This is a genomic window from Vibrio sp. Vb0667 (assembly GCF_033391095.1).
Window position 1 is genome coordinate 1 of record NZ_JAWPOL010000021.1, and the last position, 57,671, is coordinate 57,671.

General features: G+C 46.1%; 48 protein-coding genes and 5 tRNA genes (1 of these 53 running past the window's edge). 31 read left to right on the top strand and 22 right to left on the bottom strand.

Annotated features, from left to right (window positions below):
- Window positions 1–162: 162 nt before the first annotated feature.
- On the bottom strand, window positions 163–1,053 hold the full coding sequence (gene ilvY / locus R8269_RS16940; RefSeq protein WP_005379097.1) for an HTH-type transcriptional activator IlvY: 891 nt from the start codon (window positions 1,051–1,053) through the stop codon (window positions 163–165).
- 143 nt (window positions 1,054–1,196) lie between these two features.
- Here ilvY and ilvC point away from each other — a divergent pair, with 143 nt between their 5' ends.
- Window positions 1,197–2,681, top strand: a complete 1,485-nt coding sequence (gene ilvC, locus R8269_RS16945; RefSeq protein WP_005379098.1) for a ketol-acid reductoisomerase — start codon at window positions 1,197–1,199, stop codon at window positions 2,679–2,681.
- A 266-nt stretch (window positions 2,682–2,947) separates the two neighbouring features.
- Here the strand turns inward: ilvC and ubiK are convergent, their stop codons facing one another.
- From ubiK to R8269_RS16965, 4 genes are all read right to left on the bottom strand, one after another.
- A complete protein-coding gene (gene ubiK / locus R8269_RS16950) occupies window positions 2,948–3,199 on the bottom strand; it encodes a ubiquinone biosynthesis accessory factor UbiK (RefSeq protein ID WP_005379099.1) in 252 nt (83 codons plus the stop codon).
- 131 nt (window positions 3,200–3,330) lie between these two features.
- Window positions 3,331–6,453 carry a multidrug efflux RND transporter permease subunit VmeD gene (gene vmeD / locus R8269_RS16955; protein WP_005379100.1) on the bottom strand — a complete coding sequence of 1,041 codons (3,123 nt, stop codon included), beginning with the start codon at window positions 6,451–6,453 and terminating at the stop codon, window positions 3,331–3,333.
- A 12-nt stretch (window positions 6,454–6,465) separates the two neighbouring features.
- Window positions 6,466–7,572 (bottom strand): multidrug efflux RND transporter periplasmic adaptor subunit VmeC, encoded by a 1,107-nt coding sequence (gene vmeC, locus R8269_RS16960; protein WP_005379101.1) that lies wholly within the window; start codon window positions 7,570–7,572, stop codon window positions 6,466–6,468.
- A gap of 18 nt (window positions 7,573–7,590) precedes the next feature.
- Window positions 7,591–8,172: a TetR/AcrR family transcriptional regulator gene (locus R8269_RS16965; protein ID WP_005384254.1), complete on the bottom strand. Its 582-nt coding sequence runs from the start codon at window positions 8,170–8,172 to the stop codon at window positions 7,591–7,593.
- Between the two features lie 170 nt (window positions 8,173–8,342).
- On the opposite strand from R8269_RS16965, the gene rep reads away from it, so the two are divergent.
- Complete coding sequence (gene rep, locus R8269_RS16970) at window positions 8,343–10,358, top strand: DNA helicase Rep (RefSeq protein WP_005379104.1); 2,016 nt, start codon at window positions 8,343–8,345, stop codon at window positions 10,356–10,358.
- Between the two features lie 73 nt (window positions 10,359–10,431).
- Here rep and R8269_RS16975 read toward each other — a convergent pair whose 3' ends face one another.
- Entirely contained in the window at window positions 10,432–10,845 is a 414-nt protein-coding gene (locus tag R8269_RS16975; RefSeq protein ID WP_005384252.1) for a c-type cytochrome, read from the bottom strand.
- 335 nt (window positions 10,846–11,180) lie between these two features.
- On the opposite strand from R8269_RS16975, the gene R8269_RS16980 reads away from it, so the two are divergent.
- The 5 genes from R8269_RS16980 to R8269_RS17000 all read left to right on the top strand — a co-directional run bounded on the left by R8269_RS16980 (window position 11,181) and on the right by R8269_RS17000 (window position 11,777).
- Window positions 11,181–11,257 (top strand) — tRNA-Arg (locus R8269_RS16980).
- Between the two features lie 33 nt (window positions 11,258–11,290).
- Window positions 11,291–11,366: transfer RNA gene (locus R8269_RS16985), tRNA-His, on the top strand.
- A gap of 69 nt (window positions 11,367–11,435) precedes the next feature.
- Window positions 11,436–11,512: transfer RNA gene (locus R8269_RS16990), tRNA-Pro, on the top strand.
- A 48-nt stretch (window positions 11,513–11,560) separates the two neighbouring features.
- Window positions 11,561–11,636: transfer RNA gene (locus R8269_RS16995), tRNA-His, on the top strand.
- Window positions 11,637–11,700: 64 nt separating this feature from the next.
- A tRNA-Pro gene (locus R8269_RS17000) sits at window positions 11,701–11,777 on the top strand.
- 195 nt (window positions 11,778–11,972) lie between these two features.
- On the opposite strand, the gene R8269_RS17005 is transcribed toward R8269_RS17000, so the two are convergent.
- Window positions 11,973–12,698: an HAD family hydrolase gene (locus R8269_RS17005; RefSeq protein ID WP_005379107.1), complete on the bottom strand. Its 726-nt coding sequence runs from the start codon at window positions 12,696–12,698 to the stop codon at window positions 11,973–11,975.
- Window positions 12,699–13,359: 661 nt separating this feature from the next.
- On the opposite strand from R8269_RS17005, the gene R8269_RS17010 reads away from it, so the two are divergent.
- From R8269_RS17010 to R8269_RS17030, 5 genes are all read left to right on the top strand, one after another.
- A complete protein-coding gene (locus R8269_RS17010) occupies window positions 13,360–15,075 on the top strand; it encodes a dipeptide ABC transporter ATP-binding protein (RefSeq protein ID WP_005379108.1) in 1,716 nt (571 codons plus the stop codon).
- Window positions 15,076–15,167: 92 nt separating this feature from the next.
- Complete coding sequence (locus tag R8269_RS17015) at window positions 15,168–16,721, top strand: ABC transporter substrate-binding protein (protein WP_005379109.1); 1,554 nt, start codon at window positions 15,168–15,170, stop codon at window positions 16,719–16,721.
- Window positions 16,722–16,868: 147 nt separating this feature from the next.
- On the top strand, window positions 16,869–17,846 hold the full coding sequence (locus R8269_RS17020) for an ABC transporter permease (RefSeq protein WP_005379110.1): 978 nt from the start codon (window positions 16,869–16,871) through the stop codon (window positions 17,844–17,846).
- Between the two features lie 2 nt (window positions 17,847–17,848).
- Window positions 17,849–18,799: an ABC transporter permease gene (locus tag R8269_RS17025; protein ID WP_005384239.1), complete on the top strand. Its 951-nt coding sequence runs from the start codon at window positions 17,849–17,851 to the stop codon at window positions 18,797–18,799.
- Between the two features lie 157 nt (window positions 18,800–18,956).
- Window positions 18,957–19,976, top strand: coding sequence for an SPOR domain-containing protein (locus R8269_RS17030; RefSeq protein WP_005379113.1), 1,020 nt, complete (start codon window positions 18,957–18,959; stop codon window positions 19,974–19,976).
- 75 nt (window positions 19,977–20,051) lie between these two features.
- On the opposite strand, the gene R8269_RS17035 is transcribed toward R8269_RS17030, so the two are convergent.
- The 6 genes from R8269_RS17035 to R8269_RS17060 form a co-directional block, all read right to left on the bottom strand.
- Window positions 20,052–20,195 (bottom strand): hypothetical protein, encoded by a 144-nt coding sequence (locus R8269_RS17035; protein WP_012841245.1) that lies wholly within the window; start codon window positions 20,193–20,195, stop codon window positions 20,052–20,054.
- On the bottom strand, window positions 20,185–22,506 hold the full coding sequence (locus tag R8269_RS17040) for a hypothetical protein (protein WP_005379115.1): 2,322 nt from the start codon (window positions 22,504–22,506) through the stop codon (window positions 20,185–20,187). Before R8269_RS17040 ends, R8269_RS17035 begins: the two co-directional genes overlap by 11 nt.
- Window positions 22,507–22,768: 262 nt before the next feature.
- Entirely contained in the window at window positions 22,769–24,328 is a 1,560-nt protein-coding gene (locus R8269_RS17045) for a hypothetical protein (protein WP_258476753.1), read from the bottom strand.
- 2 nt (window positions 24,329–24,330) lie between these two features.
- Window positions 24,331–24,903 (bottom strand): sigma-70 family RNA polymerase sigma factor, encoded by a 573-nt coding sequence (locus tag R8269_RS17050; protein ID WP_005379118.1) that lies wholly within the window; start codon window positions 24,901–24,903, stop codon window positions 24,331–24,333.
- Window positions 24,904–24,905: 2 nt separating this feature from the next.
- Entirely contained in the window at window positions 24,906–26,378 is a 1,473-nt protein-coding gene (locus R8269_RS17055) for a chromosome partitioning protein ParA (RefSeq protein WP_258476752.1), read from the bottom strand.
- Between the two features lie 12 nt (window positions 26,379–26,390).
- The gene (locus R8269_RS17060) at window positions 26,391–27,743 is read right to left on the bottom strand and encodes a serine/threonine-protein kinase (protein WP_053349772.1); all 1,353 of its coding nucleotides are present in this window, start codon (window positions 27,741–27,743) and stop codon (window positions 26,391–26,393) included.
- A gap of 219 nt (window positions 27,744–27,962) precedes the next feature.
- On the opposite strand from R8269_RS17060, the gene R8269_RS17065 reads away from it, so the two are divergent.
- The 4 genes from R8269_RS17065 (at window position 27,963) to R8269_RS17080 (ending at window position 30,961) form a co-directional block, all read left to right on the top strand.
- Window positions 27,963–28,970, top strand: a complete 1,008-nt coding sequence (locus R8269_RS17065; protein WP_017636149.1) for a substrate-binding domain-containing protein — start codon at window positions 27,963–27,965, stop codon at window positions 28,968–28,970.
- Between the two features lie 55 nt (window positions 28,971–29,025).
- Window positions 29,026–29,961 carry a LysR family transcriptional regulator gene (locus tag R8269_RS17070; protein ID WP_213891688.1) on the top strand — a complete coding sequence of 312 codons (936 nt, stop codon included), beginning with the start codon at window positions 29,026–29,028 and terminating at the stop codon, window positions 29,959–29,961.
- Window positions 29,962–30,230: 269 nt separating this feature from the next.
- On the top strand, window positions 30,231–30,635 hold the full coding sequence (locus R8269_RS17075; RefSeq protein ID WP_005379135.1) for an SMR family transporter: 405 nt from the start codon (window positions 30,231–30,233) through the stop codon (window positions 30,633–30,635).
- Window positions 30,632–30,961 (top strand): SMR family transporter, encoded by a 330-nt coding sequence (locus R8269_RS17080; protein WP_005478614.1) that lies wholly within the window; start codon window positions 30,632–30,634, stop codon window positions 30,959–30,961. Before R8269_RS17075 ends, R8269_RS17080 begins: the two co-directional genes overlap by 4 nt.
- A 1,706-nt stretch (window positions 30,962–32,667) precedes the next feature.
- Here the strand turns inward: R8269_RS17080 and edd are convergent.
- Window positions 32,668–34,464: a phosphogluconate dehydratase gene (gene edd / locus R8269_RS17085; protein WP_213912312.1), complete on the bottom strand. Its 1,797-nt coding sequence runs from the start codon at window positions 34,462–34,464 to the stop codon at window positions 32,668–32,670.
- Window positions 34,464–34,988 (bottom strand): gluconokinase, encoded by a 525-nt coding sequence (locus tag R8269_RS17090; RefSeq protein ID WP_047103696.1) that lies wholly within the window; start codon window positions 34,986–34,988, stop codon window positions 34,464–34,466. The genes edd and R8269_RS17090 overlap by 1 nt, the downstream gene beginning before the upstream one ends.
- Window positions 34,989–35,141: 153 nt before the next feature.
- Between R8269_RS17090 and R8269_RS17095 the strand changes: the two genes are divergently transcribed.
- Both R8269_RS17095 and R8269_RS17100 read left to right on the top strand, forming a co-directional pair.
- Window positions 35,142–36,518, top strand: coding sequence for a GntP family permease (locus tag R8269_RS17095; protein ID WP_012841240.1), 1,377 nt, complete (start codon window positions 35,142–35,144; stop codon window positions 36,516–36,518).
- A gap of 9 nt (window positions 36,519–36,527) precedes the next feature.
- A complete protein-coding gene (locus R8269_RS17100) occupies window positions 36,528–37,139 on the top strand; it encodes a bifunctional 4-hydroxy-2-oxoglutarate aldolase/2-dehydro-3-deoxy-phosphogluconate aldolase (RefSeq protein WP_025624148.1) in 612 nt (203 codons plus the stop codon).
- Between the two features lie 105 nt (window positions 37,140–37,244).
- Here R8269_RS17100 and xapA read toward each other — a convergent pair whose 3' ends face one another.
- Window positions 37,245–38,069 (bottom strand): xanthosine phosphorylase, encoded by an 825-nt coding sequence (xapA, locus tag R8269_RS17105; RefSeq protein WP_017635036.1) that lies wholly within the window; start codon window positions 38,067–38,069, stop codon window positions 37,245–37,247.
- Between the two features lie 121 nt (window positions 38,070–38,190).
- Between xapA and R8269_RS17110 the strand changes: the two genes are divergently transcribed.
- Window positions 38,191–39,096: a LysR family transcriptional regulator gene (locus R8269_RS17110; RefSeq protein ID WP_017635035.1), complete on the top strand. Its 906-nt coding sequence runs from the start codon at window positions 38,191–38,193 to the stop codon at window positions 39,094–39,096.
- An 81-nt stretch (window positions 39,097–39,177) separates the two neighbouring features.
- On the opposite strand, the gene gorA is transcribed toward R8269_RS17110, so the two are convergent.
- Window positions 39,178–40,533 carry a glutathione-disulfide reductase gene (gene gorA, locus R8269_RS17115; RefSeq protein ID WP_005379157.1) on the bottom strand — a complete coding sequence of 452 codons (1,356 nt, stop codon included), beginning with the start codon at window positions 40,531–40,533 and terminating at the stop codon, window positions 39,178–39,180.
- Window positions 40,534–40,792: 259 nt separating this feature from the next.
- On the bottom strand, window positions 40,793–41,632 hold the full coding sequence (locus tag R8269_RS17120; RefSeq protein ID WP_005379158.1) for a 23S rRNA (adenine(2030)-N(6))-methyltransferase RlmJ: 840 nt from the start codon (window positions 41,630–41,632) through the stop codon (window positions 40,793–40,795).
- A 399-nt stretch (window positions 41,633–42,031) separates the two neighbouring features.
- On the opposite strand from R8269_RS17120, the gene prlC reads away from it, so the two are divergent.
- Complete coding sequence (gene prlC, locus R8269_RS17125; protein WP_017635033.1) at window positions 42,032–44,074, top strand: oligopeptidase A; 2,043 nt, start codon at window positions 42,032–42,034, stop codon at window positions 44,072–44,074.
- A 66-nt stretch (window positions 44,075–44,140) separates the two neighbouring features.
- Here prlC and asnC read toward each other — a convergent pair whose 3' ends face one another.
- The gene (gene asnC / locus R8269_RS17130; protein WP_005389595.1) at window positions 44,141–44,605 is read right to left on the bottom strand and encodes a transcriptional regulator AsnC; all 465 of its coding nucleotides are present in this window, start codon (window positions 44,603–44,605) and stop codon (window positions 44,141–44,143) included.
- A gap of 113 nt (window positions 44,606–44,718) precedes the next feature.
- On the opposite strand from asnC, the gene R8269_RS17135 reads away from it, so the two are divergent.
- The 3 genes from R8269_RS17135 to R8269_RS17145 all read left to right on the top strand — a co-directional run bounded on the left by R8269_RS17135 (window position 44,719) and on the right by R8269_RS17145 (window position 49,472).
- Complete coding sequence (locus tag R8269_RS17135) at window positions 44,719–47,844, top strand: EAL domain-containing protein (protein ID WP_005379161.1); 3,126 nt, start codon at window positions 44,719–44,721, stop codon at window positions 47,842–47,844.
- 89 nt (window positions 47,845–47,933) lie between these two features.
- Window positions 47,934–48,713, top strand: a complete 780-nt coding sequence (locus R8269_RS17140) for a class I SAM-dependent methyltransferase (RefSeq protein WP_005379162.1) — start codon at window positions 47,934–47,936, stop codon at window positions 48,711–48,713.
- Between the two features lie 186 nt (window positions 48,714–48,899).
- A complete protein-coding gene (locus R8269_RS17145) occupies window positions 48,900–49,472 on the top strand; it encodes a hypothetical protein (RefSeq protein ID WP_318222599.1) in 573 nt (190 codons plus the stop codon).
- 72 nt (window positions 49,473–49,544) lie between these two features.
- Here the strand turns inward: R8269_RS17145 and R8269_RS17150 are convergent, their stop codons facing one another.
- Together R8269_RS17150 and uspA are read right to left on the bottom strand one after the other, a co-directional pair.
- Window positions 49,545–50,423, bottom strand: a complete 879-nt coding sequence (locus R8269_RS17150) for a carboxylate/amino acid/amine transporter (protein WP_005379164.1) — start codon at window positions 50,421–50,423, stop codon at window positions 49,545–49,547.
- 64 nt (window positions 50,424–50,487) lie between these two features.
- A complete protein-coding gene (gene uspA / locus R8269_RS17155) occupies window positions 50,488–50,913 on the bottom strand; it encodes a universal stress protein UspA (RefSeq protein WP_005379165.1) in 426 nt (141 codons plus the stop codon).
- A gap of 282 nt (window positions 50,914–51,195) precedes the next feature.
- On the opposite strand from uspA, the gene ftnA reads away from it, so the two are divergent.
- The 3 genes from ftnA to R8269_RS17170 all read left to right on the top strand — a co-directional run bounded on the left by ftnA (window position 51,196) and on the right by R8269_RS17170 (window position 53,511).
- Complete coding sequence (gene ftnA, locus R8269_RS17160) at window positions 51,196–51,723, top strand: non-heme ferritin (protein ID WP_005379167.1); 528 nt, start codon at window positions 51,196–51,198, stop codon at window positions 51,721–51,723.
- Window positions 51,724–51,814: 91 nt separating this feature from the next.
- Entirely contained in the window at window positions 51,815–52,138 is a 324-nt protein-coding gene (uspB, locus tag R8269_RS17165; protein WP_005379169.1) for a universal stress protein UspB, read from the top strand.
- Between the two features lie 179 nt (window positions 52,139–52,317).
- Window positions 52,318–53,511 carry an NAD(P)/FAD-dependent oxidoreductase gene (locus tag R8269_RS17170; RefSeq protein WP_005382944.1) on the top strand — a complete coding sequence of 398 codons (1,194 nt, stop codon included), beginning with the start codon at window positions 52,318–52,320 and terminating at the stop codon, window positions 53,509–53,511.
- Between the two features lie 93 nt (window positions 53,512–53,604).
- Here the strand turns inward: R8269_RS17170 and R8269_RS17175 are convergent, their stop codons facing one another.
- Window positions 53,605–54,948, bottom strand: coding sequence for a sigma-54 interaction domain-containing protein (locus R8269_RS17175; protein WP_005382945.1), 1,344 nt, complete (start codon window positions 54,946–54,948; stop codon window positions 53,605–53,607).
- Window positions 54,949–55,384: 436 nt separating this feature from the next.
- Between R8269_RS17175 and R8269_RS17180 the strand changes: the two genes are divergently transcribed.
- The 5 genes from R8269_RS17180 to R8269_RS17200 all read left to right on the top strand — a co-directional run.
- The gene (locus tag R8269_RS17180) at window positions 55,385–55,936 is read left to right on the top strand and encodes a BON domain-containing protein (protein WP_170893620.1); all 552 of its coding nucleotides are present in this window, start codon (window positions 55,385–55,387) and stop codon (window positions 55,934–55,936) included.
- Window positions 55,937–55,981: 45 nt separating this feature from the next.
- Window positions 55,982–56,158 (top strand): DUF1328 family protein, encoded by a 177-nt coding sequence (locus R8269_RS17185; RefSeq protein WP_005379177.1) that lies wholly within the window; start codon window positions 55,982–55,984, stop codon window positions 56,156–56,158.
- 8 nt (window positions 56,159–56,166) lie between these two features.
- A complete protein-coding gene (locus R8269_RS17190) occupies window positions 56,167–56,364 on the top strand; it encodes a hypothetical protein (protein ID WP_005379178.1) in 198 nt (65 codons plus the stop codon).
- A 104-nt stretch (window positions 56,365–56,468) separates the two neighbouring features.
- A complete protein-coding gene (locus R8269_RS17195) occupies window positions 56,469–56,900 on the top strand; it encodes a hemerythrin domain-containing protein (protein WP_171345948.1) in 432 nt (143 codons plus the stop codon).
- A 144-nt stretch (window positions 56,901–57,044) separates the two neighbouring features.
- Window positions 57,045–57,671: the 5' end (the start) of a diacylglycerol kinase family protein gene (locus tag R8269_RS17200; RefSeq protein WP_171345949.1), read on the top strand. The gene runs 1,038 nt beyond the window's last position; 627 of the gene's 1,665 nt are visible here — the first part of the coding sequence; it begins with the start codon at window positions 57,045–57,047; its stop codon lies beyond the right edge, outside the window.

Below are 57,671 nucleotides of genomic sequence, written 5' to 3' on the forward strand. Positions count from 1 at the left end.
TCAGAAGTGAAACGAAATAGCGCCGATGGTAGTGTGGGGCTTCCCCATGTGAGAGTAGGACATCGCCAGGCTTTAAATTTAAGAAGCCCGCTCGAAAGAGCGGGCTTTTTTGCATCTATAGAGTTTTAAAATTAGCCCACTTTATACCTAAAAAGTGTTCATCTAAGGTGCGATATACTTGCTCTCTGCAACCTTCCAAAAGGCTTTAACAAGCGGATTCTCCAGCTGAGTTTTGTTGCAGCAAACACCAAGTTTAAAAGGTTTAATTGGTAAGACTTTTAAACGATTTATCTTTTCTCTTACCGGACTGTTGTTGATTACAACATCAGGTGCGATACCTACTCCACACCCCAATGCAACCATACTTACGATGGCTTCATGTCCGGAGGTTTGTGCGTAGATCTTTGGCTTTATTTTCATTTGTTTGAGCCAAGTATTGGCCCTGTCCCTTGCCGTTCCTGCTTCTGGGAGTATGAATGGAATGACCGACCAGTCTGGTTTTTCTTTTTGTAGCTCTTCAGCAAACGCACTAACCCCAACAGGTACGATGACAGAAAGTGGGATTTCACTGATCGTTTCAAATGCGATTTTATTTGGCATCTGTTCTGACTTGGCTGATATGGCAATATCGGCTTCATCTGCTAGTATTTTGTCGATCGCTTGAGCTGGATCGCCGGTTGATAGTTTGAACTCAATGAAAGGGTTCTGAATACGAAAGTCAGAGATTAGCTCCGGAAGATGGCTGTAGCTTGCAGTAACAGAACAAAAGAGACGGATTTCTCCTTTCAATTCATCCTCGGTTCCCTTCAGGTGACTCTGATACTGCTGCCATTCGCCAAGAATCTTTAAGGCAACTGGGACTAGCTTTTTACCTTGGATAGTTAAATCAACGCTACGGTTGTCGCGTAAAAACAATTGTTGGCTGGTTTCCTCCTCTAATTTTTGTATCTGTCGGCTTAAGGCTGAAGGGCTAATATGCATTGCCGCTGCGGTCTTGGCGAAACTTTTACTCTCACAGAGATGAATGAAAAGTTGCAGGCTTTTGATATTCATTAAATTTTCATTTCCATGTTGCATAAATTGCAATAACTAATTGTGAATATATCACTTTAAGCAATCTCATGTCTGTTTTAGTATGAAGTTATTCGGTAAGGCAATTACTGACCTCAATGGAAGAATCTCAAAGGAGCACCCAGATGGCTAATTATTTCAATACCCTAAACTTGCGCGAGCAGTTGGACCAATTAGGTCGTTGTCGTTTTATGGACCGCAGTGAGTTCGCTTCAGAAGCGGATTATCTGAAAGGTAAGAAAGTAGTCATTGTAGGTTGTGGTGCTCAAGGTCTTAACCAAGGTCTGAACATGCGCGACTCTGGTCTAGACGTTGCTTATGCGCTTCGCCAAGCCGCGATTGATGAGCAACGCCAGTCATTCAAAAACGCAAAAGACAACGGTTTTGAGGTAGGTAGCTACGAAACGCTAATTCCACAAGCTGATCTAGTAGTAAACCTTACTCCAGATAAGCAGCACACAAACGTTGTTGAGACGGTAATGCCGTTAATGAAAGAAGGCGCAGCACTAGGTTACTCTCACGGTTTCAACGTTGTTGAAGAAGGCATGCAAATCCGTAAAGACCTAACGGTAGTAATGGTTGCACCTAAATGTCCAGGTACGGAAGTTCGTGAAGAATACAAGCGCGGTTTCGGTGTACCGACTCTTATCGCTGTTCACCCAGAGAACGACCCAAAAGGTGAAGGTTGGGATATCGCGAAAGCTTGGGCTGCAGCAACAGGTGGTCACCGTGCAGGCTGTCTAGAGTCTTCTTTTGTTGCTGAGGTGAAATCTGACCTAATGGGTGAGCAAACTATCCTTTGTGGCATGCTACAGGCTGGCTCTATCGTATGTTACGAGAAGATGATTGCTGATGGTATCGATCCTGGCTACGCTGGTAAGCTTCTTCAATACGGTTGGGAAACCATCACTGAAGCACTGAAGTTTGGTGGTATCACTCACATGATGGATCGCCTAACTAACCCTGCAAAAGTGAAAGCATTTGAGCTTTCTGAAGAGCTAAAAGAACTGATGCGTCCGCTATACAACAAGCACATGGATGACATCATCACCGGTCACTTCTCTAGCACTATGATGGCTGACTGGGCAAACGACGATGCAAATCTACTAGGCTGGCGTGCAGAAACAGGTGAAACTGCTTTCGAAAACTACCCAGAAACTGACGTAGAAATCTCTGAGCAAGAGTACTTCGATAACGGTATCTTGATGGTTGCTATGGTTCGTGCGGGTGTTGAGCTAGCATTCGAAGCGATGACGGCATCTGGCATCATCGATGAGTCTGCTTACTACGAGTCTCTACACGAGCTGCCACTTATCGCAAACACTATCGCACGTAAGCGTTTATACGAGATGAACGTGGTTATCTCAGACACTGCGGAATACGGTAACTACCTGTTCGCTAACGTAGCAACGCCGCTTCTACGTGAGAAGTTTATGCCAGCCGTAAATACTGACGTAATTGGTAAAGGTTTAGGTGAAACGTCTAACCAAGTGGATAACGCGACTCTTATCGCTGTGAATGAAACAATCCGTAACCACCCTGTAGAGTACATCGGTGAAGAGCTACGTGGTTACATGACTGATATGAAGCGTATCGCGGTGGGCGGCTAAATGACTCCATTTCGGTGTCGAAGGTGCTCGTTTACTATCGTAAAGTCCGCGCCTTCTCCTAGAAATGAAACCTTAATACAGCGTAATTTACTTAGTCTCAAGTAACGCAGTAGATAAACTCCAGGCAGACTGGAGTGATAAATACAAAATAAAACACAACATCTAATCAAAAGGCTTGGTCGCCGTTGACCAAGCCTTTTTGTTTTTAGCCGATTTATCTGCGCGCCGATAAGAAAAACGCTCCTTTGTGAGGAGCGCTTTGATACTTATTTTTCAGCAAGCTTTTCTTCAAGTTGCGCCAACTTCTGTTCCATTTCTGTTAGCTTTTGACGTGTACGTAGTAAAACTTGAGTTTGAACATCAAACTCTTCGCGACTTACAACATCTAGCTTGTTTAGCTGGCCTTGGATTACTTGACGAACTTTCTGATCGACATCAGAGCCCAATTCTTTTACAGGTTGAGGCATTGAGTCGTGAATCTGTTTAGCAATTTGCTCTAATTTCTTTGGGTCAAACATAGTGGCTAAAACTCCTTTTGATTTGTCCTCATTTTAAGTAAATGATACGTGAAAGTCGCCACTTAGATGGCAAAAAAGAGAGCGGCAATAAAAAAGGCCACCGAAGTGACCTTTTTGAATGCCTTAATAGCTTATCTGTTATCCGCTAATTCACGATGAGCTGCTTTCGCTTCGTCAACTCGCGCTAACTTCTCCAAGTCTTTGTCTTCAACAAATACTGGCAGAGGTTTGTGTTTTTCAGCTAGGTAGCTGTAAATCACAGGTAGTACGAATAGTGTGAACAGTGTACCGATTGCAAGGCCAGCAACGATGACGATACCGATACTGAAACGTTGCGCGGCACCTGCACCTGTTGCGTACATCAGCGGGATCAGACCTGCGATCATCGCTGCAGTGGTCATTAGGATAGGGCGAAGACGCACTTTCGCAGCTTCCATCACCGCATCAATACGAGACAGTTTATTATGTAACTGCTCTTCTTTGGCGACTTCACAGATCAAGATACCGTGCTTGGTTATTAGGCCGACCAGCGTTATCAAACCAACCTGCGAGTAGATGTTCATCGAGGCCGTACCCCAGGCCAATGCGATCAAGGCACCACATATTGCCAGAGGTACAGATACCATGATGACAATAGGATCGCGGAGTGATTCAAATTGAATCGCCAGAACGAGGAAGATGATCGCAAGTGCAAGACCGAAGGTTGCATACAAGGCACTACCTTCCGTTACAAACTGACGAGATTCGCCCATGTAATCGTGGTTATATCCTGCAGGCAGTTTGGTTTGTGCAATATTTTCAAACCAGTCGATTGCGTCACCCATAGCAACACTAGGTGATGGTACTGCACCCACAGTCGCTGAGTTTAGCTGGTTGAAGTGTGGCAAAGAGCGAGGCTCAGCCACCACATCGATAGTAATCAGACTGCCTAATGGAACCGCTTTACCATCCACAGAGCGTACATAGTAGTTCTTCATCGATTCTGGGTTTAGACGCCATTTACGCTCAACTTGAGGTATCACCTCATACGAGCGACCATTCAGGTCGATTCGGTTTACATAACCATCTGCCATCATGGTGCTGAGAGTGATGCCAATGTCTTGCATAGTCACACCGTAGGCACCCGCTTTGTCTTTATCGATCTTGATCTTCATCGTTGCTGAATCGTAGTTCAAATCCAGGTCGGAATAGACAAACATTGGGCTACTTGCAACATCGGTTAGAATATCGCTAGCGATAGTAAACAAGCTCTCGAAGCTATTTGGTGTTGTAATTACAAACTGAACAGGTAGACCTGAGCCTGCACCTGGAAGCTCTGGCATTTGGAATGCAGTGACAGACATACCAGGCACACTTGATACTAGGCCACCCACACGTTTCGTGATTTCAGATTGGCTTGCCTCTCGTTCACTCCAAGGCTTCAATGTTGCTAGGCCAAACGCTTGGTTTGAGTTTGGTACACCATTAAAGACCTGTGCGTATTCCACCTCCGGTTGATCTGAGAGTATTTGGTTTACGTCATCCATGGTATTTTGGATATAGTCCAAGTTCGCGTTTGATGGGGCAGTACCCATCAGCATGACCACACCTTTATCTTCAGATGGTGCTAGTTCGCTAGGAATAAACTTGAACAAGACCGGTAAGCTTGCAAATACAATGATTGCAAACGCAATAACAACCGGACGATGAGCCATTACCGCTTTCAACATGCCTTCGTAACGAGTGGTCATGCCATCAAGGATATGGTGAACTTTTTGCTCAAACTTGCTTGGCTTCTCGTTCGCCTTCAGCATCTTCGAACACATCATTGGTGATAGTGTCAAAGCGATGATGCCGGATACGAATACTGAACCTGCCAGTGTCAAAGCGAACTCTTTGAACAATGAACCGGTGATACCACCCATCAATGCGATCGGCGCGTACACTGCACCTAGCGTCAATGTCATCGCGATAACTGGAACCGCAATTTCACGCGTACCAATAATTGCAGCTCGGAATGGCGATTCCCCTTCTTTGATGTGACGGTCAACGTTTTCTAGTACAACGATCGCGTCATCCACCACCAGACCGATGGCAAGCACCATCGCCAGTAGCGTCATCAAGTTCCAAGAGAACCCCATTGCCTGCATCACCATTGCCACACCAATCAATGAAAGTGGAATGGTCACGATAGGAATGATTACCGCGCGGAATGAGCCCAGGAACAGTGTGATAACCACAAGTACGATTACTGCTGCTTCAAGAATCGTTTTCACTACTTCGTGAATCGATTCGTTGATGGCGATAGTTGAGTCGTACATTACGTTCATTTTGATGTTACTTGGTAGGTTGCGCTCAAGCTGAGGCAACAGTTCAAGTACGTCTGCTGCAATGTTGATTGGGTTAGCACTTGGCGCTGCGTTGATCGCTGCAACCACAGCTTCTTGACCGTTTGCACTTGCGCGATAAACGTCGTGACTCTTCTCTAGCGTTACTTTAGCGATATCACCTAGGCGGATGACATCCCCTTCACCAGTTTTCACGACCAATGCTTCAAGTTCAGCAACGTTTGATACCTGAGTATCTGCGCTACCGTTATAAAGCACGAACTCACCCGTCGCTTGACCGGTTGCAGATTGGTAGTTGTTGGCGTTAAGAACGCTCATCACATCGGTTGCGGTCAACTTCAAAGCGCCCATTTTGGCAGGATCTAGCCATACGCGCAGTGCGTACTTCATACCACCATACAGGTCAACTTTGGACACACCGTTTACGGTGAACAACTGCGGGTTGATTACACGCTCAAGGTAGTCAGTGATCTGGCTTGAAGATAACTCGTCACTCGTAAAGCCGATGTACAGTACCGCCGTTGTCGAACCTGTCGACATGGTTACGGTTGGGTCTTCGGCTTCTTTTGGTAGCTGTGAACGTACCGAGTTGGTTTTCGCCAGAATGTCAGACAACGCCGCATTTGGGTCAGTATTCAACTTCATGTTGACAGTAATGGTCGATTTACCCAGTACCGATTGCGAAGTCATGTAATCAATATTATCGGCTTGCGCTACCGCTTGCTCCAATGGCTGAGTAATAAAGCCTTGGATCAAGTTGGCACTTGCACCGTAGTAACTGGTGGTCACGGTGACCACCGTATTCGTCATTTCAGGGTATTCACGAACCTGCATTTTGAACACCGCTTGCAAACCAAGCAATGCAATCAAAAAGCTGATCGATACCGCTAAAACTGGACGTTTTATAAAAACATCTGTAAAGCGCATGATGCCTCCAACTTAAAGCATTGGTGTTTCAGCAGGTGGGGTAGTTGCATCGCTTTCGACAATGCTTACTTTCGCATGGTTACTCAAACGGACTTGACCCGATGTCACCACTACATCACCTGGCTTCACGCCTTCTAGAATGTGTGCGATATCTTTAGAGCGTTCGCCAACTTTTACCACATGCTGCTTAACGCGTTTTTCGCCATCTTCTTCTGTTACGATGTAAACATTGTCGCCATACAGCGTAAATGTGATCGCGGTTTGAGGTAGAGTGACCTGATTTTCTAATTTAGGCAGAATGATGTTTGCACGCGCGAACATACCACTACGCAGTTTGCCGTCACTGTTAGGGATATCCGCTTGAACTTGAATCAAACCACTTTGTACGTTTACAGCTGGTTCAATCGCAGAAATAGACCCTTTGAAAGGTTGGTCTGGATAAGCGTCAACAAAGATATCCACTTCTTGATCGATATTGATACGTGAAATATCGGTTTGTGGCACGGTGAAGCGCAAGCGCATCACGCTGGTATCTTCAAGGCGAACAATGTCGGTGCCCGCCTGTAGGTACTGACCGAGGTACACGTTACGAATACCTACCACACCATCAAATGGCGCTTTGATTTCGCGTCGGTCGATGGTCGCTTTCAGGCTTTCAATATCCGCTTTTAAGGAGAAGTAGTTTGCTTCTGCTTCGTCATACGCTTCTTTAGAAATAGAGCCTTTTTTGAATAGCCCTTGGTAGCGTTTGTATTTCGCTTCTGCCGCTGGCAACTTAGCTTGCGAGCTCTTCAAATTTGCTTTTTCGACTTCAGAATCAAGCAACACTAATGGCTGACCCGATTTAACTTGAGTACCGGAATCAAACGCGATTTTATCGATAACACCGCTGGTCTCATTTGCTACCGTCACGCCTTGGTTTGGCTCGATAAAACCAATTGCTTCGATGACTGGTACCCAATCCACCGCTTGCACTTCTGTCACGGTTACTGGGAACTCAGGTTCAGGACGGTTTGCCATGTATTCAGCGATCTTTTGTTGCTTAAATAAATTGAAACCTATCACGCTGCCGAACAAGAGAACGGCGATAAGTAACATAAAGAAAGTCCACTTTTTCATTCTATTAAGAACTCCAAGTTAGTGTTTAATAATTGCATCCCAACTGGCTTCAATAGCGGCCTCTAATGCCGTCTTATCCAGTTGATAAAATCCCAAAGCGTGTTTCCGAGCAAGTGCAACACTTGCCTCAAAACTTAATCCAGAAAGTACTTCGTTATCGAGAAGCTTGAATACTCCCTCGTCTTTACCCTGATTAAAAAGAAGATCTACTTGGGCAAACATTTGTCTCTCAAGTTCCCGAGCTTTGCTACTATTTGAACAGGGTAAAGATTCATATTGGACCCGGTTGCTGATCGCACTTAAGTTCGAGCTCGCTAGATTCCAAATATTGAGCCACATGGTTCGATAACGCTGTTTTAAAGGCATCTCTTCACTAACACCTAGTTGCACCGCAGTAGCAACACGCTTAGCAACGTTAAGGCGTAGTTCCTCTAAAAGATGTTCTTTATCTGAGAAATAACGGTAAATCGTCCCTGCTGCGACACCTGCCTCATTGGCGAGCTTTTGCATGGAAAGCCCTTGAAAGCCAGATTCAGCAATGAGTTGTTCAGCAGCGACTAAGATTTGTTCTCGTTTATCTACAGCAGGGTTATCCTTCATAATGTCACCCTTTAGTGAATGAACGTTCATTCATTATAGCTTAAATACCCGCCATTTATGCAACAGAATATTGCACTTAATTGGTGTGAAAATTACAAGAAATCAGCATAGCTTTCACGAGGCCACCCCTTTATCATAGGCGCCACATTCATCACCCGCAGAGAATTTCTATGAAGCTGAACCCTAGTCAAGATGAAGCCGTGAAATACGTGTCTGGTCCATGCCTAGTGCTAGCTGGTGCTGGCTCGGGCAAAACTCGTGTTATTACCAATAAAATCGCTTATCTGGTTCAGCAATGTGGTTACAAAGCGCGTAACATTGCGGCGGTGACGTTTACCAACAAAGCAGCACGTGAAATGAAGGAGCGTGTAGGTCAAACGTTAGGGAAAGGTGAGTCTAAAGGTTTGATGGTATCAACATTCCACACTTTAGGATTGAACATCATCAAGCGTGAGTACAAGCATTTAGGGTTGAAAGCGGGCTTCTCACTGTTTGATGACCAAGACCAGCTAGCGCTGCTCAAAGAACTTACCGAAAAGCAGCTTGATGGTGATAAAGATCTGCTACGTCAGCTTCTGAGTTGTATTTCCAACTGGAAAAACGACATGTTGACGCCAGAGCAAGCCAAAGCGCGTGCGCAAGGTGAACAGCAACAATTGTTTGCGTTCTGTTTTGATATGTACCAAAAGCAAATGAAAGCCTATAACGCGCTCGATTTTGATGACCTAATTTTGATGCCCGTTTTACTCTTACGTAATCATGAAGATGTTCGTCAGCGTTGGCAGAATCGTATCCGTTACCTACTGGTTGACGAGTATCAAGATACCAACACGAGTCAGTATGAGCTGGTCAAATTAATTGTCGGAGAACGTGGGCGATTGACTGTTGTAGGGGATGACGATCAGTCTATTTATTCATGGCGTGGTGCGAAACCTCAGAACCTCGTGTTGCTGGGTGAAGATTATCCGAATTTGCGTTTGATTAAGCTAGAGCAAAACTACCGTTCAACGAGTCGAATCCTGCGTGCGGCCAACATTTTGATAGCTAACAACCCTCACGTCTATGAGAAGTCCTTGTTCTCTGAAATTCCTGACGGTGAAAAACTCAAAGTGTTGTTGGCTAAAAATGAAGAGCACGAAGCGGAGCGAGTAACGGGTGAACTAATTGCGCATAAGTTCCTAAACCGTACCGAATATAAAGATTATGCGATTCTATATCGTGGTAACCACCAATCACGTTTGATTGAAAAGTCTCTGATGCAAAACCGCGTACCGTATAAAATTTCTGGCGGCACCTCGTTTTTTGCGCGCGCAGAGATTAAAGACATCATGGCGTATTTGCGCGTTTTGGTTAATCCGGATGACGACAATGCATTTTTGCGCATTGTGAATACTCCACGACGTGAAATTGGCCCAGTAACGTTAGAGAAGTTAGGCAGTTATGCCAATATGCGAGGGAAGAGCCTGTTTGAATCGAGCTTTGAAATGGGGCTCGAACAGCACCTAACGGGACGTGGTCTAGAAAACTTGCGTCGTTTCACCCAATGGCTAGTGGCGATTGCTGATCAAGCTGAGCGTGGTGATACCGTCGAAGCGGTTCGTTCGCTAGTTCGTGATATCCATTATGAAGATTGGCTATACGAAACTTCAGCAAGTCCAAAAGCCGCTGAAATGCGAATGAAGAACGTTTCTGACCTTTATTCATGGATAGTGGCGGACCTAGAGGGTGACAACTACGATCAAGAAGAGAAAACGTTAAAAGAAGTCGTTCAACGTTTGACCTTGCGTGACATGATGGAGCGCGGTGAAGAAGATGAAGACAGTGATGCAGTACAACTGATGACCTTGCACGCCTCAAAAGGCCTTGAGTTCCCATATGTATACTTAATTGGGTCCGAAGAAGGTATTTTACCGCACCAAACCAGTATTGATGAAGATAACGTGGAAGAAGAACGTCGCCTGATGTACGTTGGTATTACTCGCGCGCAACGTGAACTGACTTTCACTATGTGCAAAGAGCGTCGACAGTTCGGCGAGTTGATCAAACCGACTCAAAGCCGCTTTTTGGATGAGTTACCATTTGATGACGTTGAATGGGAAGTAAACAAAAAGCCAGTATCAGCAGAAGAGCGTATGGCGAAAGGTCAAGCACACATTGCCAATATTCGAGCAATGTTTAAGAAGTAAAGTAACCTTGTTCTCACTGATTAAAAACAAAAAGGCTTGCCAACTGGCAAGCCTTTTTCGTTGATGTCTTTACTTATAGACCTTCAATCATGTGGTCAATTGCTGCGATGATTTCATCGTCAGAACAGTCCATACAGGTTCCTTTGGCTGGCATCGCATTGAAGCCTTCTAATGCGTGCTTCACTAACGTATCTTTGCCTTGTGCAATACGCGGTGCCCAATCATCGGCATTACCTGTTTTAGGTGCGCCGTTTACACCAGATGCGTGACAAGCAATACAAAAAGTACCATAAACTGTGGCGCCATCACGTGGACCGGTTGGTTCTTCTTTCACTGGCTCAGAACCTGCTAGATAAACATCACCGACAGGTTGGATGCGTTCTGCGATCGCATCGTATTCAGTTTGGCTGATGTCAGAAGCTAAAGCTGCCGTAGAAAACGTTAAGGCAGCGAACAAAACGCTAATCATTTGTCGAGACATATCCATTAAACCCACTTCACATTCCCGAGGTAAGTGACTTACCTATTTATATAGTTAGAGTATTAATGCCGAGCAGAGAAATCATTAAATTCCACTGAATGGCATAGAATGATTAGACAACTTGGTTGCAGCTGTTAAATCAATGTAAATAATGGGTGATTATATCCCGATAACTTGTTGCAATAAACAACAAGTTATCCATGACAGGGCGTGAATCACATCAAAAATCCACTTTAACGGAAGATAACTGTCGAAAAAGAGACCAAACGATAAAAAAAGTAAAAAAAGTACTAGACGGCATAGTGTGATATCCGTATTATTCCACTCCGCCGATAGGGCATGCGCCCGTAGCTCAGTTGGATAGAGCGTTGGCCTCCGGAGCCAAAGGTCGAAGGTTCGAATCCTTTCGGGCGTACCATTGCCTCGGAGGATACATCGGTAAAAATCAGTGGTGGCTATAGCTCAGTTGGTAGAGCCCCGGATTGTGATTCCGGTTGTCGCGAGTTCAAGTCTCGTTAGCCACCCCATTCTTTCTTTTTTAGATTGAATGCGGTAGCATTGCTCCCAATCTTGATTCAATCAAGATAAAACATCGTCGGTGAATAGCGCAGCTTGGTAGCGCATCTGGTTTGGGACCAGAGGGTCGGGGGTTCGAATCCCTCTTCACCGACCACTATTTAGTTTATGGCTCTAATAGAGCGGTAAACAGCAAAAATTGATGGTGGCTATAGCTCAGTTGGTAGAGCCCTGGATTGTGATTCCGGTGGTCGCGAGTTCGAATCTCGTTAGCCACCCCATTAATTAAGGTGACTTCTTAGTTGAAGTGTCCTGTCTGATTTGAGAAAATCAGCAAATACAGTTCGGTGAATAGCGCAGCTTGGTAGCGCATCTGGTTTGGGACCAGAGGGTCGGGGGTTCGAATCCCTCTTCACCGACCACTATTTAAAGCCTCAGTCGAAAGACTGGGGCTTTTTTGCATCTCTCCTGAAAAGAATCGGCATTCCATTTCAATTTTCCCCAAAAGTGTACAGCTCTAGGGGCTTTTGACCACCTATGATCCAAATGCTTTTCGAGCTGACAAAATAAACCCCAGAGCAGTGTCTGGGGTTTTGTAGTTTTCTAATCCGCTGCTTTTATTGGGCGAGTGTTTTAAGGATTTCTTTCAGTTCTACCGTTTCTTGGATTTCAAAACTTGGCGTTATATCCGTTGAGTTACTTGCGCCTGTCGCATTCACCCACACACTCAAAATACCCATATTGTTAGCGCCAGCAATGTCAGCAGGTAAAGAGTCGCCCACGTGTAGAGCCTCTTCTGGTTTTACTTCGACCAAGTCGAGCGCTTTTTGGAAAATACTTGTAGCAGGTTTCTCTTCTGGCTCTTCTCCTCCCACAATAATATGGTCCACCCAGTTGCTCATTTGTGTCGCGTTTAATTTAGGGTGTTGAGAAAAAATCGGACCGTTAGTGATCACGACGAGTTTGTAATGTTGACGAAGGTCGCTGAGCATTTCTTTTACACCAGGGAAGAAGGTGAACGCGCCCATACGTGCAGAGTCAAAGTAGTCTTGAGCTTGTTGAGCCTCTTTTGCAGTGATGCTGACGCCTTGCTCCGCCAAGATGTTTTGGATCAGGCCACAACGGAAGGCATTTTCATCGGGTAGCAGAGCCACAAGGTGAGGGAACTCAGCATTCAGCTTTTTGTATACACCCTGCAAGTAGCGCTGCAAAAACGCTTTTGGCTCGGTAACTTGTGGATAGGTCTTATGAATCCAAGTTGTAAACGCTTGTCCTGCAACTTTATCGGCTTGTGACGTTGCACATAAAGTCTCGTCCATATCAAAAAAAATCGCTTTAAGCACAGGGGCTCCTTTTATTTACGGCTTGGCTTTGACACTGTTCATCTATTATCCCACTCTCAATTGTGTCGTAAAGGGTTAAAACCGGCGAGTTTTCTTATGACGTACGAATGAGGATAGCGGTACTTTCCTTTGCTTAGTCAATAAACCGCTTAAGTGGCGCATATTCTGCGTTGGAGCAGGATTTGTGTGGTTTTGCTGTTTTGTTCACGTTTTGACCTATCCTTTCTCTTCCTAAGTTTGGCTTTTTGTATTTGCCGACTATTTTATTAATAGTTTTTTATGTTGAAAAAACACTTTTTGCATATGATATTGTTTGTTAAATGTTAATAAATACACATGAATAATATGGTTAATGATCTTGTTTAGCTCATGTTTACTTTTAGAGCATTTTTCTAGTTTTATTGGTGCATGACGCACAAAAATAGTGTGATATGAAAATGGTTAAATACTTGTTAATGCATTTTTATTCGCTAATTGTGCGTTTATTTAATGTTTTTTCGGCGGAATATACTTTAATTGTTGCTTTTTTGTGTGATTTTTGCCAAATTATTTCCGCATTAAGATTTCAGAGTATTATTCTGAATTTGAACGGATTCATTCAGGTGATGAATGGTGCCTTTGGCATGATTCGATACCACAGACAAGGCAGTAGAGGTCTGAAATGTCACTATTAGAAGTGAAAAACCTTCGTATTGAATACCCATCCCGACACGGCGTTCACGCTGCCGTGAAGTCACTTTCTTTTCATATTGAACGTGGTGAAATCGTGGGTGTTGTTGGCGAATCAGGTGCGGGTAAATCCACCGTTGGTAACGCCGTTATTGATTTGCTTAGCCCTCCAGGTCGCGTTGCTAGCGGCGATGTTTTCTTGGATGGAGAAAAAATTTCTGGCCTATCACCAGAAGCGATGCGTAAGGTTCGCGGCTCGAAAATAGGTTTTATTTTCCAAGATCCGATGACCTCGCTCAATCCACTTTTTACTGTTGAGCAACAGCTGAAAGAGACGATCCACGCCAACATGAAGGTCTCTGATGAAGAGGCGTATCAGCGCGCGCTTTCTCTTATGCAGCAGGTTGGTATTCCTCAACCAGAAAACCGCTTAAAGCAGTACCCGCACCAATTCTCTGGTGGTATGCGTCAGCGTGTTGTCATTGCCATTGCTTTGGCTGGTGAGCCTGATCTCATCATTGCGGACGAACCAACTACGGCGTTAGACGTTTCTATCCAAGACCAAATCCTCAACTTGATCCGCGAGCTGTGTATCAAGAACAATGTCGGCTGTATGTTGGTTACTCACGATATGGGTGTCGTCTCCAACGTCACCGATCGCGTGGCGGTAATGTATCGTGGTGACTTGGTGGAGTTTGGACCAACAGCCAAAGTATTGGGCGATCCTGATCACTCTTATACTCGCAGTCTAATTTCAGCGGTACCACGTTCAGACAGAAAGCTAGATCGTTTCCCGTTAGTAAGCTATATCGAAGAAGCGGCGGAAATGGAGCCACTCGATATCAAGAACCACTGGTTAGGACAAAGCCAAGATGAACGTGAGTACACTGGCCCGCTTTTGGACGTGAAGAACGTCAATCTTCGCTTTGTGACCAAAGACTCTTTGTTCGAGAGCCGCCGAGAATACGTGCAAGCATCTAATAATGTGAGCTTTGAAGTGCACGAAGGCGAAACCTTTGGTTTGGTGGGCGAGTCTGGTTCAGGTAAATCGACCATTGCACGTGTGATTGCTGGTTTATACCAACCTAACTCTGGTCAGGTGAAATTCGAGGGCATTGACCTGACCGCTTTAACCTCTGAGAAAGAGCGCCGCCCGATGCGTCGTCAAATGCAGATGGTGTTCCAAAACCCATATACTTCAATGAACCCTCGTATGAAGGTATTCGATATTATTGCTGAGCCAATCCGTTTCCATAAATTGACGAAAAACGAGTCGGAAACTCGCCAAATCGTGAATGACCTATTGGATCATGTTGGTTTGGGTCGAATGGCTGGGCTTAAGTACCCTCATGAATTCTCCGGTGGTCAGCGTCAGCGTATTTCTATTGCGCGTGCGTTGGCGACTCGTCCTCGACTTTTGATTTGTGATGAACCGACCTCAGCACTGGACGTATCGGTACAGGCACAAATTCTAAACTTGCTGAAAGATCTGCAAAGTGAGCTGAACTTGACTATGTTGTTTATCAGCCACGATTTACCTGTTATTCGTCAGATGTGTGACCGAGTAGGTGTGATGCAAATGGGTACACTTTTAGAAGTGGCACCAACAGAACAGTTATTCACGGCACCTCAACACGAATACAGCAAAAAATTGATTTCTCTGATGCCGGAGTTTACAGGCTTGCGAGAAGAGATCGAAACGGCATAAACCAAGCAATTCGCTTGGCTAACCTTTAGTCATAACAAAGACGCAAACACAACAACAAGGGATCCGTATCCCCGCATGAAGGAGTTATGCAAATGAAAACCATGAAAAGCAAATTAGCAGTGGCGCTAATGGCTGCGGGCCTAAGCTTTAACGCAATGGCAGCAGATATCAAAGTTGGCTATGCAGCTGACCCAGTATCGCTTGACCCACATGAGCAGCTATCAGGTGGCACACTGCAAATGTCACACATGGTATTTGATCCGTTGGTTCGCTTTACTCAAAAAATGGATTTCGAGCCTCGCCTAGCAGAAAGCTGGGAACGTATTAACGATACGACTGTTCGTTTCAAACTGCGTGAAGGTGTGAAATTCCATTCTGGCAATACTCTAACGGCTGACGACGTCGTGTGGACGTTCCAGCGTTTACAAAGCTCTCCTGACTTTAAAAACATCTTCGACCCGTACGAAAAAATCGTCAAAGTTGACGACAACACGTTCGATCTTGTAACTAAAGGTCCTTACCCACTAGTGCTGCAAACCGCAACGTACATTTTCCCAATGGACAGCAAGTTCTACACGGGCAAAACTGCGGACGGCAAAGACAAGTCTGAGCTAGTGAAGCACGGTAACTCATTTGCATCGACTAACGTATCTGGCACGGGTCCATTCATTGTGACTTCACGTGAGCAGGGCGTAAAAGTGGAATTTGAACGCTTTAAAGATTACTGGGACAAAGAGTCGAAAGGTAACGTTGATAAGCTAACGCTTGTGCCAATTAAAGAAGACGCAACTCGTGTAGCAGCGCTGCTTTCTGGCGGTGTTGACATGATTCACCCTGTAGCGCCAAACGACCACAAACGCGTTGAAGATGCTGACGGCATCGACCTAGTTACGCTACCTGGTACTCGTATCATCACGTTCCAACTAAACCAAAACAGCAACGAAGCATTGAAAGACGTTCGCGTTCGCCAAGCGATTGTTCACGCAATCAATAACGAAGGTATCGTGAAGAAAATCATGAAAGGCTTCGCAACGGCTGCTGGTCAGCAAAGCCCGGCAGGTTACGTAGGTCACGATGACAAACTGGTTCCTCGCTACGATTTGAAGAAAGCGAAAGAACTGATGAAAGAAGCGGGTTACGAAAACGGCCTGACGCTAACGATGATCGCACCAAACAACCGTTACGTGAATGATGCGAAAGTAGCACAAGCGGCGGCGGCAATGTTGTCTAAGATCGGTATCAAGGTTGATCTGAAGACCATGCCAAAAGCGCAATACTGGCCAGAGTTCGACAAGTGTGCGGCAGACATGCTGATGATCGGTTGGCACTCAGATACGGAAGATTCGGCGAACTTCAATGAGTTCCTAACCATGACTCGTAACGAAGAAACGGGTCGTGGTCAGTACAACTGTGGTTACTACTCAAACCCAGAAATGGACAAAGTGGTTGAAGCTGCGAACGTAGAAACGGATCCTGCGAAACGTGCAGAAATGCTGAAAGGTGTAGAAGCAACACTATACAACGACGCAGCATTCGTACCGCTACACTGGCAAAGTGAAGCGTGGGGTGCGAAGTCTAACGTGAAAGCGGCAGACATCGTTAACCCAATGGTAATGCCTTACTTCGGTGACCTAGTGGTTGAATAATCACGGTTAGTCGACTTTGAGGAGGGATGGATTTCCCTCCTCAACTTAAAGCACTCGACTCAGTTTTGTTTCAGTCGGATTGAGTGGGTTATTTAGACTGAATTTTCTCTCTAATTTAGAGATCTATGGATAGTTAAGGGGCAAGGAATGTTTTCGTTTCTGGTCAAGCGCCTGTTTCAGGCACTGATAGTGATGTTTGTGATCAGTTTGGTGGCGTTTGCCATTCAGGACAACCTGGGTGATCCGCTGCGTGAGCTTGTAGGTCAGTCGGTTTCGGAATCGGAGCGTCAAGCGCTACGCGACGACTTGGGCCTGAACGATCCCTTTATCACAAAGTACACGCGCTTTGTGGGTAATGCACTGCAAGGTGATTTGGGTACCTCATATTTTTTCAAGCGACCTGCGGTTGAGGTGATCCTCGATAAGCTGGTGGCAACATTAGAGCTCGTGTTTGGCGCGACGCTCATCATTATCGTTTTCTCTATACCACTCGGGGTGTATTCCGCGATTCACCCGAAGAGTGTCTTTACCAAATTTGTTATGGCGATGAGTAGTGTCGGCATCTCGATTCCGGTGTTCCTAACCGCAATCATGCTGATGTACGTCTTCTCCATCGAACTCGGCTGGCTGCCTTCCTATGGGCGAGGTGAAACCGCTAACGTACTCGGTTGGGAATCTGGCTTCTTTACCATTGATGGTATCAAGCACCTCATCCTACCTTGTATTGCGCTAGCGTCTATCATGCTGCCGTTGTTCATCCGTTTGGTACGTTCAGAAATGCTGGAAGTACTGAGTTCGGAATACATTAAGTTCGCCAAAGCAAAAGGTTTGAACTTACAAAAGATTTATTACCAACATGCACTTAAGAACACCATGCTACCAGTATTGACGGTAGGTGGCGTGCAGATTGGTACCATGGTGGCCTACACCATTCTTACTGAAACCGTGTTCCAATGGCCGGGCACTGGCTTCCTTTTCCTAGAGGCAATCAACCGTGTAGATACACCGCTGATCACTGCCTACGTTATCTTTGTTGGTCTGATCTTCGTGGTAACCAATACCATCGTTGACTTGCTGTACGGCATCATCAACCCAACTGTGAACCTAACTGGAAAAGGAGCTTAATCATGAGCCAATCAAATTTAACACCAGCTCCTGCTCCATCAGCGTGGCAGCGTTTCAAAGAGTCAGATTTTCTGTATTACTTCAAACGCGACAAAGTGGCGATGGCGAGTTTTACCGTCTTTATGATGTTCTTAGTATTGGCATTGGCTGCACCGATTCTTGCGCCAACAGACCCGTACGATCTGACGTCTATCGACATCATGGATTCTGAGTTGCCACCTTCGTGGATGGAAGATGGCGATGAGCGTTTTGTTCTTGGTACTGATGAGCAAGGCCGTGATATTTTATCGACCATTCTTTACGGTTCTCGTTTGTCTTTGACGATCGGCTTTTTAGCCGTCGGTCTTCAGTTGATTCTGGGTATCATCATTGGTTTGTCGGCGGGTTACTTCGGTGGTCGTATCGATAGCTTCTTGATGCGCTTTGCGGATGTTCAACTATCGTTCTCGACCATGATGGTGGCGATCATCGTCTCTGCAATCTTTAAAGCCAGCTTTGGCAGTGATTTTTACAGCCAATATGCGGTGGTCATGCTGGTGGTGATCATCGGTGTGGCAGAATGGCCGCAATACGCACGGACTATTCGTGCCTCGGTATTGGCAGAGAAGAAGAAAGAATACGTCGAAGCGGCGCGTGTGATGGGCTTTAAAGCTCCGCGAATCATGTTCCGTCACATTCTGCCAAACTGTCTATCGCCAATCTTGGTTATCTCGACGGTACAGGTAGCGAACGCGATCATGTCGGAAGCGGCGCTGTCATTCCTAGGTTTGGGTCTGCCAGTCGATCAGCCGTCACTGGGTGCGCTAATCAGCATCGGCTTTAACTACATCTTCTCTGGTGCATGGTGGATTACTGCTTTCCCTGGCATCGTGCTAGTAACATTGGTTTTGGTTATCAACCTGTTGGGCGACTGGCTACGTGATGTATTCAACCCGAAACTGTACAAAGGATAAGAATTTTCCCACCAAGCGTTGTAAATTCACTTAATTCCTTCCTAAACTGAGAGCCGGATGCAAATTCCGGCTCTTTTTTTGCTAGTTATTCTTTGTTCACATTTTTTTGGCGCTTTTCCGCCATGATGACCTTACCCACTAATTTAGAGTGAAGTGTATGGAAATGAAGAAGGCCCAACGCCCATCTAACGTCTTCCAAGCAAGCCTGGCTTTGGGTTTGTTGCTGGTATGCGCCCAGTTTTCTAATCCAGTTGAGGCGGAGGAGTTCCTTTGCCAAGCCACTCAAGCCAGCGAGAAAGAATTACCGATGCTTGAGAAAACGTGCCCAATTGGTAACGGAGTATGGGGAAAGAAAGTGCCGCAGGGGGGCAACTACCTTTACTGGATTCAATGCGGATTGCTACCCAAGCCTATGTCTCTCGCGAAAGCTAAGCCTCTCTATAGTAAAATCACGACCGACGTATGGATGAAGCCTGAATCCAAAGGCTATCGCTGTTTGATTGGACCTTACAAGGCATTGTCTGATGCGAGGGATGACTTACGAGGAGTCAAAACCTTGTCGAATTACAAAGAGGCGTTCATCCGAGTGGTTGGGAAAGGGACGAAACAACCAGTAACACCACCTACACCTAAATCTACTGTATCGTCGAAATCAGCCGCATCTTCGGTTAAGCCAACACCGACGGTGACCCCGAAACCCGCGCCAGTTCCTGCTGTGCGAGCTGATACCGACGCCTTTAAAGCGCGGGCAGAGAAGCCAGATACCAAGGCAAAAAGTTCACGTGATAGCTCTTCGTCTACGCCTGTTGCTAAGACCAAAGCGAAGCCAATTGTCACTGGAAATGATGACATTGAAGTTCGGTTGAGAACTTCAGTACAGGGCAAAACGTACGTGGTCCCATATTTACTCGATCACCATAATCAGTTTTACATGGAACATGGTAAGCCGTGGAACCGCCTCAACTACGAAAACTCGCACAAAGTATGTCAGCAACTGGGTATGAACTTAGCTAACCCTGCAGAGTTTAAAGCGCTGAGGGCGTCTGGGGTGATGGAAAAAAATCAATGGCCACTGCAACTGCCGTATTGGGGCAAAGATAAGAAAGGTTTGTTCGCCGATCGTGAGCCCAATCAGCTCACCGGGACCTCATTATTGAACGTGGTGTGCGTGAAATAACGACTCAGATATTGTGGTCAAAATATAGAAGAAAGCCCCGAGTTCGGGGCTTTTTTGCGGTCTCAAATATTATCGCTATTTGAGTGGCGTTTCTTTGTGACAGTTAGAGCAGATATACACTTCTTTGATGCCGACCAATCGTTCCCAAAGTGTTCTGCGTCTTCTGCGCAAATGCACGCTATCACAGCAAGGGTTAACGATGGTTGCTTTAGTCATCATCACCAGGCTCCAAAATCGGTAGTGAACTCGCGATGCTTGTCATGGCTTCTTTGCTGTTAGAGTACAGACCATATTCCGGTGCGGATTCATGACCGTTTTGTTCTTTACTCCAACGAATACCAATATAAAAGTCACCAAAATCGCGGTTGATGTAACGATGACGAGTTTTGTAATCTGACTCTGAGCCTGTTTCTTCTAGAATCAGCAGTTCACGGTCTTCATCATTCTGGATTTCCCAATTACCTGGAGTTTGGAATCCTGTTGGCATGAACGAAGTGTAGTTGTAAGTATCAGTGTCGTATTCGTACGCACCTGACGAGTATTTCAGGACTGTGTCGTCGCCTGTGCCATTACTTTCTACCATCAAGTCATGCTCTACTGTGCCGTGTTTGATGTGTTCTGCAACCGAAAGTGATTCTGCAAATGGGGTATTGCTTGAGTCCATCCAGAACAGCTCATCATCTGATATTTTAACGATCATTTGAGTGCCGTTATGCTCGGTTTTGTGCTGGTACAACATTTCATACTCGTCGCCGTAGCTGTTGTATAGCTTACCGTCTTTCAGCTCAACGTCGTTACAGTCTTTATTGTTGTATTCCGTGTAACCAGTTTGTTGGTCCAGATCGGCAAGAATGGCGTAAGCATCGTGTTCCCATGTGTCTTTTAGGAAGTCACTGATGTTCGCTTTGTACTCTTGATTCATCTCATCGTGGTTTGAACCCCAGCAGAATAGTAGGCCTTCAGAATCTTGCATCAGCATGGCGTAGCCGATTTCACCGTCTTTTTGAGCGAAGCTACCCATTTTCCATTCTTGACCGTTGAAGTGCTCGTGAGTGAAGCCCAAAGTCGGTACTACTGGTGGTGGCGTGACGCCTTCGATAACCGTTGGCATGCTGAGCGCAATTTGTACCGCGGTATGGCCATCTGTTGCGCTAATCGCCAGTACTGCTCCAGCTTCACCTGCTTTTGTTGGTGTGCCTTTAATGGTGATAATTGCATTACCATCCTCAGATACTGTTAAACCTTCAATGTCTACATAGTCCGCTGAGTAGTCGGTAATTTGACCGTCTTTATCTTGGAACAAACCAGAAATATCGAGTGTTTGTTCAAACACTTCACCTTGTTGTAGGTACCAACCATCAACGATGGACTGCAGACGCGCTTGTTCTGTTTCTACAACCATTGGTGGTAAGTTTGCCGATTCGATTTCGAACTGAAATACGGTGCTTACCGTACCCAAAACCTTACTTGACGAATCAATGTCTTGCGCCGTTAGAACAATCTCAAAATCACCAGCTTTCTCTACGATTGCAGTTGGATGTAGAACAATCAGGTTGCCAGTTTGCACAACTTCAATGCCTGTGCCTGCAAAGCTGTGCGTCAGTTTGGTTGTCACAAGGTTTTGGTCTTTGTCTGCAAATAGACCTTCAATGTCTAGCTCTAAGCCATCAAAGTCCACGCCTTGTACGATTTTTGGTAGTTTTTCTAGCTTATCTTTAGCTGCCTTTTCGACGATTTTGTTTATGGTTAGCTTGTTATTAACTACCGTTTCAGGTGCTAAGGTGTCGCTGTCTGGGGTCGCGTCAGTGATGATTGGACGTAGATTTGGGTCATTGATGTTTTCGCCAGATGCAACAAGACGTTCCACTTCTTGGTTTGCCGCTTGAGCAAACTCCGTGGCTTTTTTCTCGTAGTTCGTTGGGTTTTGTGCTTTCGAGTCGGTCAGAATCTGAGCGGTTTTATGTAGTTCGGCGTTTTTTGTCGCACCTTCAACAAAATCACTGTACAGATCAATTGGTGCTTCTTCTGAGCCTCCTAGCGCTTGGTTTACTTTCGCTTTCGCATCTTCTTCACTAATGGCTGGATCTTTTGCCATTTCAATCGCCACAAGATCCGTGATAGGTGAAATCACGTTTGACGATGTTGGTGCACGGAATACGATTTCGTGCGCCATAGCTTGGCCTGGATGATCCATATCAACCGTGTATTTGCCAGCGTACTCTTTCGCATCCAAGGCGATGAGCTGTTTCTGCTTTGAACCGTTTGGTGTGATGGTCTGTAGCGCTAGAGTGCTTTCTGGTTTTGCATCCAATTTCAGTTGACCTTTCTCATCGGTCAGACCAAGGAATGTTTCTTGAGTGTCCCATTGGCCGTTGTTGTTCGTATCTTCAAAAACAACGGCATGCTTGAAGTAGCCGTCAAAACCTGTGATCACAACGCCGTCGTTAGCACTGTTTGAACCACCATCTGAACCGCCACAGCCTGTAAGAGCGATAGCCACTGACGCTGCTAGTAAACTCACCTTATTCATTATTTATTTGTCCTTGTTTCGTTTCCGAATGAGAAAGTCGCTTTTTTTATTATTTTTTTCTTTATATCTCACTAGTGAGATATAAGAGAGTGGTGTCTTTTTAATGACTATTGAGCTTAGGTTCAAGACACGAAAATCCGCACAAAACCCGTAAAATTTATTTCTATTTTTTGTCTATGATGGAAAATTTATAATTTGATCACGGTTCCAGTTTTATTTTGGGAATGATTGTTTTGTTAATATAACCACCGGTAAAAAAGGTTTATTGGGTGTCTCTAAGGACAGGGGCGTGATAAATCATGTTGATCTTAAATTCCTCAACGCGATCAGCAAATTGAGGGTGAGGTTTAAGCACATAACTGTAGACTTCGCCTGGAATGAATATGTCGTAATCTGTGTATTCAAGGTTGTAAAACATAAATGTTCGTTGCCAGTAATTATCTGGCCAGTCAGCACAATGTATTGGTGTCACGTTGTCAAAATCCATTGAGCTAGAGATAATATCGGCAAACTCTCCTCGCCCAGCTACGATAGAGCTGTACCAGTAAAATAAATAATCATGACAAAAGAGGTCATGTTGATTTGATTTCATATTGAGATCAGAGTCCAGTTTGTGCACTGGTTCGTTACCCTGAACACTTCTATCAAATATGTAGTTGCTAGCAGTCCCGTTTATGTAACCTCCTCCTGAAATTGGGAAGAGGTAGTCAAACGACGTTCCTTGATATTCGTACTCGCCAGTGTGGACATTGATGCGCTTTTCCATGGACTGCTTGTTCTTTTGCATGGTATAGCTTTCGAATTGTTTACCATCAAACACGGTGATGAAGTAGTTCCGAGTATCTTCATGAACCTGAGATGGGTATTCTTTTTTGATGGTCCAAATTTGGCGTACACCTTGGACATAAATGATCAACGAGTCATCACTGATTTTGTACTTGCCCACTTTTTTCAAGTCTCCCTTTTCAGGACACTGGCGTTTGTTGTGTGAGGCGGCATAACTTACTTCGCCCCCCTCAAACTGAAAGGCCTCGCAATACACCACTTCATACGCGTACGCGATACCTGCAAGATTTTGTGTCGTCTCTAGGCGATAAACTACATCGCCAACTAACGAGTGTTCTGTGTCATTTTGATCGGGTGTGATAACGGGTAACTCAAAGCGCGTTGTGACCCATGCATGATCGCTATTACCGTGATAATCATCGCGCGCTGCTACCGCCAAATATGTGGTGGTTTTTATTTCCTCAGGCGCTCCTTGCACCATCATTTGTCCTTGGTTGAGGACTCTTAACCCATTGGCGTTTTCAAGCCAAATCTGAGTGGTGAGGAGATCGCCATCTGGGTCTTCAAAAAGCTGGTTAAGGTTGAGCGAATAACTCACCGGAGAGTTTTGTTTCAGCTCCCAAGCATAAATAATGGTTTGTAGCTGCTGTTCCACAGTGAGGTTGATGATGGGTTTATTATTCTCTGATGGGTCCTCTTGTGGTCGGCTGTTCTTATCACCCAATGCTGACTCGTAAAACGTGTTGTCTTCTGTGGTATGAAATGGATTCGTAACAGGGCCAGGTTGTCCTAAAAGGGCGGAGTTAAATGCGTCATCTCCCGTCTTTTTAGGAGTGCGATCCAACGCAGAACCTGTCAACGCTTGCTTTACTTCAACTAAAGATGTGCGCTCATATTGACGATGTGCTTGCTGGGTTGACTTGTCGGCGTTGTCTGACGAGTCTTTCACAGATGCCAAATTGTGTTTGTTTGAAATGAAGTAAATACCGAACAAACCGACGCATACTGCGCCGATTATCCAAAGCTTTTTGTTCATGATTACGTGTGCGCCATTCGTGATTGTAGCCAACTGCGAGAGAATTTGAGGTCTTTCTCTATCAGGCTTGCGCTGCACTCGAGTAGCTCACTGATTTCTTGGTTTTTCATGCCCATTAAATACTTGAGTTTGAGTGCGCTCGATTGGCGTGGATAGCGGCTACTGAAACTATCCAGAGCTTTATCCATGATAATCAATTGCTCGAAACGATCTTCTTCATCTCTCATCAATGTAATGTGTTGACGCTTTTGTGCTTGGTGCGAGCGTGCGTTGTCGATCAAGATTTGACGCATCACTTTGGCGGCCATCAAAAAGAAATCGCGCTTTGTTTCAATTTCACTCATGTCGCAGTTGGACATTTTCAGGTAAGCATCATGAATTAATGCCGTGGTGCTGTTGACGCTGTCTGCCAGTACTTTGTTGTCGGTGCCGTACTTTTCTGCATTTCGTTCACGCTCGTGCTGGGCGATCTTACGCAACTGTAAATAAGCAAACTGATAGAGCTCGCTCTCAGCTCGTTTATCACCAGATTGCCATTGTTGAATGATTTGTGTCAGTGCTACTGCTGTTGCCATGGTTATACATCCTCGCTCACTTTGACAAATTCAGAAATGGTGTGGGTTTCAATGCGATCGGAACCGTCTTGGTTGCGCAGAACATTTTGTTGATAGCGATATAAAATGCCTTGCTCCCAAGTTGCACCAGCTGGCAAGTATTCCCAGCTGGTGTAATTGATTTCAGATGGGGTTGTTGACCAACGTACCATGACGTTCATTTGCGCGAGTTCGGCTTTGGGGGCGCTATTGTTGACCCACCACATGTCGGCAAATTCGCGGGTAACATCTTGGGTGTACAGGCTTGTATCGGTTGGGCAGGTGTCCGTATTTTGCGGCAGTCGCATGACTTGTTGATGGCGCATCAATAGGCACGATTGTGTCATGGACTGTTGGTGGTATTCGGTTTGCTGCCACACACCGAGGTAGTCAATATCGTGTTCGCTAGTATTTGGATACGTAAACCAGAGCATTTCTGTGCGGTTATTGTGTTGGATGTTTTTTTTACGCCCGAGACCTTGTACTTTTTCCATCAATAACTCGGTGCTCGGATCAAAATTGAGGGCAACGGAGCGGTACTTCCAGTCGCCTTCATCATCGAAGTCTTCGAGAGAGAAGCCATTCAAGTCGTTGCGGGTGCACCCTGTGATTGAACAACCAACGATATTAAACCAATCCGCAAACTTGCTTATCGGTTCGACGACATCTTCCGTGATAGGGCGCTTCATCGAGAGGAAGCAGCCTTGAAAATGATCGCCAATGCTTGGGTGTTCAATCAATGAGTCTTTGGTGATAGTGAATCGAGTTTCACCAATAGGAGGACGATATTTGGGATGATGCTGATAGCGTAGATCGTAAGCACAAGCGCGGCCTTGCCAATCCTTCTTTTTGATGACGATGTTTTTGAACGTCATGTCGCGAGGTTCAAAAATGATCTCATCAGAGGTAAAGTTTTTTTCAATGTACTGCTGGCTTTCGTTTAGGTGCTCAATCGCCTCATTGACAGATACCCAATCGAGATTGAGGTAGCGTTTAGCGTCATCCAGGTAATTGAGATCAAGGCCTTTGAGCTGGCTTTGAAAGTGAGGATCAGACAGCACACGGTTTGCTAGGACAATTTCCTCACGATTCTCGGGCGTGCTGTCGAGAGAAAGCAGCAGACGCGTCATATTGATGCTGCGGCTAGGTTTGGTTGTCGCCATCGTCGGCGTCAGCACTTCTTGGCTTGATAAGGTCGTCAGCAGATAACCTTTATCATCGTTACCAAGGAAGAAGCTAATTACATCACCGGGTTGGTAATGAAATGCTCCTTGCTGAGTGACGCCAGTGATATTGGAACTGGTTTTGTAATACAGGCCAGTCACTGGGGCGTCGATAAAGTAGCCTTGCTTCAAGGTTGAAGCTGGTGGGTGTGAAGTGGCAACTGAAACGTCTGCTGCCAACGTGGACGTAGCCGTCAATGCAGACAGCCAAAATACCACTGAACGTGTATACATCTTGTTTAAGCCTTATTGGTTGGTGCTGTCCTTAGACGCACAATTTGGCTGACAACTCATTGGTGTAGTTAGGTGCTTCTCTGGCACCGGTGTCATCATCGCCAACAACATTTTTTGTTTTATATGTTTGGGGATATCTGGGTTAGAGAGTATCCGCCTTCGTGTTAACTCCATCATGGAGTTCACTGAGAGATGTTCGACATTTTGCCCCTTCGCGTGGAAGATGAGGCGAGTCATTTCGTACATCATATCTTCTGCAATCTTCTTCTCTTGTTGCAACTGGATATTCTTTTGCATCATGGCGCTGCCAAATAACACACCAGAGAGCACAATGATGCCTGACAATACCGAAGCAAGGGGACGTCGTTGTACCAAGCGAAAGGCGCTATACAATGGCCAGTTTTTTTTCTGCTCGATTGGACGGCGTTCGATAATTCGTTCGATATCAATGCGCAATGCTCGAACATTGATATATCGCATTTGAGTGGCAGGACGCGTTGCGCGTCTTATCACCCAGTAAACATCAGACCAAATTGTTGGTGATGGAAACATCAAAGCGAGAATTTTGCCTAAGGAGTACACGTCGCTTTGCTCTGTTAGAACCTGTCCTGCTTGCTGCTCTGGGCTGGCAAAATTTTGGCTAAACGCAATCAGCGCTGAGGGTGAATCTTCTCGGTTGGAGTGCGCTTTTTGAGTCAAGTTGAAGTCAAGCAGCTTGGGACGCTTGCTACGATCAATCAGTATATTTTCTGGTTTTAGATCGGCATGCAAAACCTGGTGCTGGTGGGCGTGCTCCATCGCCTGGCAGATCTGCTTAAACAACAGCAGCTTCTCCGTTTTTTCTAGCTTATTTTCAGATAGGTACTCATCCAAAGTTTGACCAAACACCCGCTCCATCACGATGTAAACCGAATCTTGATGGAGACCGCCGTCAAACACTTTCGCGATGTAAGGATGGTTTAGACGCGCGAGAAGTTGAGCTTCATCGAAGAGTGCGCGTTGCCCTAACACATTGCTCAAATTGCTTTGAATAAACTTGATAGCCAGATCTTGCTCGAACGTTTCATCTGCACGTAGAGCTGCGTATACGACACCCATGCCACCACGCCCCAACTCATGAGTTAGGCGGTACTTACTGATGATTTCTCCGCTTAGATCGACGTCTTGGTTCGTTGCCTGATGAGCACCAAAATAAAGTAACTGCGTTAGTTGTTCTTCCGGTGTCTCGTTGGCTAAAAGAGGAACGAGTTGTCGATACAGCTCAGGTTGACTTCGTTGCAATGCTTGGAGGTATTGCTGCTTTTGGGAGTCGTCCAGATCAAGCAGGTGGTAGTAAATCTGGGTTTCGCTAGAGCCTAACTGCACTGTGACTAATGTCTTATTCTTTTAGGTACGGCATTTTATAAGAACTTTGATATAAATGTCATTTATTTATTCGGTTTTGATTCACAATCCATGAAACGCAATTTGATGGCTAATGGAGTAATAACGTCATGATTTTGCGAATTATTTTCACTGAGCTTGTCGGGAGAGAGTCTATTCGTCATAATGTTACTTGTAACATTACTGATAAATCACATATTTATGGCTCAACAGAATAAGAAAACTCGTACGACATTGCAGGATGTCGCAGACCAGGTTGGCGTCACGAAGATGACCGTTTCACGCTATATGCGTAACCCTGAATCGGTGGCAGAAAAGACTCGTGCTAAGATTGCGACTGCGATTGAAGAGATGGGTTACATCGAAAACCGTGCACCGGCGATGTTGTCAAAGTCCTCCAGTAAAGCCATTGGTATTTTACTGCCGTCTTTGTCCAACCAAATTTTTGCTTCCTTTGTTCAGGGCATAGAGATGGTGACCAAAGCCAATGGCTATGAGACGCTTTTAGCGCATTTTAGCTACGATGAGCTTGAAGAAGAGCGCAAGATCGCGTCATTACTCTCTTATCAAGTCGATGGGCTTATTCTAACTGAAAGCCATCACACGCCGCGTACATTACAGATGATCAAAAATGCGGGCATTCCGGTGGTCGAAACCATGGAACTGCCATCGGAGCCGATTGATATGGCGGTTGGACTCGATCATGAAGATGCGTCGTACACCGTGGTTAAGCAGATGCTAGATACGGGGAAGCGTACAATCGTCTATTTTGGCGCGCGTCTGGATACGCGAACCAAATTGCGGATGCAAGGTTACGATCGCGCGATGACAGAAGCAGGGCTAGAACCCAAACATGTATTAACTGGTGATCATTCTAGTTTTTCTTTAGCGCATGATTTGCTCGAACGCGCACTGGAAACGCACCCAACGCTCGATGGGGTGTTCTGTACCAACGATGACATCGCAATTGGCACCATGCTGAGTGCGCAGCAACGTGGCATTCAAGTTCCACAGCAATTGGCAGTGGCGGGCTATAACGCGCTGGATATCGGTCAAACCATCAGCCCGAAACTGACCAGCGTTGATACGCCGCGTTTCCAAATTGGTGTAAAGAGCGCAGAGCTATTAATTGCGCGCCTGAAAGGCGAAACACAAGAAGAAAAAGTCTTCGATATGGGTTATCAGATCACGTCGGGAGAGAGTGTTTAACTAATTGTTAACTGCTCTTTGTATTCGCTCATCAATGGTATTGGTAGGTTAGGGTATGGCACATCAGCTGGATGCATTGGATCTCAACTTAATGCGTTTATTAAAAGCTGTGGTGGAAAACCGCAGCATCAAGCTGGCCGCAATGCAGCTTGGCATTTCTCAACCGAGCGCCAGCCGCGGCGTGATGAAGTTGAAGCAAGTGTTTGATGACCCGCTTTTTGTGCGTAAAGCACATGGGGTAGAGCCATCACCCATGGCGATTCGTCTCGCCGCCGAGTTCGACAATATGGTTGCACCACTGGAAAAAGTGGTGCAAGAATTTGAAGTGTTCGACCCACTGCAATACCAAGGGCAGATTGCGATTGTAACTGACCCTTATTTGATGGATGAGCAAGGGCAGCGACTGCTCACTGGTTGTCATCGAGCCTTTCCCAAAGCGCACTTTGCCTTTTCCAGCTGGAATACTTACTCGCACGATGAAATGTTAGAAGGCGAGCACGATTACTGCATTCTTGACCAAGAGACCGAGCTGTCGAAAGACATTTACATGCGCCCGTTATTCGTTGAAAAACGAGTGATTTTGGCGCGCAAAAACCACCCAACGTTGTCGAAAGTCAGCAATGATTGGGACACGGTGTCCAAACTACCACTTGTCTCTTTGCCTGCGCCCGCGTCATATAAACCGCTTTGTACCGTGGAGTCCGAGTATCGACGCATGGGTTATGAGCCAGTAGTGTTACTGAAGTCCTATAATTTGCGTTTGGCTTGCCAAATGTTGCAAGAAACCGACGCGATTATGTATGCCAGTCAAAGCTCGGCATTGTTGATGCCAGAACTCGCCTCTTACGCAATGCCACCCGTTAATCGTGAGTTTAGCCAGTTTGTTGTCTCTGGCGGTTTCCTTCAAACCAACCGCAACCATCCTTTGCACAGACACCTACATAAAGTGGTGCGACAAACCCTCAATACGCCGCTGATTTTTACGAAATGACGTCACCTTATGGCATCGGCTGAATGAGAGAGTAGATGCTTTAACCTTATCAATATTGTGTGATTACATAGACAACCTACTTCTTAAGATATTCAAAAATGAATATCTCAATTACCTGTCTCTTTTTCCTACCCAGCGCTAATCTTATCTCAAATAGTCAGGAGAAGTGGCTCATTTTTATCTTTTTAACTTTTTGAATGTCGATACAGGTACGCGACATTCACCATTCTCCGTTATGCATTTTTTTAATTTCTGATGGAGGATTAATCATGCTAGTTGCACGTCTATTTTTATTGCTCGCTATCGTTGCCGAAGTGGCTGGCACAAGCACTATGTCTCTTATCGGACAAGGGCACGGGTGGTGGGGCTACATCGTAATGTATGTGCTGATCGCAATCTCTTACTACTTTCTCGCGTTTGCCGCGAAGAAAATATCTATCGGTGTGGCATACGCTGTCTGGGAAGGGTTGGGTATCTCGTTGATCACCGTGGTGTCGATCATCGCCTTTGATGCCAACTTAAACCATCAAGAGTTGTTTGGTTTGATGTTAGCCGTTGTTGGCATTGTGTGTGTGACCTTAGGGGAATCACATGGTCAACCTAACGCTAAGAAAAACGCCGATAAACCGGCAAAAGAACGTTCATTTTCTACTAGTACAAGGTGCGAATCATGAGTCAATTTTTTACGATGTCATTTGGATTTGTCGTGATGGCTGCCTTGGTCGATATCATGGCCAATATGGCGCTGACACGCTCAAAAGGTTTTAAATATAAAGGCTGGGGCATTGCGGCGATTGTGTTGGTACTGACAGCATTCACGCTGTTGGCACAAGCGGTGAAAGAGATCGACTTAGCCATTGCTTATGCCTCTTGGGGTGCGATCGGTATCTTGGGTACCGCAGTGGGTGGAGCCTTGCTGTTTAAGCAGAAACTCAAGCCAATCGGCTGGTTTGGTATCTTTGTGGTGATTGCTGCCGTCGTAGTGATGAAGACCGCTTGATGTAATTTACTGAATGCTAGATATCGTCATTCTGAGCAGCAAGAGACGAGCAAGGTTCCTGATCTCGCTTAGGCTCGTCGGAATGACGGATTCATTCGTTTAAAAAGAACCGAGGCCAATCCTAAAGCTTGCCATTCTGAACTGCGAGGGACGGTCGTGATTCAGAATCTACCAACAAAAAGTGCTGTAGCAGAGGGGTTTTCTCTGGCTTCACAGCACGTTGATAGTAGATTCCTGATCTCGCTTAGGCTCGTCGGAATGACGGATTCATTTTTTTAGAAAGAACTGAGGCTAATCCCAAAGCTCGTCATTCTGAACAGCGAGGGACGAGCGTGATTCAGAATCTACCAACAAAAAGTGCAGTGGCAGAGGAGTTTTCTCTAGCTTCACAACACGTTGATAGTAGATTCCTGATCTCGCCTAGGCTCGTCGGAATGACGGATTCATTTTTTTAGAAAAAGAGCAGTGACCAATCCTAAAGCTTGTCATTCTGAACAGCGAAGGACGAGCAAGATTCAGAATCTACCAACAAAAAGTGCTGTATTAGAGGGGATTTTCTCTGGCTTCACAGCACGTTGATATTAGATTCCTGATCTCGCCTAGGCTCGTCGGAATGACGGATTCATTTGTTTTTAGAAAGAGCGGTGGCCAATCTCAAAGCTCGTCATTCTGAACAGCGAGGGACGAGTGTGATTCAGAATCTACCAACAAAAAGTGCTGTGGTAGAGGGGTTTTCTCTGGCTTCACAGCACGCTGATATTAAATTCCTGATCTCGCCTAGGCTCGTCGGAATGACGGACTCATTCATTTTTAAAAAGAACCGAGGCCAATCTCAAAACTCGTCATTCTGAACAGCGAAGGACGAGCAAGAGTCAGAATCTACCAACAAAAAGTGCTGTGGCAGAGGAGTTTTCTCTGGCTTCACAGCATTTTGCTATTAGGTTCCTGATCTCGCCTAGGCTCGTCGGAATGACGGATTCATTTTTTTAGAAAGAGCAGTGACCAATCCTAAAGCTTGTCATTCTGAACAGCGAAGGACGAGCAAGATTCAGAATCTACCAACAAAAAGTGCTGTATTAGAGGGGATTTTCTCTGGCTTCACAGCACGTTGATATTAGATTCCTGATCTCGCCTAGGCTCGTCGGAATGACGGATTCATTCGTTTTTAGAAAGAGCGGTGGCCAATCTCAAAGCTCGTCATTCTGAACTGCGAGGGACGAGCGTGATTCAGAATCTACTAACAAAAAAGTGCTGTGGCAGAGGAGTTTTCTCTGACGTCATAGCATGTCGATATTAGATTCCTGATCTCGCCTAGGCTCGTCGGAATGACGGATTCATTCGTTTTTAGAAATAGCGGTGGCCAATCTCAAAGCTCGTCATTCTGAATAGTGAGGGACGAGCGTGATTCAGAATCTACCAACAAAAAGTGCTGTAACAGAGGGGGATTTTCTCTTGCTTCACAGCACGTTGATAGTAGATTCCTAATCTTGCTTAGGCTCGTCGGAATGACGGACTCATTCATTTTTAAAAAGAACCGAGGCCAATCCCAACGCTCGTCATTCTGAACAGCGAGGGACGAGCGTGATTCAGAATCTACCAACAAAAAGTGCTGTGGCAGAGGAGTTTTCTCTGGCTTCACAGCACGTTGATATTAAATTCCTGATCTTGCTTGGGCTCGTCGGAACGACGAGGTCTTTCTTCTCGCCTTAAACAATAAAGCTTGCGCCTTCTTCTGCACTCGATACGTTTTGGCGGATCACGCTAAACAGACCTCGTCCCCAAGTTTGTTGGGTCGATTCGGTATCGAAATGAATCAACTCGCGACCAGTGGTGTCGCTTAAGTTGTTCAGTTCACCCGTTTGGCAATCCAGACGAATCAAATCACCGTTGCGCACCAAACCAATCGCGCCACCACGAATGGCTTCTGGAGAAACGTGAATCGCAGACGGAATTTTACCGGATGCACCAGATAAACGACCGTCCGTCACTAGCGCGACTTTAAAGCCCGCTTTTTGCACGTTCCCTAAAATTGGCATCAGCTTGTGCAGTTCAGGCATGCCGTTTGCCGCTGGGCCGTTGTGTGTGACCACAACGATGCAGTCTTTGTTCAGGTCGCCACGTTTGTACGCGGCCTCCACTTCGTGTTGGCATTGGAATACGATCGCTGGTGCCACAATCACGCGTTGCTCTTCTTTCACCGCAGACACTTTCACCACGGCTTTGCCTAAGTTGCCAGTCAGTACGCGAGTGCCGCCAGTATTTTGGAATGTGGCGTCTGGTTTGGCGATCACGTCACCGTCTTGGCTGCCTTGGCACGATGTCCAGGTCAGTTGGCCATCGACAAGGCTCGGTAGCGTCATTTGGTCTTCAAATTCACCAAACACGGGTTTCACATCGCGATGCAAAAGCTCGGATTCGTTCAAGCGGTGCAATAACGCAGGCACGCCACCCGCGTCTTGGAACGCGTTCATATCGGCTGGGCCGTTCGGGTAAACGCGAGCTAACAAAGGAACCACATCCGACAGATCGCTGATGTCTTGCCACGTGAGCAAGATGCCAGCAGCACGCGCCACGGCGATCATATGAATGGTGTGATTGGTACTGCCGCCAGATGCAAGTAGAGCGATGATGCCGTTGACCAAGCTCTTTTCTGTGACCACCTCGGCCAGCGGACGAAAGTGTGCAGAACCCGCCGTCATAGAGGCGATTTTCAGAGCTGCGTGATCGGTTAACGCTTTACGCAGTTGGGTATGGGGATGAATGAATGCCGAACCTGGCAGCATCAAGCCCATGGCTTCGAACACCAACTGGTTGGTATTGGCGGTGCCGTAAAATGTACACGTACCCGCAGAGTGGTAAGCGCGACACTCCATATCCAGCAGAGCGTCTTTGCCGACTTCTCCCGCTGCGTATTTTTGGCGCACGTCGACTTTCTCTTCGTTGCTGATGCCTGTTGCCATCAGACCCGCTGGCACAAACGCCGTTGGTAGGTGTGCGTAAGACAGCGCGCCCATCAGTTGCCCCGGTGCGATTTTGTCACAGATGCCAAGCAGTAATGTGGCATCAAAGACATTGTGACTCAAAGACAACGCCGTTGATTGCGCAATTAAGTCACGCGAAAACAGTGACATATCCATGCCGGCTTGACCTTGAGTCACCCCATCGCACATCGCTGGCACACAACCTGCGACTTGCGCTGTATGGCCGTAGTCCGCCAGCACTTTTTTGATTTGTGCTGGGTAGTCTTGGTACGGCTGGTGGGCGCTCAACATGTCGTTGTAGGCGCTGATCAGCGCGACATTGGCATGAGTAAAATCGAGAATATTTTTCTTTTCAGAAGAGCAAGAAGCGGCGACTGCATGGGCTAAGTTACCACAAGATAAACCAACGCGGCCTTTGCCCGCTTCGGCTTGCACTTCGGTGCGAGCAAGAAACGCAGCGCGCGCTTCACGGCTGCGCTCGGTCAAACGCTGTGTGACCTCAAGAACAACAGAGTGAGTCATTACGCCACCTCGATCGCTTGCATTTTGATTAGCTCAGTAGCAGAGCGTTCCACCACGTCGCTGATGTCTCCGTCGATACTGACGATCAGAGTTTGAGGCTCGTTGTCTGGGCGCTCTAGTGTCTCGAATTGGCTCTTCACCATGTTTTCTTTCATGAAGTGGCCTTTGCGCATACGCATGCGATTAAGGATCAACTCCATATCGCCATCAAGGAACAAGAAGGTCACGTTGTTGTTACCTTCGCGGATCTGATCGCGGTAAATCTTTTTCAGTGCTGAACAGACAATAATGCCGTGTTCGTTTTTGCTTTCTAGGCTGTACGCCGCATCACGAATGCGTTCTAGCCATGGCTTGCGATCATCATCGTTCAGAGGCTGGCCCGATGCCATTTTCTGAATGTTCGCTCGTGGATGAAGATCATCACCATCAATGAATTTACGCCCTAGCTTTTTCGCTAGATGCTCACCAATTGTGCTTTTACCACTAGCACAAACGCCCATAACGATGACACTACTACCAGCCATAACTTATCCTCATAACCAAATTTGCGCGTGATCTCAATTTTTGAATTCACTTTAAAATATGGGTTTATCTTATTCATGTTATCGGTAACATGTTACCGGTAACTGAAATAAATGTGAACCATAACACAAACAATAATTCTTAAAGGTGAACCTATGGAGCAATTAACCCAAGCCCCAGATCCTACGTTCCTACTGACGATTGCAGGCCTTGCCATTGCAGCGTTACTCGTTCTGATCATTAAACTGAAAGTCCATGCTTTTGCTTCCCTTACTATGGTGAGTTTAGGTACGGCAATCGCCACTGGCGTTCCTTCAGAGAAAGTCGTATCGACCATGATGGGCGGCTTCGGCGGCACGCTGGCTTCCGTGGCATTGCTGGTTGGTCTTGGTGCGATGATCGGTAAAATTCTTGAAGTGACTGGCGGTGCGAAAGTGCTGGCAGACACTTTGATTGGTCGCTTTGGTAAAGAGCGCGCACCATTTGCTTTGGGCGTCGCTTCATTACTGTTTGGCTTCCCAATCTTCTTCGATGCTGGCCTTGTAGTGATGATGCCAATCATCCTAAGTGTGGCGGCTCGTTTTGGTGGCTCACCAATTAAATACGCGTTGCCTGCAGCTGGTGCTTTTGCGGTTATGCACGCGTTTGTTCCACCACACCCAGGTCCGGTTGCAGCGGCAGAATTCCTTGGTGCAAACATCGGTCTGTTATTGGTGGTGGGTATTCTGGTGGCTATTCCAACTTGGTACCTTGGCGCTTACCTATTTGGTTTGTACGCGGGCAAAAAATTCGATATCCCACTATCTAAAGCCTTCTTTAATGGCGAAGCGATGGTGGATGAGCGCAACGCACCAAAATTTGGCACGGTTATGACCATCCTTGTGCTGCCAGTCCTGCTAATCTGTTTGGATACGGTACTGAACACACTGGCGGTTGCGGGTGTGATTGATGGCAAAACGGCACTGGTTGAGTTCCTACGTATGCTAGGTAAAACTCCAGTCGCGTTGCTGATTACTTTGATTGTCTGTCTGGCTGTGTTTGCCAAAGACTACGGCATGGCAAAACTAGAAAAATTGTGTGGTGAGTCATTGGCTCCAATCTGTGGCGTTATCCTAGTAACGGGTGCTGGTGGCATGTTTGGCGGCGTACTGCGTTCAAGTGGTATCGGTGATGCACTGGCTGACGTTCTTACAGACACAGGTATGCCTGTGATTGTGGCGGCGTTTGTGATTTCAACCTGTCTGCGTGTTGCTCAAGGCTCGGCAACGGTAGCGCTAACCACTACGGCAGCTCTTATCGCGCCAGTTGTGGCTGCATCAACAGGTTTGAGTGAACTCGACCTTTGCTTTATCGTAATCGCGATTGCGGGTGGTGCAACGGTACTGTCTCACTTCAATGACTCTGGTTTCTGGTTGGTATCTCGTTTGCTTGAGATGGATGAGAAAACCACATTAAAAACTTGGACGGTAATGGAAACGTTACTTGGCGGTATCGCGTTTATTATCGTCGCAACATTAAGCTTTATTCTTTAGAGGTTCCCCATGACAACACTTGAACAACGATTAAGAGATATCAAAATCGTCCCAGTTATCGCAATCAACGACGTAGCACACGCTCTGCCACTGGCAAAAGTGTTGGTAGAAAACGGTTTACCATGTGCGGAAGTGACATTCCGCACCGAAGCGGCGGCGGAGTCGATTCGCATCATGCGTGAAGCGTACCCAGAATTGTTGATTGGCGCGGGCACCGTTCTGACCACAGAACAAGTGGATATCGCGATCGAAGCGGGCGTGGACTTTATCGTTAGCCCAGGCTTCAACCCAACCACAGTGAAATACTGTCAGCAACGTGGTGTGACTATCGTACCGGGTGTAAACAACCCAAGCTTGGTTGAGCAAGCGATGGAAATGGGTCTGCGTACGTTGAAGTTCTTCCCTGCTGAGCCATCAGGCGGCGTAAACATGCTGAAAGCACTGACGGCGGTTTACCCTGTGGAATTCATGCCGACAGGTGGCGTAAGCCCATCCAACGTGGAAGATTACCTAGCGCTGAAATCGGTTGTGGCTTGTGGCGGTACTTGGATGGTGCCAACCGCAATGATGGACAACGGCGATTGGGAAGGCATTGCTGAATTGGTTCGTGCAGTTAAGTAAAACGCACAAACGGCTCCGAAATACCCCCGAACGTTAGAAAACGTGACACAAAAAAGGGTCATCAAGTTACTTGATGACCCTTTTGCTTTTGGGAATGAAACAGCTTTAGAAGTGATGCTTCATAAAGCGCTTAATAAAGCGAATGAAATCGGCTTCGGCTAGCTTCGCGCACTTCAATGTTTGGGCGTGAGACAGTTCTACATCACCCAAACCTTCTGCCATGTTGGTGATCGCACACACTGCCAATACGGGTAAGCCGCAATGCGCCGCAGAAATCACTTCTGGCACGACCGACATGCCCACTACATCACCACCGATGATTTGCATCATGCGGATTTCGGCTGCGGTCTCAAAGTTGGGGCCTGTGTAAGAGACAAACACACCTTCATTCAGGTGAATGCCATTGGCTTTGCCGACTTCAAACGCTTCTGCGCGCAGGTCTTTGTCGTACGCATTGGCGAGGCTGAAGAACCTCGGGCCGTACTCTTCATCATTCGGACCGATCATTGGCGATTCAGGCATGGTATTGATGTGGTCATGAAATACCACCAGAGAACCGACGTCGATGCGTTCAGGGCGAAGTGAGCCTGCCGCGTTGGTGACGAGCAGAAACTCACAGCCCAGCTTTTTAAAGGTGCGCACGGGCGTTGTCATGACCTTCATTGAACCGTGTTCGTAGTAGTGACCGCGACCTTTCATGCACACTACGTCTACGCCGCCCATGGTACCAAGCACCAACTCACCAGAGTGGCCTTGCACGGTGCTAATCGGAAAGCCTTCGAGCTCTTCGTATGGAATGACCACTTTGTCTTGTAGCTCGTCTGCCAATACGCCTAAGCCAGAGCCTAAAATAAACGCCGCTTTAGGTTGGAAGTTTGGTTTGCGTTCGCGAATGGTTTGTAGCGCGCCGATTACTGGATCGTGATTCATGTTAGTCACCTTCTGGTTGTGTGTTGATTCCATTGTGTGACTTTCTGCGCTGGTTATCTTTGCTTTATTCGCTACTATCATCCTCAAAAAGAGGATGATGAAATTCGCTAGGACTCAATGCATGAAGTCAGAACCATTTGAGCGCGTGACGCTGAAGATGCTGCGTTACTTTTACGAGGTCGCACAAACCAAGCATTTCACTAAGGCGGCCGAGAACCTCAATATCACCAATTCGCCGTTGAGCAATCGCATCAAAGAGTTGGAAGAGGTGCTTAACGTCAAACTGTTTGAGCGTGATTCAAGAAACGTCATGCTGACGGAGGCCGGGCGATTGTTGGAGTCCAAATGCCAACTGATTTTTCAGACCTTGGATGTCTCACTCAATCAAGTGCAGCAAGTGGGTTTGAACCAGAGAAACATCTTGCGAGTTGGTGTGGTAAGTAGCGCATTTTGGGGCGGATTTGATCGTCTGTTACAGCGCTTCCATGCTGAGCATGACACTTATCACGCCGACATTTTTGACCTTAACCCAGAGACGCAAAAGAAGCATCTGAGCGAGAAGAAAATCGATGTGGGCATTGTGCGTTTTGCTGATGCACTCAACATTTATCCGTATCAGTCGGTATCTTTGGGCAAAGATGTGTTTGTGGTGGCGGTGTCGGAGCAACATGAGTTAGCCAGCAAATCTTTGCTGCGGCTCCAAGATTTAAAGGCGTGTGAGTTTGCGTTTATGAGTTTGGCGAATTCTGCCTCGGCAAACTTCATCATCAATGCCTGTCTGCAAGAAGGCTTTTCACCCCATATTGGCAAACAAGTGGTGGAGCCAAGCACCTTGATGGCATATGTAGCAAACAGCAATACCGTGACGTTGGTTCCGTCGACGTTTTCTCAGCATCATTGGCATGGGATTCGTTTTATCAAGCTGAAAGAGTCACTGTGTGCAGACTTGTGTCTGATTCATGATGGTAAGCAGGAGAGTGCTATTAAAGCCGAGTTTATTCGCACATTATTAGAGAATGCGAGTTAAGCATGGGATAACAAAAAAAGGTCATCCTAAGATGACCTTTTCAAATGATTCGCTGAAATCAGCAATGCGATTAGCGCGTAATTAACGCATCGTTACGAACTCTTCAGAGCCCGTTGGGTGGATAGCCACAACAGAGTCGAAGTCTGCTTTGGTTGCGCCCATCTTCATTGCTACGCCGAAGCCTTGGATCATTTCATCTACCGTGAAACCGATGCCGTGCAGACCAACAACCGTTTCTTCTTCGCCCGCACATACAAGCTTCATCTTACATGGTTGACGGTGCTTAGTAACGGCGGTGTACATCGCCGTAAAGCCAGACGTGTAGACTTTGATATTGTCTTTGCCGTACTTCTCTTCCGCTTCTTGCGTCGTTAGACCGATAGTGCCGATTGGTGGGTGGCTAAATACCACAGTTGGTACCAAATCGTAGTCCATCTTCGCGTTTGGTTTGTTGTTGAACAAACGCTCAGAAAGTTGACGACCCGCTTTCACTGCTACTGGCGTTAGCTCGATACCGCCTTCCATGATGTCACCCACACAGTAGATGCCTTTCACGTTGGTTTCTTGGTATTCGTCTACCTTGATGTAGCCTTTTTCGTTCGTTGCCACACCGGTTGACGCTAGGTTGATTGCGTCTGTCGCAGGGTGACGACCGATTGCCCAAATCAGTTGGTCAACGTTTTGGCTTTCACCGTTTTCTAGGTGCAGAGTTAGGCTGCCATCGGCTTCTTTTACCACTTCTTTTGGTACAGAGTGGGTGTGCAGTTTTGGACCTTCTGCGTCCATCACTTCAACCAACGTATCGATGATCATTGGATCGAAGCTACGCAGTGGTGACTCTTTACGTACGAACAGGTGCGTTTCTGTACCTAGCGCGTGCAGTACGCCAGCAATTTCAACTGCGATGTAGCCAGCACCCACAACCGCAACGCGTTTTGGTTGCTCTGCTAGGTCGAAGAAGCCGTTTGAATCGATGCCGTATTCAGCGCCTGGAATGTTTGGAATAGTAGGACGACCACCAACCGCGATCAGGATGTGATCTGCTGTGTAGTGTTCACCGTTTACTTCGACAGTTTTTTCGTCAACAAACTTAGCAAAGCCTTTAATCACGTTTACTTTGTTGTTGCCAAGAACGCGATCGTAAGATTGGTGAATACGACCGATGTATGCCTGACGGCTCTCAACCAGTTTGCTCCAGTCGAAACCTTTCACGTCGACATCAAAACCGTAATCTTCTGCGTACAGGTTCATTGCTTCTGCGATTTGCGCGCCATGCCACATCACTTTTTTCGGTACACAACCTACGTTGACACAGGTACCGCCAAGGTCTTGAGCTTCGATTAGCGCAACTTTCGCGCCGTACATCGCCGCACGGTTTGCAGATGCGATGCCGCCACTGCCGCCACCGATACAGATATAGTCAAAATGAGTCGCCATTACTTTCTCCAAGAGCTTATAAATTTTATCTGGTACATAGATAGATTGGGATGACCTTGTCCGAACTCAATGCCACCGTTATCCCACTATCATAAATCGAATTCGACTAATTCCTAAATGGGAAAAAGCGACAATACTTATGACAAATAGCGATGAGAGGCACAAAAAGAAGAATAAGCACGACTGGAGGGAGAAGGTGAGAGCATAAAAAAGCGCAACGAGAATATCGTTGCGCTTGAAGATATCGGTACTGAAGTGCTTACTCTGGCACAATCCAGTCCACTTTCCAGTGGCCAGTTGCTGGTGCGATCGCGTCTTGCAGGAATGGCAGAATCTCTTTCATCTGGCTTTCCAGTTTCCATGGCGGGTTAATCACAATCATGCCGGATGCCGTCATGCCGCGCTCGTTGGTATCTGGTGCAACACCTAACTCGATTTGCAGAATTTTACGAATGCCCAGTGCTTCCAAGCCTTCGATCATATCTTCGATGTCGTGACGGTTTACCACTGGGTACCAAATCGCGTAGATACCGGTTGCCCAACGTTTATGGCTCTGATGAATCGCTCGTACCACATCGCGGTACTCTTTCGCGAGTTCGTATGGTGGGTCAATCAGCACCAAACCACGACGCTCTTGTGGCGGTAGGCTTGCTTTGAGGCGTTGGAATCCGTCTTCTTTGAAGATGCTCACTTGGCGATCACGATGGAATTCTTGCTCTAACAATGGGTGATCGGCCGGGTGCAACTCGGTCAGCACCATGCGATCTTGTGGGCGGATTTGCGCGCGCGCCACACGTGGTGAGCCTGGGTAGTAACGCAGCTTCTCGCCGTTGTTGAGCACTTTAATGGCATCGATGTAGCTTTTGATGTCTTCAGGAATGCTTGGGTTATCCCAAATACGTGCGATGCCTTGTTTGTATTCGCCCGTTTTTTCAGACCATTCGTGAGTCAGATCGTAACGGCCTACACCCGAGTGGGTATCGTGATAAACGAATGGCTTATCTTTTTGTTTCAGCGCATCAAGAATGAGGCTTTGAACGATGTGTTTGACCACGTCGGCATGGTTGCCAGCGTGGAAGCTGTGGCGGTAACTTAACAAATTAAACTCTCGAAACACTCTTTGGCTGAGTGTGGTCTGTGATTTTCACTCTATGGCGGTATTATACTCAAGTAACTTAAAGATGTAGAACTTCCAATCAAATCTGTTCCTCTGATAAGGGGACGCTATTGAAATTTCTTTAAGTCACCCACACTTACTATTGGTAATCGAATTGAACTAGGTAAGTTTCTCGCACTCAAAAGGGTGTGAAATCTCATTTAGGTATAACAAGACTCAAGGACAGAGTAGCGCTGGTTGACTATAAGATGGTCATCGCGGCATAGAGAAAGGGAACGGAGCTCCCCCAATCCATGTTGCTGGCTCGTCTGTACATTGAGTTGGCCTATCTACACAAAATAGACAGGCAATCACAGAGTCAAAACACAAAAGGAATTATTCATGTCTAATCCTCTTCTGACGTTTACGGACCTACCTCCGTTTTCTCAAATTAAACCAGAACACATCAAGCCTGCCGTTGAGCAAGCGATTGCTGACTGCCGAGCAAAAATCGATGAAGTTCTACAAGACAACGCTCACCCAACTTGGGACAGTGTGATTGCGCCAATTGAAGAAGCGGATGATCGCTTAAGCCGCATCTGGTCGCCAGTGGGTCACATGAACTCGGTAGTGAACAGCGAAGAGCTACGTGAAGCTTACGAAAGTTGCCTACCAATTTTGTCAGAGTACGGCACTTGGGTTGGTCAGCATAAAGGGTTGTACGAAGCGTACAAAACCATCAAAGCGAGCGAAGAATTTGCAACGTTAACTCGTGCCCAGCAGAAAACCATCACTGATGCACTGCGTGATTTCGAGTTATCAGGCATTGGTTTGCCATCCGATGAGCAGCACCGTTACGGCGAGATCAGCAAACGTATGTCTGAGCTGAGCTCTAAATTCTCTAACAATGTGCTGGATGCCACCATGGGTTGGACCAAGCACATCACAGACGAGAAAGACCTAGCAGGTATGCCAGAATCGGCGCTGGCAGCAGCGAAAGCTGCCGCAGAAGCAAAAGAGTTAGATGGTTACCTCATTACGCTAGATATCCCATCTTACCTACCTGTCATGACGTACTGCGATAACCAAGAGTTGCGTAAAGAAGTGTACGAAGCGTACGTGACGCGCGCTTCTGATCGAGGTCCAAACGCAGGCAAATGGGATAACTCAGAAATCATTACTGAGCAGCTAAAACTGCGCCATGAAATTTCACGTATGCTAGGTTTCAATACTTACAGTGAAAAGTCGTTAGCAACAAAGATGGCTGAAACGCCGGATCAAGTGCTGGGCTTCCTGAATGACCTAGCGACACGAGCGAAACCGCAAGGTGAACGTGAAGTCGAAGAGTTACGTCAGTTTGCGAAAAGTGAGTTTGGTGTTGAAGAGCTGAACGTTTGGGATATCGCTTACTACAGCGAGAAACAAAAGCAGCACCTGTTCCAAATTTCGGATGAAGAACTGCGCCCATACTTCCCAGAGTCAAAAGTCGTGAGCGGTCTGTTTGAAGTGCTAAACCGCGTGTTTGGCATGACCGTTACTGAGCGCGAAGGCGTAGACACTTGGCATGAGTCCGTGCGCTTTTTCGATATCTTTGATGCTGAAGGCACACTCCGTGGCAGTTTCTACCTAGATCTCTACGCTCGTGAACACAAACGTGGCGGCGCGTGGATGGATGATTGTCGTGGTCGTCGCGTTACGCTATCTGGCGAGCTGCAAACGCCGGTTGCGTATCTAACGTGTAACTTCAACCGTCCAGTGGGCGACAAACCAGCACTGTTCACGCACGATGAAGTCGTGACGCTATTCCATGAGTTTGGTCATGGAATCCACCACATGTTGACGCAAGTTGATACAGGTGCTGTTTCAGGTATTAATGGCGTGCCTTGGGATGCGGTTGAGCTACCAAGTCAGTTCCTAGAAAACTGGTGTTGGGAAGAGGATGCGCTGGCGTTCATTTCTGGTCACTATGAGACAGGTGAGCCGCTACCTAAAGCGATGCTAGACAAAATGCTCGCAGCGAAAAACTTCCAATCTGCGATGGGTATTTTGCGTCAGCTAGAATTCGGCTTGTTCGACTTCACGCTTCACACCGAATATGACCCTGAAGTGGGTGCGCGTGTACTGGAAACTCTGGCGAAAGTGAAAGAGAAAGTCGCGGTAGTTCCTGCGGTTGAGTGGGCGCGTTTCTCACACAGCTTCGGCCATATTTTTGCTGGTGGCTACAGTGCGGGTTACTACAGCTACCTGTGGGCTGAAGTGCTGTCGTCAGACGCGTATTCTCGCTTTGAAGAAGAAGGCATCTTCAACAAAGAGACGGGTCTAAGCTTCCTGAACAACATCCTAGAAATGGGGGGCAGTGAAGAGCCAATGGAGCTGTTTAAGCGCTTCCGTGGCCGCGAGCCACAAATCGATGCACTGTTGCGCCATTCGGGTATTGCGGCGTAAATTGAGCAAAAAACATCAAGGCCAACCGTTCGGTTGGCCTTTTTTGTACAGTTTTTATAAAAAATTTTACGGATTTACGTTTCGGTTGATCGGGTTCTGCAACGATATCAATGTCTCCGTGGACTGAACCTCATCAATGGCTTGCAGCTTGTCGATCAGTACAAATTGCAGCTCTTCAATCGATTTGCACATCAATTTGACGAATATGTTATACGCGCCCGTGGTGTAGTAAGCTTCAACGACTTCGTCGAGCGCGTTGAGTTTTTCTAACGCGGAGTGGTAATCACGAGCTGCATTGAGGTTAATACCAATAAAGCAGCACACATCGTAGCCAAGCTTTTTAGTATTGATGATCACCTCCGTTCCTTCGATGATGTCAGCCGACTTCATCTTCTCGATACGCACATGGATAGTGGCAGGGCTGACATCGAACTGCTTTGCCATTTCTGCGTAGGGCGTTCTGGCGTCAGCCATTAGTGTTTTTAATATTGCGCGGTCAAGGTCGTCGAGTTTCGGCAGGCTCGCATTCATACTATGATTTCCGTTAGGGATAGAGTTTTACCTCCCTTTTATACTCATAGCGGATAGGATTCACAAGGTTTGGCAGGAGTAACTGCGGGTTAACTCCGAGCTATGGAGATAATGTGCAGCGTTTTCTGGTTATTGCCGCGCTATGTTGGAGCGCGTTTGCTACGGCCTCAGATCCGAAGGTGTTGGTCGTGCACTCCTATCATCAGGGTTTTTTCTGGACGGACTCCATACAGCGAGGCATCGAGCAACAGCTGGGCGATCGAGCGCTGGACATGCGTGTGCTCTATCTAGACTCGAAACGTAACCAGAGTGAGCAGTTTTTTGCACAACTAAAATCCTTATATCTTACGAAATTACGCAAAGAGCGATTCGATGCCATTTTAGTGAGCGATAACAATGCGCTTGAACTCATGCAGCGTTTAGCCCCAATCATCAAAGACACCCCAGTTATATTTAACGGCATTAATAACTACCATCCTTCTTTACATCGTTCTCTGAATGCAACCGGAGTCATGGAAGATGTCGATTTGGAAGCGAATCTCGCTCTTATTGAGCGCTTACATCCGAACTACACACAAGTTCTCATCGTCAGTGACCACTCGGTGACCGGTGAGGTGTTGCGTTATCAAATCGACAATTTTGTCCTCAAGTTCCCGCAATATCGAGACAAAATCGTACAACTTGTCCCAGACAGCATCATCGATCTAAAACAACAAGTCGCAAAACTGAGTTCCGATAAAGTCGTCTTGTTCTGGACCTATTACCGAGATAAACAAGGTATGGTTGGCAGCGAGCGTGACTGGGTTGGTGTCAACAAAGTCTCAAACGCGCCGCTGTTTATGGTGCATGACATTGGTTTGGGTCATGGCGCAGTTGGAGGGGTTATTCAAAGTGGTTATCGGCATGGTATTGAGAGTGCAGAGATGCTTGAATTCGTTTTGGATAACCCTGATCAGCCTCTGCCTGCCGTGAAAAAAAGTGATTCTGAAATAAAGCTCGATTACCAAGCGGTAGCGCGTTGGGGATTGGGGGCTGAACAAGAGGTTTCTGCGGTATTTTTTAATAAGCCAATGAAGCTTTCTGAACGTTTTGCCAAGGAAATTCGCCTGTTTGGTAGTCTGTTTGTGGTGATGTCGGTGGTCATTTTGCTGATGGGTTATTATTTACAGCGGATGCGTCGCAGTGAGAGCGCTGCGCGAGAAAGCCAGGCTATTCTAGAATCGATTTTCGATCAGAGCATGCAGTATATGGGCATTTTGGATGCCAACGGTGTGCTTAAATCGGGCAACGATCACCTTCAATCCTTACTTTATCACCAAGGACTGCGTTTAGACCGACCACTTTGGTTTCATCCCAACTGGAGTGAGAAAGCCCAAGCGCTGCTAGAGGAGTATTTCCATGCGCCTCACCATCAAGTGTCGACGTTTGAAGCTGAAATTTGGAGTAAAGAACACGGCGCCTTGGTGTTAGAAGTTTCGCTCAAGCCTTTTTCTCAGCAAGTAGGGAATCATAAGCAATACTTGTTTGAAGCGCGCGATATTACCAGTCGTAAATTGATGGAGGACAAGCTCTACCAACGTGAGTCAACCCTACGCAACTATTATGAGCAGCAGCCCGTGATGATGGTGACGCTTGATAGTAATAACCGAATTCAAGAAGTGAATCGATTTGCTCAACTACTTCTTGGCTACAAACCGATGGACATGCTCGGACATCGCCTGAGGGAGTTCTATTTTGATGACAAAGTGCTGTTCCCTCGCCAAGTGTTATTGCAACCCAACCAGCAAGTGCATGGTGTTTGGCGACGTGAAGTCGAGTATCGTCATGCAAATGGTCATCGTGTTTGGGTGCGCGAGAATATTCGTCCGCTGAGTGAATCTGAGCAACTGCTGATTGTGGGCGAAGATATTACCGAAACCAAACTGCTCTCCGAGAAATTGGAATACCAAGCTCGCTATGACTTACTGACGGGGACTTACAACAGAAACCATTTTGAACTAGAGCTTAAGACCGCACTGTGCGAAGTGGACAGCCATCGTCGAGTCCACGCCATGTTGTACCTCGACTTAGATCAACTAAAAGTCCTCAATGATACGGTTGGGCATGATGCAGGTGATGCGGCGATTCAATTCTGCGCAAGTATGCTGGAAGGCGTTCTGCCGTACAATTCCATCTTGGCTCGAATGGGAGGCGATGAGTTTGCGGTGTTACTCAAAGACTGTGACGAATATGGCGCCATCAATATTGCCAAACTGATCATCTCGACACTAAGCGAACACCTCTTTATTTGGGAAGACACACGCCTGTTCATCAGTTGCTCAATTGGTATCCGTATCATCGATCATACCGCTGATACGCCACAAATGGTGCACGCTCAAGCAGACTCTGCTTGTCACGCCGCTAAAGAGCAAGGCCGTAACCGCTATAATCTATTCAGCTTAGATAACGAAGAGTTGCAGCGTCGTCAGATGGAAATGCAGAGCGTCAATTTGGTGCATGAGGCATTGTCGAATCAACGTTTAGAACTGTTTGCTCAACCGATAAAAAGCTTACAAAAGCACGAGACTCAAATGTATTTTGAGATTTTGGTGCGTATTCGCAATGGGTACGGTGATTATGTTTCTCCTGCGCTGTTTATCCCTGCTTCCGAGCGCTACAACATTGCCCATTGGATTGATAAGCAGGTTATTACTCAAACGCTAGAGTGGTTTGAACAGCGTCCTGAGGTGGTTGAACAGCTTGGTCGCTGTTCGATAAACCTTTCAGGTCAATCTATGGGGAATCAAGAGTTTATTGACTTCTTATTGGAGCGATTGGAAAGCTCGACTCTGCCGTGTGAAAAAATCTGCTTAGAAATCACCGAGACAGCGGCGATGAGCAATCTGGATCAAGCCATTGAGCTGTTTACCAAGCTAAAGGCTTTGGGCTGTATGATTGCATTGGATGATTTCGGATCTGGATTGTCTTCATTTGGTTACTTAAAGAAACTTCCTGTCGATATCGTGAAAATTGATGGTCTTTTCGTGCAAGATATCAACGTAAATGAAATGGACCGCGTGATGGTTCGTTCAATCAATGACTTGGCGAAGCAACTAGGTAAAGTGACGGTGGCGGAGTTTGTCGAAAATGACCAGGTTATGCAGCATTTGATAGACCTCGGTGTGGACTACGGTCAAGGCTACGGTATTGGTCATCCTAAGCCGCTTTCTGAGCTAGTGGAGCAACTGACGGTTGTATAACCTCTTCGTAGCAAGCTCAACCTAGCATTAATAGGTAACTTAGGTATACACTCAGCGCCAGTTACCTCGATTTTTATTGGAGCCTCCTTTTGCAACTGCAATTGATCTGTGAAAACCCGTCTCAACAATCTCATCTTGATGAACTCGCTGCGCGTTGGCAGCTTTCACACACTGACGATAGCGATTTTGCTTTGGTGCTAACCACCGAGCGTTTGGAGCTACGTAAAGTGGATGAGCCAAAGCTGGGTGCAATCTTTGTGGATTTGATTGGTGGTGCGGTCGGTCATCGTCGCAAGTTCGGTGGTGGTAAAGGCCAGGCAATTGCGAAAGCGGCGGGTTTGAACAAAGGGGCAACGCCAACCGTGTTAGATGGCACGGCAGGTCTTGGTCGTGATGCGTTTGTGCTCGCCTCGCTAGGTTGTAAAGTGCAGATGGTCGAGCGTCATCCAGTCGTAGCGGCTTTGTTAGATGATGGCTTGGATCGAGCGAAACAAGACCCAGAAATCGGCACCTGGGTATCTGAGCGCATGTCGCTAATCCATGCTTCTAGCCATGATGCGCTGGAACAATTGGCGCAAGATAAAGACTTTGTCCAGCCAGATGTGGTGTATCTTGACCCGATGTATCCGCACCCAGAAAATAAAAAGAAGTCGGCGCTCGTAAAAAAAGAAATGCGCGTTTTCCAATCGTTGGTTGGCGCCGATTTGGACGCCGATGGCCTACTAGAACCAGCCATGGCGTTAGCCACAAAGCGTGTAGTAGTTAAACGCCCAGACTATGCTAACTGGCTGAACGAGAAAAAACCGACCATGGCGATTGAAACGAAAAAAAATCGCTTCGATGTCTACGTTAAAGCATCGATGGCATAACTTCCTGACGGCTCAACTTTTCTTGTCACAGTATGGTGTATCGTGCTGTGACTCAGCTTCTCTTTCCTCGTCTCTATTGATAGTTTTCTCTTGCTAATTCCCTTCCCTGACTGTATATCTAACTAAGAATTATTATTATTTCACTTGTTGTGATGCGGTCGATAACTGGGAAGCTGGAGTAGTAGAATGGCTAAACGTTTATGTAAAATGAGTCGCAAACAGATCGCGGCAGAACTTGGTGATATCCATCGTTTAGTTGTCGCACCAAAATTCGTTTGTCGTTCTTGCGCACGCTCTTCATCGGCCAAAGATACCCTTTGTAAGCCAGCCGCAATTCCTCCACAAAAATGCCAAGACAAGCCATTGAGTGAGCAACAAGCATGTGGCTTATTGGTTGAAGCTCTGCCATCACAAGCGATTCCAGTGACCACTAAACAAAGCAACGAAAAAGCCGCGATTGTGAAGCGTGTTGTTGAGCGTGTGAAAGAGAAAAAACAAGCCGAAAAATCTCTGGAGCCAGTAAGAGCCGACGCACCAGTATGGTTTGATTTAGCGGATAAAAAATCGCTCAAGAAAGCGAAAAAAGCACTGAAAAAGCACTATAAGCAGCAAAAGAAGTTACTAAAAGTGGCGAAAAAACAACAAAAGTTACTTAAGCGTCAGCGCAAGCTTGAAGCGCGCAATGCGAAACTAGAAGTGTTGCTGCCAACGTCGCCCAAGGCGTTGATGAGCGCAAGCTCGCAAATCAAAGTGCATTAATCTAATCCAAAAAAACGCTCTCCAGTTGGAGAGCGTTTTTTATTGTCGGTATGTGTGTTGGGAGCGGTCGCTTTACTTCTTGGCGTAGCTCATTTCGACGCGCTTTTTCACCCAGGTTTCGTTAATCCATAGGGATAGCATGATGATCGCACCGCCAATGGCGAGTCGCATGACATCAACATCGCGGTTCCAAATCACAATGTTTACAATCAAGCCCGCCGGAACCAATGCATTGTTCATTACTGCCAGTGCCCCTGCGTTCACCATGGTCGCGCCTTTGTTCCAAGCAAAGTAACCAAAACCAGAAGCAATCAAACCAAGGTATGTCAGAATGCCCCATTGCGTTGTAGTGGTTGGTAATTTGTCTAGGTTACCCATGAGCGCGAAAGCCACGGTTGCTACACAAAGTGCACCTAAGTAGAAGTAGCCAAACACGGTGTGTTGTGGCAAATCGACGGGTTCACTCTCCATGATATATTTGTAGCCCACCTGACCGATGGCAAAGCAGAGGTTTGCTCCTTGTACGACCAAAAAGCCCAGTAGGAAATCTTCATTAATGCCTGCAAATTTAATCCAGGCGGCACCAAATACGGCTATTGCTGCGGTAACTAAGTACCAAGGTGAAAAGCGACCTTTCAAGAAGTCATAGATGAGCGTGACGTAAATGGGTGTGAATACGGTGAACAGCAATACTTCTGGCACGGAAAGAAGCAAAAAAGATTGGTAGTAGAAGCAATACATCAAACCGAGCTGGAAGCCACCGACGGTCATCAGTTTCGCGATTAGGGATTTGCTAACGCCACGGAATTTCAAAAAGGGAATGAAAACCAGGCTCGCCAGTGCCACGCGCATGAACACCGAGAACCAAGAATCAACCTGACCGGCGAGGTAAACGCCGATCAGGCTAAATGAGAATGCCCAAAGTAGGGTAACTGCGGATAGATAAGCCATGGATGAGAATCTTTATCAACAACAAATGTGCCCGCAGTCTAACCAAGTTTTATCGTTGCGCCAATCAGTCTTTTAGCGGTACGACCAGCATATCGACTGGTGAGCAGTTAATAAGCTGTCGAGTCGAAGATAGAATCTTGCTCCAGAAATCTTGGTGATGACCACAAACCACCAAATCGATACTGTAGTCTTGAATGGTATCGCACAGCTCATTACTCAAATCGCCACTACCGACTAAAGTATGGGCAATTGGGTATTGCGCATATTCTGCGAAGTTTGCCAATTGTGTGCGCGATGCTTCCATTGCTTGATGTTGCGCTTCTGCCATATTGATATCGATAAGCCCGGTGTAGAGTTCTGCGTAGTTCACGTCGATGTGAATAAAAGAGACTTTCGCATCCAGAGGTTTAGCCAGTGATACGGCTTTCTTAATCAACACTTTACTGTCGTCTGAAAGGTCGACTGCCACAAGTATGTGTTTGTAACTCATATTGCTATCTCCTTGTAAGGTCATAGTTTTAGATTAGCACCAACCCCAAAAAAAATTTGCTGAAGTGATCTCATATCGGTGCCGTAGGTACAAAGTCTTGTCTCAGTAATCATGTTATAGTGGCGTTATACCCAAGTGACTTTGATATGCTGAAATAAGCGTAGTGTTACTGACTAGAGTTGAAGTGAAACTTCGCCGTGTCTGCCAGACCAAGCTATTCTCGCAGCGTCATTTATTTCGAGGTTACTTGGGTATATTGCATGCACAATAATAGGAGTTAACATGCTGTCTCAAACTATGGTCGAACAATTGAATGAGCAAATTAACCTAGAATTTTTCTCATCCAATCTATACTTACAAATGAGTGCTTGGTGTGAAGACAAAGGTTTTGAAGGTGCGGCTGAATTTTTACGCGCTCACGCCGTAGAAGAAATGGAGCACATGCAACGCCTATTCACTTACGTGAGTGAAACTGGCTCAATGCCAATCTTAGGCGCTATTGATGCGCCAAAGCATGACTTTGCGAGCCTAGGTGACGTTTTCCGCGAGACATTTGAACATGAGCAAATGATCACGGAAAAAATCAACAAACTGGCGCACGTTGCATTTACAAGCCAAGACTACTCAACATTTAACTTCCTACAGTGGTACGTGTCAGAACAGCACGAAGAAGAGAAGTTGTTTAAAGGGATTTTAGATAAGATCGAACTGGTAGGTGAAGACGGTAAAGCGTTGTTCTTCATTGACAAAGATCTAGCACAAATGGCGAAAGAAGGTTCATCTTCAATCATGGATGCTCCAGCTGCGTAAACGCGTTTTGGGACGTTGTAAGTAGCGGGTAAAGACGAAGTGTTGGTCGTCTTTTTCTCTTGAGCATTGTTGAAGATGTAGGGAGGAAAAGATGATCAGTGGAGACACAATCTTATTTGCGCTAATGGTGGTAACTGGAGTTAATATGGTCCGGTATCTCACCGCTCTTCGTTCTCTAATTTATATCATGCGTGAAGCGCATCCGCTGTTATATCAGCAAGTTGATGGTAATGGTTTTTTTACTACTCATGGAAATGTCACCAAGCAGGTGAGGTTGTATCACTACATTAAAAGTAAAGAATATCATCATCACCACGATGAAATTTTTACTGGTAAGTGTGAAAGAGTGCGTGAATTGTTTGTTCTATCGACCGCGTTGCTCGGCGTGACGCTACTTGCGGCCTTCATTCTCTAAGAGTCAATAATCCAGAAGTTGTTCTGTCTGAGATTTTGCGGACATACAGAGCGCTTAGAGTTTAAGCGCTTTTCCCTTTCGGTATTTGTCGGTAGAATGTCGCGCCTAGAAAGCAAGGATGTGCAATGTGCACATCCTTTTTTATTTTGATTTGATACCAATCAGTCTAAGAGCTACCGATGAGTAAGAAATTTGATGTTGTTGTAATTGGCGCAGGCGCAGCAGGTTTAATGTGTGCTGCAGAAGCAGGCAAGCGAGGCCGCCGTGTTTTGGTGCTCGATCATGCTAAAAAGCCAGGACGTAAAATCCTTATCTCGGGCGGTGGTCGTTGTAACTTCACTAACTACGACGTTTCAGCTAATCACTATTTGTGTCAAAACCCGCACTTTGTTAAGTCGGCGCTCTCCCAATACACTAACTGGGATTTTATCTCGATGGTGTGTAAACATGGCATTGAGTTCGAAGAGCGTGATCACGGCCAGTTGTTTTGTGTCGATGCATTTACGGCCAAAGATATCGTGAAGATGTTGTTAGCTGAGTGTGACATGCCGAACATCGAGCAGCGTTACCAATGCGATGTTCATTCGATTGAAAAAATTGATGAAGGCTTTCGTTTGCATGCTGGTACTGAGATTGTCGAATGTGAGTCTTTAGTTATCGCAACAGGTGGCTTGTCGATGCCAAAACTGGGAGCGACACCATTTGGTTATAAAGTCGCGGAACAATTTGGTCTTCGAGTTATCCCAACCACGGCAGGGCTTGTACCATTTACTCTGCATAAAGAAGACAAAGAAGACTTTGCTGAGTTATCTGGTATCGCGGTACCTGCGGAAATTACGGCTGAAGATGGCACCATGTTCAAAGAAGCCCTGCTCTTCACACATCGTGGGTTATCTGGTCCAGCAGTGTTACAGATTTCTTCATTCTGGCGGGCCGGGCAAAAGGTGTTGATCAATCTTGTGCCAAACGATGATGTTGCTGAGTTATTAGAACGCAGTCGTGAGAAGCATCCAAATCAGTCACTCAAGAATACGCTTGCCAAAGTGCTGCCTAAGCGTCTGGTTGAAGTCTTAATTGAACGTAAAGAGCTAGTCGATAAACCGCTAAAACAGTTCAATCAAAAGGAGCTTGCGGCGATTGTGGAGCGTCTAGAGCATTGGGATATCGCCCCGAATGGCACTGAAGGCTACCGAACTGCGGAAGTGACACTCGGCGGTGTCGATACTGATCACTTATCCTCGAAAACCATGGAATGCAAAGACATTAAAGGGCTTTATTTTATTGGTGAAGTGATGGATGTGACTGGTTGGCTAGGGGGCTACAATTTTCAGTGGTGCTGGTCGAGCGGTTTTGTTGCGGGGCAGTGGGTTTAATCAAACACCAAACGCAGCCTAACTGCATAAAAGATAAGATACAAAAAGAGCACTGAGTTTTATTCAGTGCTCTTTTTGTATTCCCATAGCGAGTTACTCGTCTTGATACTTTTCGAGTTTGTTATAGAGCGTTTTCACGCTAATGCCTAACTCCTGCGCTGATTCCGTTTTATTGCCTTGATTCTCTTCAAGGGTGTTGAGAATGGCGGCTTTTTCTAGCTCTTCTAGCGAAACGCCCGCCGGAACAAGGTCTTCGATACTGGTGCCTGTTTCCAATGGTGGTGTGTCGAAGATAAGATGTTCATCTCGGATGGTGTCATCAGCCAAAATGAATGCACGCTCGATCGTGTGTTTGAGCTCACGGACATTACCTGGCCAGTCGTGTGCAGCGATTTTTTGGATCGCAGAGTCAAGAATCGTTTTGGTTTTTGCCTCATTGGCGTTGCGGTGCGCAATAAAGTGCTTGGCCAGACCGACGATATCACCGCCTCGTTCTCGCAGTGGCGGTATCGTTAATGGGAAATGCGATAAGCGGAAAAACAGATCTTCACGCAGGAACTGCTCCTCAATGGCGATTTTAGGATCACGGTTTGTAGCAGCAATGATGCGAGTATTAGCGATATGAACTGTATTACTGCCAACTGGGCGATACTCTCCGGTTTCTAGCACCCGCAATAGCTTCACTTGATGCTCGATAGGCATCTCGGTGATTTCATCTAAAAATAGCGTGCCGCCCTCTGCCTGCTTAAATACACCTTGGTGAGTTTTATTTGCTCCGGTAAAAGCGCCTTTCTCATGGCCAAACAGTTCACTATCAACCAATTCAGGGCTAATGGCACCACAGTTAATCGCTATAAAGGGCTGTTGTTTACGCTCACTCGCTAAGTGGATGGTCTGCGCCACCAGTTCTTTGCCTGATCCACTTTCACCGACAATAAGGACGTTGGCTTCTGTTTTAGCAACGCGCCTGATCATACGATAGAGCTGATGCATCGGAGAGGAAGAGCCGACCAAAAGACCAAATTGGTCAAGATCGCTGGTGGACACTTTACGCCCTTGATCTTGTTTGTGTTGATAGTACTGGCTGACTTCGCTCAGGGTGTCCGTCAGAATGGCAATATCAACGGGCTTTCTGTAGTGAAAAATAGCACCCAAGTTCATCAGCTTATCCAAGTTCTCGTTTGGAGCGCCTGAGCTAATGATGATCAAGTCCATATCGTAGATGTCTTCGATATTAGAAAGACGTTGATAATCTGCACTAGTAAAGTGGGCGACTTCAACAATCGCAACTTCCGGTTTGAGTTGTAGGAAATCTTCAATCCATTGGTCTGCGGCATCGATGTCATGCAGACGAAATTTGTTCAGTTCCTGGCAAGAAGCGATGGCATTTTTAAGTGATGGATCTTGTATTCTTAGAAACAGGCTTGGCATCGACATAGAAATGTCCTCTTTACTGTGACAGAAACAATGTACGTGGATTATTCTCACTTCACAAGACAAAATATTGTCAGCATAGATTTAAGGATTTGTTCGGTATTTTTATGTTGTTAGCCCCTTTTTGATATATATCGGTGAGAGCCATCAGTAGATATTTCCTTTTGTTCAGATTTTTATTTTTAAAATAATAATTTTGCTATTAATTGATTCTGGAGAAATAGCCTTTCTGTTTTATCAGGTTATTTCTGCACAAGTGGCGGAGGCTTTATCACCGATTAAAAATTACATTTTTTACGTGTAAATAATTCATGCTTATACTTTATTGCTCATCTCATTTTTACCTCTTTCCTTTATTAGTCACTTAAAAACAATGAGTTATAAAGTTGGCACATGGTTTGCTCCCAGGGAAGTGCAACGTCAATAAAGGAGAATTACCATGAATAACATCGCAGCTAAAATTGTACTTACGTCAGTTCTTGCTACTTCATCTACAGCAGTCTTAGCGAGTGATAAATGGGAAAAAGAATCCATGGACGCTTGGCTAGATGGTAAAGCTGAAACCACACTACTGCTAAACAGCAATCTCAACTCTTTTGATATCAATACCGATGTTGAGAATCAGGTCGTTACCCTTTCTGGTTCGGTAAACAATGATCTTGAAAAATCACTTGCCGAAGAGCTTGTTACTGGTCTTGATGGTGTGAAAAAAGTAAACAACGAATTGTCAGTAGTGAATGAAGGCAAGAAAGAAACTGATTCAGAAGCTTTAGCTACACTGACCGATTCTAAAATCACGACTATAGTTAAAACGCGCCTACTAATGGATACCAATGTGAGTGGTACGGATATTGATGTAACGACAGAACGCAAAACGGTAACGTTGGCAGGTAAAGTTAATTCAGATGCGGAGCATGATCTTGCAATTTCAATTGCAAATAACACCAATGACGTAAATAAGGTGGTTGATAAGCTAGAAGTGGTTCAATAATAGCGAGCCGAGTGATTTAACCCACTTTTATTAGGAGGTAACACTATGGTTCGTTGGATGTTTATTTTTCTGGCACTGGCACTAATTTCTGCACTATTAGGCTTTACCGGTATTGCAGGAGCTGCTGCCTCTATCGCGCAAGTGATATTTTACCTATTCCTATTGTCATTAATTGTATCAATAGTGATTGTTCTGCTGGGAAGAAAAAACGTAAATAGATAGGAGATTCCATGCGACTTACGTCATTTATTTACCGTATCGCCGCAGTATTCGGTTTGGTGTTTGCGTTGGCAGCTTGTAGTGAAGAAGGGCCAATGGAACAGGCCGGCAAAAAGATAGATGAAGCCGCCGAAGAAACCCAAAATGCGATTGAAGATGAATGTGAAAACATTAAAGAAAATCTAAACGCTGAAGACCAAGACTGTTAGCCGAATCAGGTTAGGTTTTTTACGCATAGCTATGTAAGAGAGGGGCGGTCAATCACCGCCCTTCCTTTTGTCCCAATTGTTTACAATCAGATAAGGAGTCAAAGATGAAAAACATATTTGATGTACTGAAAGAGAGTCATGAAAAGCAGCGCCTTTTACTCGATGCTCTGATGGAAACGTCTGGAGATTCCCCCGCTCGTGAAGAGTTTTACCACAACCTTAAAGAGGAACTCGAACAGCACGCAGCGGCAGAAGAGCGATTTTTCTACGCGCCTTTAATAGATAGCGATAAGACCATTGATCTCACTCGCCATGGCATCGCAGAGCATCATGAAATTGATAAAGTGATTGCACAGCTTGATGCAACCGATATGAGCTCGCCAGCGTGGCTCAACCTAATGAAAACCTTGCGTCACAAAGTGTTGCACCATCTTGAGGAAGAAGAGCAGCGTTTCTTCCAGTTAGCCGGTAAGGTAATGACCGATAAGCAGAAAATGAAACTAGCGGATGGTTATGTTGAAGATATGGCAAGCTAGGTAGAGTGTTGGACCTTTTCGTGCCATTTCGGCACGGGAAGGCACTCAATCAAGGCGTTTACTCAAGTTCATGTATCCAAGCTCAATCCCCCGCGTATTCTAACTTCTACTAAAAAGTGCACTCGCTGAAGGCAAGGAGAGCGAATGTTTATCATCAAATATTATATTCTTGGCGCTCTGATCAGTTTATTGGCCGCTATCTATACGCCTCAAATTATCGTTAGTCTGCTGTTCTTGTGGATATCTCTTTCTTTAGCGTTGGTCAGCGTAGCCTACGTATTCGACATTCCCTCTATTTTTAGAAAAAACCAAGATGGCAAGATTGTCAGATGGATTCGCTGGGCATTCATCCCATTTTTATTGGGGGCTAGAGCGTATAACGCCTGGGAAAGACGGCGTGATACAGTACCTCCAATCCAAAAAGTCAGCGACAATTTATACCTATCTCGCCGTTTGTTTCAGAGTGACTTAGATTTTCTCGAATCCAATGAGATCTCTTGTATTGTCGATGTCACCGCAGAATTTGCAGGCCTTGAAAGCGCGATGACCGACAAGCAGTTTCATTACCTTTCGATTCCGGTACTCGACCACAAAGCCCCAACGCTAGAGCGTCTTCGCCATGCGATTAACTGGATTGATACTCAAATCTCGTGCTCGCGGGCCGTGGTTGTGCATTGTGCGTTAGGGCGTGGTCGTTCAGTGTTTGTTGTGGCGGCGTATTTACTGAGCAAAGACCCGTCACTGACGGTTGAATCCGTGATGAAAAAAATC

Bases quoted from the DNA above. Each gene is read 5' to 3' on its own strand.
- ilvY (WP_005379097.1), bottom strand. From the start codon at position 1,053: ATGAATATCAAAAGCCTGCAACTTTTCATTCATCTCTGTGAGAGTAAA.
- ilvC (WP_005379098.1), top strand. From the start codon at position 1,197: ATGGCTAATTATTTCAATACCCTAAACTTGCGCGAGCAGTTGGACCAA.
- ubiK (WP_005379099.1), bottom strand. From the start codon at position 3,199: ATGTTTGACCCAAAGAAATTAGAGCAAATTGCTAAACAGATTCACGAC.
- vmeD (WP_005379100.1), bottom strand. From the start codon at position 6,453: ATGCGCTTTACAGATGTTTTTATAAAACGTCCAGTTTTAGCGGTATCG.
- vmeC (WP_005379101.1), bottom strand. From the start codon at position 7,572: ATGAAAAAGTGGACTTTCTTTATGTTACTTATCGCCGTTCTCTTGTTC.
- R8269_RS16965 (WP_005384254.1), bottom strand. From the start codon at position 8,172: ATGAAGGATAACCCTGCTGTAGATAAACGAGAACAAATCTTAGTCGCT.
- rep (WP_005379104.1), top strand. From the start codon at position 8,343: ATGAAGCTGAACCCTAGTCAAGATGAAGCCGTGAAATACGTGTCTGGT.
- R8269_RS16975 (WP_005384252.1), bottom strand. From the start codon at position 10,845: ATGGATATGTCTCGACAAATGATTAGCGTTTTGTTCGCTGCCTTAACG.
- R8269_RS17010 (WP_005379108.1), top strand. From the start codon at position 13,360: ATGTCACTATTAGAAGTGAAAAACCTTCGTATTGAATACCCATCCCGA.
- R8269_RS17015 (WP_005379109.1), top strand. From the start codon at position 15,168: ATGAAAACCATGAAAAGCAAATTAGCAGTGGCGCTAATGGCTGCGGGC.
- R8269_RS17020 (WP_005379110.1), top strand. From the start codon at position 16,869: ATGTTTTCGTTTCTGGTCAAGCGCCTGTTTCAGGCACTGATAGTGATG.
- R8269_RS17025 (WP_005384239.1), top strand. From the start codon at position 17,849: ATGAGCCAATCAAATTTAACACCAGCTCCTGCTCCATCAGCGTGGCAG.
- R8269_RS17030 (WP_005379113.1), top strand. From the start codon at position 18,957: ATGGAAATGAAGAAGGCCCAACGCCCATCTAACGTCTTCCAAGCAAGC.
- R8269_RS17035 (WP_012841245.1), bottom strand. From the start codon at position 20,195: ATGATGACTAAAGCAACCATCGTTAACCCTTGCTGTGATAGCGTGCAT.
- R8269_RS17040 (WP_005379115.1), bottom strand. From the start codon at position 22,506: ATGAATAAGGTGAGTTTACTAGCAGCGTCAGTGGCTATCGCTCTTACA.
- R8269_RS17045 (WP_258476753.1), bottom strand. From the start codon at position 24,328: ATGAACAAAAAGCTTTGGATAATCGGCGCAGTATGCGTCGGTTTGTTC.
- R8269_RS17050 (WP_005379118.1), bottom strand. From the start codon at position 24,903: ATGGCAACAGCAGTAGCACTGACACAAATCATTCAACAATGGCAATCT.
- R8269_RS17055 (WP_258476752.1), bottom strand. From the start codon at position 26,378: ATGTATACACGTTCAGTGGTATTTTGGCTGTCTGCATTGACGGCTACG.
- R8269_RS17065 (WP_017636149.1), top strand. From the start codon at position 27,963: ATGGCTCAACAGAATAAGAAAACTCGTACGACATTGCAGGATGTCGCA.
- R8269_RS17070 (WP_213891688.1), top strand. From the start codon at position 29,026: ATGGCACATCAGCTGGATGCATTGGATCTCAACTTAATGCGTTTATTA.
- R8269_RS17075 (WP_005379135.1), top strand. From the start codon at position 30,231: ATGCTAGTTGCACGTCTATTTTTATTGCTCGCTATCGTTGCCGAAGTG.
- R8269_RS17080 (WP_005478614.1), top strand. From the start codon at position 30,632: ATGAGTCAATTTTTTACGATGTCATTTGGATTTGTCGTGATGGCTGCC.
- edd (WP_213912312.1), bottom strand. From the start codon at position 34,464: ATGACTCACTCTGTTGTTCTTGAGGTCACACAGCGTTTGACCGAGCGC.
- R8269_RS17090 (WP_047103696.1), bottom strand. From the start codon at position 34,988: ATGGCTGGTAGTAGTGTCATCGTTATGGGCGTTTGTGCTAGTGGTAAA.
- R8269_RS17095 (WP_012841240.1), top strand. From the start codon at position 35,142: ATGGAGCAATTAACCCAAGCCCCAGATCCTACGTTCCTACTGACGATT.
- R8269_RS17100 (WP_025624148.1), top strand. From the start codon at position 36,528: ATGACAACACTTGAACAACGATTAAGAGATATCAAAATCGTCCCAGTT.
- xapA (WP_017635036.1), bottom strand. From the start codon at position 38,069: ATGAATCACGATCCAGTAATCGGCGCGCTACAAACCATTCGCGAACGC.
- R8269_RS17110 (WP_017635035.1), top strand. From the start codon at position 38,191: ATGAAGTCAGAACCATTTGAGCGCGTGACGCTGAAGATGCTGCGTTAC.
- gorA (WP_005379157.1), bottom strand. From the start codon at position 40,533: ATGGCGACTCATTTTGACTATATCTGTATCGGTGGCGGCAGTGGCGGC.
- prlC (WP_017635033.1), top strand. From the start codon at position 42,032: ATGTCTAATCCTCTTCTGACGTTTACGGACCTACCTCCGTTTTCTCAA.
- asnC (WP_005389595.1), bottom strand. From the start codon at position 44,605: ATGAATGCGAGCCTGCCGAAACTCGACGACCTTGACCGCGCAATATTA.
- R8269_RS17145 (WP_318222599.1), top strand. From the start codon at position 48,900: ATGGCTAAACGTTTATGTAAAATGAGTCGCAAACAGATCGCGGCAGAA.
- R8269_RS17150 (WP_005379164.1), bottom strand. From the start codon at position 50,423: ATGGCTTATCTATCCGCAGTTACCCTACTTTGGGCATTCTCATTTAGC.
- uspA (WP_005379165.1), bottom strand. From the start codon at position 50,913: ATGAGTTACAAACACATACTTGTGGCAGTCGACCTTTCAGACGACAGT.
- ftnA (WP_005379167.1), top strand. From the start codon at position 51,196: ATGCTGTCTCAAACTATGGTCGAACAATTGAATGAGCAAATTAACCTA.
- uspB (WP_005379169.1), top strand. From the start codon at position 51,815: ATGATCAGTGGAGACACAATCTTATTTGCGCTAATGGTGGTAACTGGA.
- R8269_RS17170 (WP_005382944.1), top strand. From the start codon at position 52,318: ATGAGTAAGAAATTTGATGTTGTTGTAATTGGCGCAGGCGCAGCAGGT.
- R8269_RS17175 (WP_005382945.1), bottom strand. From the start codon at position 54,948: ATGTCGATGCCAAGCCTGTTTCTAAGAATACAAGATCCATCACTTAAA.
- R8269_RS17180 (WP_170893620.1), top strand. From the start codon at position 55,385: ATGAATAACATCGCAGCTAAAATTGTACTTACGTCAGTTCTTGCTACT.
- R8269_RS17185 (WP_005379177.1), top strand. From the start codon at position 55,982: ATGGTTCGTTGGATGTTTATTTTTCTGGCACTGGCACTAATTTCTGCA.
- R8269_RS17190 (WP_005379178.1), top strand. From the start codon at position 56,167: ATGCGACTTACGTCATTTATTTACCGTATCGCCGCAGTATTCGGTTTG.
- R8269_RS17195 (WP_171345948.1), top strand. From the start codon at position 56,469: ATGAAAAACATATTTGATGTACTGAAAGAGAGTCATGAAAAGCAGCGC.